Source organism: Neorhizobium sp. PAMB6716 (assembly GCF_058242805.1).
The window spans coordinates 2,703,184-2,760,854 of record NZ_CM177835.1; the positions used below are offsets into that span (position 1 = coordinate 2,703,184).

Consider the following 57,671-nt stretch of genomic DNA (forward strand, 5'->3'; position numbering starts at 1 on the left):
CTCGGTCATACTGGAACACCCCTCCTAACACACTGACACGTTGCATGAACGGCGCTCCTGAACAAGCGCGGGTGGCACGAAAAAGCCGGCGAGGCTTGCGCCCCGCCGGCTGAAGTTTCTCGTGCAGATTGTTGGGACTCAGGCCAGCGTATAGGCCGTCTTTACCACGGTGAAGAACTCGGCGGCGTATTTGCCCTGTTCGCGCGAACCGAAGGACGAGGCCTTGCGGCCGCCGAACGGCACGTGGAAATCGACGCCTGCAGTCGGCAGGTTGACCATGACCATGCCGGCCTCCGAATTGCGCTTGAAGTGGGTGGCATGCTTCAGGCTGGTGGTGGCGATGCCGGCAGACAGGCCGAACGGCGTATCATTGGCAACAGACAGCGCCTCGTCGTAATCCTTGACGCGGATGACGGCGGCGACGGGGCCAAAGATTTCTTCGCGCGCGATGCGCATCTGGTTGGTGGCTTCGGTAAACAGCGCCGGCTGCAGATAAAAACCGGGGGTTTCGCGCTCCAGAACCTGCCCGCCAAAGGCAAGCTTGGCGCCTTCCTTCTGGCCGATCTCGATATAGTCGGTATCTTGCTTCAGCTGCTTTTCATCAACGACCGGGCCGATATGCGTGCCGGCTTTCAGCGCGTTGTCGATGGTGAGCGTCTGAAGCTTTTCGGTGAGGGCTGCCACAAAACGGTCGTGGATGCCTTCCGTGACGATGAGGCGCGAGGAAGCCGTGCAGCGCTGGCCGGTGGAAAAGAAGCCGGAATTGGCAGCCGCTTCCACGGCAACCGTGAGATCTGCATCATCGAGCACGACCATCGGGTTCTTGCCGCCCATTTCCAGCTGGAACTTGCGATTATGCTCGACGGAGGCGATTGCGACGCGCTTGCCCGTGCCGGTGGAGCCGGTGAATGTGATGCCGTTCACCTTGGGGCTGTCGAGGATCACCTGACCGACGACCGAACCGCGCCCCATGACGAGGTTCAGCACGCCCTTCGGCAGGCCGGCGCGATGCAGGATATCGACGATCGCCCAGGAGCAACCCGGCACCAGATCGGCCGGCTTGAACACAACCGTGTTGCCGTAACAAAGCGCCGGCGCGATCTTCCACGCGGGGATGGCGATCGGGAAATTCCACGGCGTGATGATACCGATGACGCCAAGCGGCTCGCGGGTGATTTCAACGCCGATATTGGGGCGCGCGGACGGCACCATCTCGCCGGTCAGGCGCAGCGCTTCGCCGGCGAAGAAATCAAAGATCTGCGCAGCACGGATGGTTTCGCCAATCCCTTCGGCAAGTGTCTTACCTTCTTCGCGCGCGAGAAGGCGGCCAAGCTCATCCTTGCGGGCCAGGATTTCATCGGCGGTTTTCTTGAGGATAGCGTGACGCTCGAGAATGCCGGAACGCGACCAAGCCGGGAACGCTGCCTGCGCTGCATCGATCGCAGCCTTGGCGTCTTCGGCACTCGCCTGCGCATAAAGACCGACGACGTCCTTGGTATCGGACGGGTTGATGTTTTCGGATGCCTGGCTGCCGACCCACTCGCCGGCAATCAGGTTCTGGTGGATGGTCATGAAGCCTCCCTTCGGCGTTTTCGCCGTTACGTTTAAACAATGTTCGGCGGACATCGCCGCCGGATGATAAAACAATGGCCTGCCACCTGCCCCGCATGCAAGGCCCGCGTGCAAGGCCCGCGTGCAAGGATTCTTCGGCGCCATAGGACGACAGCTGCCCTGCAATCACCAGACGCGCGCAGATCCAAGATAAGCATAAAGAGCCAATGCCCGCAGGCGTCAATATTATTTATCATACATCCCGCAAAAGATATATGACGACTGAGAAAATGAGCCCTGAAGCGTCAAGCGGCGGCTTCCCGCCCTTGATCCGGAGCGCTGGTTGTGGCCTTTGTAGAGCGATGGCGGCCACAGCGACGGCAGAGCGATGGCGACAAAATGATTGCCGTAAAGCCTCGATAAACAAGGGGATAACGCGAAATTTTCAGCGGATATTTTGCGCTGCAAGAAATTTTATTTCGCGAAAACTGTTGCATTTCCGTGAAATTGGCATACATTGCGCTTCATCGAACTTGGTTGTGACTTTGTCCGAGAGCTAAGGCGCTCTGTCGATTTCCTTTCAAAACATCGATCCACCCGGCGGTTTTCGCGTCGGGATAACTTACGATTGACAAAGGAGATCGTCATGAACACTGGTACCGTAAAGTGGTTTAACAGCACCAAGGGCTTCGGCTTCATTCAGCCTGACAACGGCGGCGCGGACGTATTCGTCCACATCTCCGCTGTTGAGCGTTCCGGCCTGCGCGGCCTGGCCGATGGCCAGAAGATCCGTTACGACATCGTCCAGGACAAGCGTTCGGGCAAAAGCTCGGCCGACAACCTGCAGGCGGCTTAATATTGTCATTCGCCATAGCCGACCACGGATGTACTGGCGGTCAGTTGGCTGAGTGACTTGAGGAGGTCGGGTTAACGCCCGGCCTTTTTGTTTTACCTGAGCACGTCGGGAGATGCGCAATGAGCAGACCGACTTATTCCGTCGGAGACATGATTGTCTTGAAGGCGGCAGCAGGCTCCAGGCAGGAGCGGACAGATGCGTGCCGCATATCGGCTGTGATGCCCTCCGCCTATGGCCACGCTCAGTATCGTATCCGGTTCGAGAATGAGACATTCGACCGCCGGATCGTTGAGGGCGACATCGACCCAGAGCGGTCGAAGCGCTCTGCCACAGAAGAAAAAGCCGTCTCGCCCGCAAAGGGTAATTCGTGGCTCAATCCAGCCTCGATGAAGATCGGCAAGTGACCACACCAAAGATGCACACAGTGGCCCTTGCGGCCGTGCAAAAGGAGATGTTTTGCAGGTTCTGGTAAGAGACAACAATGTGGACCAGGCACTTCGCGTGCTGAAGAAGAAGTTGCAGCGCGAAGGCGTGTTTCGCGAAATGAAGGCGCGCAGCGCCTATGAAAAGCCGTCGGAAAAGCGCGCCCGCGAAAAGTCGGAAGCCATTCGCCGCCAGCGCAAGCTTGCGCGCAAGAAGATGCAGCGCGAAGGCCTGCTGCCGATGCCCAAGAAGGTTGCAGCCGTTCGCGGCCGTCGTTAAGTTTCGCTCCGCACCGTCCGTAACCCTTTTGCGAGAGGAGCCAAGATGACTGCAACGAAAGACGTTTTCTTCAAGCCCGGTAAGGTATCTGCCCGTGAAAAGGCAGAAACGACCGATCACACGGCCCGTGCGATCATCGATGCCGAATCGGTCGCACGCGACAAGAAAACCGAACGCTTGAAGCAGGCACGGCTCGCCAAGGAAGCGGAAGAGACTGTGCAGGACGCCCCGAAGCCTGTCAAAGCCCGCAAGACCGCTTCGAAGAAGTAGCGACTGCGTGCCAAATGGCACCTTCTCCAAAAGGCCGCGCCTTCCAGGCAGCGGCCTTTTGGCGTTTGGGAGCCGCCATATTGTCCATCTTGCCAATTCGGGTCGGCCAGCGACACGGCCTTCCCGCTAAGGATTGACCGTCAGCTCCCGCCTATCTTCGACAGGCGCGTTGCGGGCAAGTGCGCACGCAATGCCCCGCCGGCGGCCAAACTGTGCGGCGATCAGCCGCCGCTCGATCCCGGAGCCGTGTTCTGCGGCAGATCCCCCGGCTTGATCACCGGCATTTGACCAACCGGAGGCGCCGGTTCGACCATGTCATGGTCTCCGACGGACGGAGCCTTGAGGACGCCGTTGCAATCGGCAAGATCTGGCGCACTGCCTTGTTGCGATCTGGCTGTCTTGCCCCCCTGTTGCCCCGGCGGTTTGGGAGCCTGGCCGGGTGGAAGCGTGCAAGTCTCGCGCGGTGGCGGGCTGCCGGCGTTCTGGGCAAGCGCCGGTTGGTTGGTCAGGATGGCGGCCGAAAGACCAAGGCCGATGAGGCTGGTGATGATTGAACGGTTCATGGGATTTCTCCTTCTGACCGGTCAACAATCTGGCCCGTGCACCGTTCCCCAAAATCCGGTCACATCTCGTCTTCACGCCGTGCCATACGGCCGTGACGGCTGCGGATCAAGCAGGGGGTGACCGCGAAAGCTCAGGGGTTCGGGCGAAAACTGTCCCGCAGCACCATCTGGGGGATGACACGCTCGACATCCGGCGCCCCCTCCGGACAGGCCACGCGCCGCTCCAGCAGATCAACCGCGCGCTGCGCCATCACATCGGGATCCTGCCGGAACGTGGTCAGCCGGTAGTTCAGCCAGGAGGCTTCCGGGACATCGTCAAACCCGATTACCGCCACCTCGTCCGGCACCCGCAGGCTTGCCTCCAGACGCAGCACGTCCATAAACCCGCAGGCGATGAGATCATTGGCACAGAAGACCGCATCCGGCATATCGTCGCCGTCGGCCATCAACTGTCGTGCAGCAATGACGCCGCTCTCATAATCGGAATCGCGACCGCGCGTCACGCGCACCGCAAAACCATGCGCTTCAACGGCGGCCACGAAGCCCGTTTCGCGCTCGAGAATGGCGGGCGTGCGGGAATTTGATCCGGCAAAGGCAAACCGCTGGCGCCCCGCCGCAATGAAGGCAGCGGCGGCCTCATGAGCGGCCTCGGAATTGCCGGCGCGGACATGGTCTGCCCCCAGTTCCGAACGCCCGATCATGACCACCGGCTGGCCGTTGCGGCGGGCCAGTTCAAAGAAACTTGCCGGAGGTGAGCCCGAAATGATGACGGTTGCCTCGGCGCGGTGCCCGATCAGGATTTTCTGCGCGGCAAGCAGGTCCTCTTCCGTTTCCCCGGTATTGATGAGGATCGGCACACTGCCCCTGCGGATCAAAAGCTTGGCCAGCGCTGCCGTCAGGTGGGCGCGAAAGCCGATCTCCGGCCGTGTTGCGACAAGGCCGATCAATCGGCTCTGGTTGTTCAGCACCCCGCGGGCGAGGTCGTTGACGTGGTAACCGAGTTCCTCGGCAGCCTGCAGCACCTTTTCACGGGTGGCTGGAGAGACGCTCGCGCCCGGCGTGAAGGTGCGAGATACAGCCGAGCGGGAAACCCCGGCCCGCAGCGCCACCTGTTCAGCACTGACGAACCGCATGCGATTGGACGCGCTCTTGTCGTTCTTCATTCCCACTTCACCGTCCAACGCGGGTAAGAGGACCGGCCTTGCGCAGGCCAAATCCGATCGCCCGGTATCGCCCTTTCCCTGCACGGGCGTGCAGGACCTTGAGGACATCTAGTGCCACTGCCTAACATCCGCATGACAGAAAATAAGGTTGATATGATCTGTGTCGCAAGATCAACCGCTCACGCCGCGCATCACCGCGAAGTCAAGGCGGCGGAGCCTTGCCGGGGTGGGCACTATCGGGTGTGGTCAGCATTCCCTACCGGTCGGCCGCACCATCGCCGGCTGATCAGATAAAATATCAGTTTTTGACCGGTCGGACGGAACCAAAATCCGGGATCTTGTGTTTGCCTCAAATCGATCCCAGCGAGGGAAGTGACGCCGATGTCGACAAATCCTGTGAACACCATTCCTCCCGCTCCGTCTTCCGGCAGCGATCGCGTTCGCGCCGAAATGATCGAGCTGATCCCGGCCCTGATGGCATTTGCGCGTCGACTGGACCGCAGCCCCAGCAATGTCGACGATCTCGTGCAGGAAACGCTCACGCGCGCACTTGCCAATATCGATAAATTTCAGGAGGGAACCAGCCTCAAATCCTGGCTGTTCACCATTCTACGCAACACATTCTGCACCAAGTTCGGCCTGTCCAAGCGCGAAGTGATCGGGCTGGACGATTGCGCCTCTGCACGCCCAACGGTGAATGCCCCGCAGGAATGGACGGTGCGCGCCCATGAATTTCACCGCGCCCTTCTCGACCTTCCCAAACATTACCGCGATGCGGTGGATATTATTCTCATCCAGGGGCAAAGCTACGAAGCAGCGGCTGAACGTTGCGGCTGCCCTGTCGGCACGATCAAGAGCCGGGTCAATCGCGCCCGGGCGCAACTGGCAAACCAGCTTGGCTGAAAAGCAGGCCCCGTCCCTGTTTTTCAGGTCTTTCCTGCGCACCCGGTCGCTTATTGCGTGATCGCGTGCGGGCTGGGCTGTCCCGGCTCGTTATCCGTTTGCGTAAACGGCCGCGAGCCGAAAATCACTATCGCGGCAAGCAAGACCACCGCTGCAATCACAATCCAGCTTTTCTTCATGACGTCACCTCAACGATCAGCAGACCGCGGCAAGTGACATGCCGCGCTTGAGAGCAAGAGCCCGGCGCCGATATGTTTGCGGCACCGGGCTCTCGCGTCTGTCGGTTTTTACATCTGCTCGGATTGAGCGCCGCTCTTCGGCTTGGCAGTGCCAAGGTTCGGCTTTTCGCCCAGCGGTTTCATTGGCATGGCCGAGAACTTGCCCTTGCCATCGATGGAGGCACCTTCCGACCAGCGGCCGGCAATCGGATCGACGCCATCGGCCTGGAAGCCAAGGAAGGCATAGGAAAAGTCCTGCTTTTCCTGTTCCTGCGGAAAGCTGTTGGGGATCGGGAAGACACCCTCGTGGCCGCCAAGCTCCTCAAGCGCGGCCAGCCACTGGTTCTGGTGCATGGTGTCGCGGGCGATCAGGAAAGACAACATGTCCTTCATGCCGGGATCATTCGTGAGGTTGTAAAGACGCACGGCAAGCGTACGACCCGTGGATTCGGCAGCCACATTGGCCGTCATGTCTGCCGCGATATTGCCGCTTGCATAGATGTGAGACATGTCGAAGGGAACCCCGTCGCTATCGACCGGCATGGCGGACATGTCCGCTGACAGGATGTTCTTCATGTTGATGCCGCCGAGCACCATGCTGGAGACCGGATCCTGCGCTACTGCTTCCTTTTCCGAAAGCGAAGCGCCTTCCAGATTAAGCGCAACCGCCGTGGCGAGCATTTCGATATGGCCAAGTTCTTCCGTTGCCGTGTTCATCAGCATATCGCGGAATTTGGGATTGCCGCGGGCACCGCAGGCCTGGAAGAAATACTGCATGGCAACCCGGATTTCGCCTTCCACGCCGCCAATCGCCTGCTGAAGCGCGCGGGCAAACAGCGGATCGGCCTTTTCCACGCGCACAGGATACTGAAGTTTGCCGTCGGTATAAAACATGTCTCTCTCCTTCATGTTGGTTCGTCAGCCCAACAAGACGCGGTTAGAGATGTTCCACCTTTTTGATGCGCCGCATCGAGACGCCCGATGCGGCGCGTCGAAATCAGCCCGCCAGAACCCGCTGTTGCGGGGCAAAAAAGCGCGGAATAATGTCTGCCTCGAAACTTTTGAGCGCCGCTCCGATCGCCTGGTGCATATCGAGATAACGATAGGTGCCGAGGCGCCCGCCAAACACCACATGCTTCTCCTGCTCGGCAAGATTGCGATAGGCGAGATAGGTCAGCTTGTCCTGCATCGTATCGATGGGATAATACGGCTCGTCGGCGCGGGTGGCGGAGCGGGAATATTCGCGCACGATCACCGACTTCTCCGTCTGGTAGGCGCGTTCCGGGTTGAAGTGGCGGAATTCGAGGATGCGCGTGAACGGCACGTCCTCATCCGCATAGTTCATCACAGCCGCGCCCTGGAAATCACCGGTCTTCACCACCTCTTCCTCAAAATCGATGGTGCGCCATTTCAGTTCGCCGGCGCGGTAATCGAAATAACGATCGATCGGACCGGTATAAACCACGGGCTTACCCTCGGGTATCTCGCTCTTCACGGCAAAATAATCGGTGTTCAACCGGATATCGATCAGCGGATTGTCGAGCATGCGCTGGAAGATCGCCGTGTAACCATCCACCGGCAGGCCCTCATAGGGGTCGTTGAAATAACGGTTGTCGAAATTGTAGCGCACCGGAAGCCGGGTGATGATCGATTCCGGCAGTTCGCGCGGATCCGTTTGCCACTGCTTGGCGGTATACCCGCGAATGAAGGCCTCGTAGAGCGGGCGGCCGATCAGCGAGATCGCCTTTTCCTCGAGGTTTTCAGGCGCGCGGTCGCCAAGTTCAGCGGCCTGCTGTGCAATCAGCGCGCGGGCCTCAGCCGGATCCAGCTGCTTGCCGAAAAACTGGCAGATCGTGCCGAGATTGATCGGCATCGAATAAACCTGGTTCTTGTGCGAGGTGAAAACCCGGTGGCGGTAATCGGTGAAGGTCGTGAAGCGGTGGAGATAATCCCACACGGTCTTGTTCGGGGTGTGAAACAGGTGGGCGCCGTATTTATGTACTTCGATGCCCGTCTCGCGGTCGTTTTCACTATAGGCATTGCCGCCGATATGATGGCGGCGATCGATGATCAGCACCCGCTTGCCAAGTTCATTGGCCGTGCGTTCGGCAATAGTGGCGCCAAAGAAACCGGCACCGACGATAATCAGGTCATAATCACGAAAGCTCACGGGCAATGCCCTCCCCGGGGACGGTGCTGTTAAAAGCGCGGGAGGACGATGCCCCGCAATCTGAACTGGATAGCCACCAAGGCTTTCGCGGCGCTTGCGAGAGTGTGCACAGCGCGCACTTTTCGTTTGCGCCGCAGCGTGGCGGGGGGCATGTTCGGGCACTATCAAGAGACACATCGAAGGCAAGTTATGGCAGCGGACGCAATCGTTCTGGGCGCGGGGATCATCGGGGTGTCCACGGCGCTTCATCTGGCAAGGCGCGGCAAATCCGTGGTGCTGGTGGACCGGCGCGGCCCGGGCGAGGAAACTTCGTTCGGCAATGCCGGCCTCATCCAGCGCGAAGGCGTCGTTCCTTACGCCTTTCCCCAGCAGATCGGCATGATACTGAAAGTGGCGCTGAATAACCGCATCGACGTGCGTTATGATTTAGGCGCACTTCCGGCGGTTGCCAAATTCCTCGGCCGTTACTGGTGGCACTCCAACACCGGCCGCCATCAGGCGATCGCCCGCTCCTATGCAACACTGATCGAACACTCGATTTCAGAACATGACGACCTGATCGAAGCCTCCGGCGCACAAAACCTCATCCGCAAGGATGGCTGGACGCAGGCCTTTCGCACGCGCGCGAAGCAGGATGGCGAGGTTGCCGAGGCCGAGCGCCTGAAGCGCGAATACGGTCTCGATTTCAATGTGCTGGATGCCGCCAAACTCGCCGCCAAGGAACCGCATCTCAGCAGCGATTTCGTTGGCGGCCTCACCTGGGTCGATCCCTGGTCGGTGACCGATCCGCACGCGCTGACGCTCGCCTATGTCAAACTGTTCGAAAGCCTCGGCGGTCGTTTCGTCAAGGGCGATGCGACAAGCCTTGCCCAGACCGCGACCGGCTGGACAGTGTTGACCGATGACGGCCCCGTTGAGGGCAAGGATGTGGTGATCGCGCTCGGCCCCTGGTCTGACACGGTCACGAAGCCGCTCGGTTATAACTTCCTCGTCGGCGTCAAGCGCGGTTATCACATGCATTACGGCCTCTCCGACAACAAGGTGCTGAACGGCTGGACCATGGATGCCGAGCGCGGTTATTTTCTCGCCCCAATGGACAAGGGCATAAGGCTGACGACGGGCGCCGAATTTGCGCTTCGCGATGCGCCGAAGACGCCGGTGCAACTGGGTCGCGCCGAAGCCGTTGCCCGCACCATCTTTCCGCTGGGCGAACGGCTGGACCAGGAGCCCTGGATGGGCGCGCGCCCCTGCACGCCGGACATGATGCCCATCATCGGCAAGGCACCGCGCCACAAGGGCCTGTGGTTTGCTTTCGGCCATGCCCATCACGGCCTGACGCTTGGCCCAGTGACCGGCCGGGTGATTGCCGAGCAGATTTGCGGCGAAAAACCCTTCATCGATACCACGCCCTACCGGCCCGAGCGGTTCGTCATCTAAGGAGATTTTTGATGCCTGAGGCAGTGCGGGGAGTGACTGATAATCCCGGCCATACGGCCTCCTGGTATGCGGCAAGTGCCAACGACAAACGGGTGCGCCCGGCGCTTGACGGCGACAGGGAGGCGGATGTCTGCGTCATCGGCGCGGGCTTTTCCGGTATTTCGGCAGCGCTTGAACTTTCCGAGCGCGGTTATTCGGTGATCGTGCTGGAGGCAGAACGCATCGGCTTTGGCGCTTCAGGGCGCAATGGCGGCCAGATCGTCAACGGCTACAGCCGCGACCTGCAGACCATTGCGGCGCGTTACGGCGCGGAAAAGGCCGTGAAGCTTGGCGAAATGTCGCTGGAGGGGGCGGCCATCATCCGCGAGCGCGTTGAAAAATACGCGATCGACTGCGATCTCGTCGACGGCGGCTTTTTTGCCGCCTTCACCGACAAGCAGATCCGCGAGATGGAGGCCCACAAGGCCGACTGGGAACGCCACGGCCATCCGGGGCTGGAGATGGTGACGCGCCAGGAGGTCGGCCACTATGTGAAGACCGACCGGTATGCCGGCGGCATGATCGATCGTCTCGGCGGCCACATCCATCCGCTGAACCTGGTGCTTGGCGAAGCCGCCGCCGTGGAAAAGCTCGGTGGACAGATTTTTGAAAACTCCCGCGTGACAGCACTGGAAGAAGGCACGCCCAACCGCGTTCGCACGGCTGGCGGCTCAGTGACGGCGCGTTATGTGCTCGTATGCGGTAATGCCTATCTTCCCCCGCAACTGCCGGAAATCAGCTCCCGCATGATGCCGGTCTCAAGCCAGGTGCTGACCACGGAACCGCTGGACGCGGATCTGGCCAAAACGCTGCTGCCGGCCAATTACTGTGTCGAGGATGCCAATTACATTCTCGACTATTACCGCCGCACCGCCGACAACCGCATTCTCTATGGCGGCGGCATCGGGTATGGCGGGCGCGATCCGAAGGATATCACTGCCGTCATCCGCCCCAATATGCTGAAGACCTTTCCGCAGCTTGCGGGAAAACGCATCGATTTTGCCTGGAGCGGCAATTTTGCGCTGACGCTGACGCGCATTCCCCATATCGGGCGGCTTTCACCCACCGTCTATTTCTCGCATGGCGATAGCGGCCATGGGGTGACGACGACACATCTTCTGGGGAAAATCTTAGGCGAAGCGGTGGCCGGCCATGCGGAGCGCTTCGACATCTGGAGTTCGCTGCCGAACCTGCCCTTCCCCGGCGGACGCAGATTTCGCCTGCCGCTGACGGTGCTGGGCGCCTGGTGGTATGGGATGCGCGACCGACTGGGGTGGTAGCCGGTCGCGCTTCAGACATGACGGTCGTCCGCCGCGGCGACCGTCAATTCCTTGGGAGGGATTTTCATCACCAGCATCGAATGTCTGCATCACGCCGGCCGATGCGCTGCATAAATAAGGGCAGTAAGGTATGGGCGCGCGACCGGCCGGGAGATGACCGGCCGCGCGTCAGGCATGACGGTCGTCCGCCGCGGCGACCGTCAATTCCTGTATTCGGATAGTGTAGGATGCGTGATCGTCAGAAGGCTCAAACCGCTGCGGCCTGACCGTTCAAACCCTTCGCCTCAATTGTCGCCGTAGCGGCCGTCGAGAAACAGGTTGATCTGGGCGCGCGTCGAGAGTTTGAAGGCAGAAATGATCTGCTTTGCTTCTTCCGGCTGCGCCTTCAGCGCCAGACGAACGACACTCACCGTCAGGTGGCACATCATGAACGTTGTCCGGCGATATTGATCCCGCAGGTGTTTGGCGATGTACAGATCCGTCGCATCGGCAAACAGGTCCGCCAACCTGCGGGTTTCGGTGAGGTCCATATCCGCCAGCATCTTGTCCGCCTGGATCGCATTGATCAGATCCTGGATCTGCGGATTGCCATGGACATAAAGATTGTAGAGATCGATCATCGCATCGGTGGCGCGGCAGAGATCCTGCGGCCCCCGCACGTCGCTCAACCCGAGCGTCATGAACTGCGAAACATTGGCAATATAGCGATCGTAAAGCATCGCGATGATTGCCGACTTGTTGGGAAAATACTGATAAACGGAAGCGATCGGCCCGCCGGAAAGCGCTGCGATCTCCTTCATCGTGACGGCATCAATGCCCTTCTGGCCAATCAGATCCATGGCGACCTTCAGGATTTCATCGATCCGGTCCCGGCTGCGCTCCTGCTTCGGAATCCGGCGCAAAACCGGACGAACGCAACCCTGCTTGGCTTCTGGCATATCGAACCTCAAACCGTCCATGCGTATTCCCCCCTCATTGGGCGCTGCCCCATCCTGCTTAATCGGACCCGCAGGCGCCTCTGTTGTTGATGGATCGCCGGACCTTCTTCATCCGGTATATCCTTTTGTCCAAGCTTCTTTCCAGTCAAAAAATCAACCGGATCTCCCGAATACTTGACGTTTACGTCATCATTCCCGCACACCGAAATACAACCTGCAAGTCCGCAAGATATATCCGGCATTCACCAATGGTTGCCCGGCCATATTACACGCCGCGCATCACGCTCCAGCCACACCATGGTGCAAGGCGAGCGCCCGCGAGATGCCCAAGCAGACGAAACCCGCACCACCTAAATCCTGATCGAAAAGCACTTCTTTAGTAAAGACACCTTCCATCCAGATCCTTTAGTGCCCAAACGATCCCGATATCCAACTAAACTGCCGACCTTATGGCATAAGTCATATTTAAATCGGCATTCAGTCTGAAGCACCGCGCCTGTTAACTGAAGACATTATTTAAATACTTCAGCCGCTACATTAGATCAATGAAAATAAGGCGCAAAATTGGGCAATCACCATCCTCAATATCAGGGGTGATAATTTATAGTGATCTGAACCTGGACAGCATAAAGGGCATGAGAACCGAGAGAAACAGCAGCCGCAGGATGTGGTGTGTGCCAACATAGGCCGGGTCCGCATGCATGATCACAGCCATGGCAGCCATGGTTTCCAGCCCGCCCGGCGCAAAGGCGATCAGCGCTGCACCAAGCGGCACATCAAGCAGATGCGAGATGCCGGCAGCGGTGATCGCAGAGATCAACCCAACGACAACGGTCACCGTCATGCCCGCCACAAAGGCATTCTTGAGATCGGCCAGGCTTACGCCGGAAAAGCGGGTGCCGATCATGGCTCCGAGCAGCACATAAACGGGGATCTGCAGCCATTGCGGGATGGTGCCGCTGACGAGGCCGGACAGATGGGCAAGGATCGATACCGCCATGCCACCAACCAGAAGTGCGGCCGGCACCCGAAGTTTTAGGAATACCAGCCCACACAGGACGGCAAGCACCGTGATGACGGCAAGCGGCAGCAAGCCCATGGCCTGCGGCAGGATGATGATGCCCTCACCCGAGGCGCCGGAAAGTTCGACGATCAACGGCACCAGCAGCGTCAAGGCGAGGACACGCACGCTCTGGATGACGCCGATACTGGCGACATCTCCCTTCGTATCGGCCGCAAGGCTCATCACGTAACTGAGGTGACCGGGACAGGCCGCCAGCAGCGCCGTCATCCGGTCATAGTGAAAAACCCGACGCAGCAGCGCCTGCGCCGAGAAGAGCAGAATGACTGAGGTCACGAGCACCATGACGAAACTTGCCGGCCATGCGGCGGCAGCGGCCATCACCTCCGGCGTCACGCCGGCTCCCATCGACATGCCAACCACGACAAAACAGCCATTGCGCACGCCAACTGGCACCAGAAGCCGGCGACCAAAAAGGCTGCCCAACGTCACGAAGACGGCCGGACCGATGAGGAAAGGGGCCGGAAGCCCCAATGCGGCAGCAAGGAAAGCACCGAAGGCACCAAGGACAAGCGTCAAGGCAAAGGGAATGAAATCGTCAGAATGTATCATGCGAAAAATTATGCGGTTTCAACAGGAACGGCCGGCCGGCCAGATGGAAACCTTTTATCAAGAATGCGCCACGATGACAGAAAACCTTGTCGCGATGCTAAAAAAAAGCGCCCCACCGGAGCGCTTTATCGTTTGGTCTGCTGTCGCCCGAATCAGGCGGCAGGTGCCACCACCGCGCGGCTTGCCGGAATATCCAGGCCGAGCAGGAAGTTGATCTGCGGACGGGCCTTGACGAGATCGTCGATCGAATAACCGGCGAGCACGTCGAAAAAGGCGTTGAGCGCCTTGCGCAGCGCGGAATTCAACCCGCAGCTATCAACCAGCGGGCATTCGACTGCGCCATCCTCAAAACATTCCGCCATGGCAAAGCTGTCTTCGGTGACCTTCACCACATCAAACAGGCTGATCTTTTCGGCCGGGCGACCAAGGCGCACACCGCCATTGCGGCCACGCAAGGTTTCCACAAGGCCGGCCTTCGTCAGCGGCTGCAGGATCTTGAACAGGAAAAGCTCGGACACGCCATAGGCACGGGCAATCTCGGGGATACGGCTCAACTGCCCTTCGTTGGCAGCACAATACATCAACATGCGTACCGCATAATTGGTCTGTTTCGTCAAACGCATGCCATTCTCCCTCGGGTCCGTTGGCGGATATATAAGCCGTTTGCCACTTTTGAACAATTCCAAATTTGAAAATTTTACTCAGCCTATCCACTTTTCACAGCCCTGTGAATTGACCGGTCGAACAAAATCATGAATTCAAAACTCAACATAAGTGAGACATCATGTTCTGATAAGAGGGGGAGACGCCTGTGAAGAAGTTTCTGATTGCATCCGCGGCCATTCTATCTGCCGCAACGGCTGGTTCGTCGGCCGCATGGGCCAATGGCGAGGTGAACATCTATTCGTACCGCCAGCCGGAATTGATCAAGCCGCTGCTCGATGCCTTCACCAAGGAAACCGGCATTACGACCAACGTGCTGTTTCTCGACAAGGGGCTGGTCGAGCGCATCCGGGCCGAAGGCGCCAACTCGCCGGCCGACGTGATCCTCACCATCGATATCGCGCGCCTGAGCGAAGCCAAGGATGGCGGCGTGGTGCAGCCGGTGAAGGGTAACGCCACCATCGACAAGGACATTCCGGCAGCGTTTCGCGATCCGGATGGAGAATGGTTTGGGCTCACCACCCGCGGCCGTGTTGTTTACGCCTCCAAGGAGCGCGTTGCCGAAAATGCCATCACCTATGAGGAACTGGCCGATCCGAAGTGGAAGGGCAAGATCTGCATCCGCGATGGCCAGCACGCCTATAATCTCGCGCTGTTTGCCTCCATGGTTGCCCATCACGGCGCTGACTATACGGAAAAGTGGCTGACGGGCTTCAAGAACAATCTGGCCCGCAAGCCCGATGGCAATGACCGCAGCCAGGCAAAATCCATCCTTGCCGGCGAATGCGATATCTCGCTCGGCAACACCTATTACGTTGGCCTGATGATGACCAATGACAAGGAGCCGGAACAGAAGGAATGGGCGAGTGCCATCAAGATCCTGTTTCCCAATGCAGCCGACCGCGGCACGCATGTGAACATTTCCGGCATGGCACTGGCGAAGAACGCGCCGAACAAAGAAAACGCCGTCAAGCTGATGGAGTTTCTGGCCTCGGGCGAAGCCCAGAAGATCTATGCCGAAGAGGTGTTCGAATATCCCGTCATGCCCGGCGCGGAACCGTCTGACATCGTCAAATCCTTCGGAACGCTGAAGCCGGATAGCCTGCCGCTGACCGATATTGCAAAGAACCGCAAGACAGCGTCCGAACTCGTCGACAAGGTTGGCTTCAACGACGGCCCGTCGAACTGATCCACTTTTCACCTCACATGCAAAGGGCGCCTTCGCGGGCGCCCTTTTTTCTGTGTGGTGTGCGGTGCTTACTTCATCGTCGGCATGACGAATTCGGCGCCGTCCTTGATGCCCGACGGCCAGCGCGAGGTGACCGTCTTGGTGCGCGTCCAGAACTTGATCGAATCCGTGCCGTGCTGGTTCAAATCGCCGAAGGAAGAAGACTTCCAGCCACCGAAGGAGTGATAAGCGAGCGGAACCGGGATCGGCACGTTGACGCCGACCATGCCGATATTGATCCGCGACGCGAAATCGCGGGCGGCATCGCCGTCGCGGGTGTAGATCGCAACGCCATTGCCGTATTCATGTTTCATCGGCAGGTCGAGGGCTTCTTCATAGGTTTTTGCACGCACGACGGAGAGCACGGGACCAAAGATTTCGGTCTTGTAGATGTCCATGTCAGGCGTCACGTGGTCGAACAGGCAGCCGCCGACGAAATAACCGTTCTCATAACCCTGAAGCTTGAAATTGCGGCCATCGACGACGAGCTTGGCGCCCGCTTCGACGCCACTGTCGATCAGGCCCTTGATGCGGGCCTGGGCTTCCTTGGTAACCACAGGACCGAGATCGGCCTTGTCATCGGTGTAAGGACCGATGCGCAGGGATTCGACCATCGGCGTCAGCTTTTCGATGAGGCGGTTTGCCGTCTCTTCGCCAACGGGAACGGCCACCGAAATCGCCATGCAGCGTTCGCCGGCAGACCCGTAACCGGCACCCATCAGCGCCTGGGCGGCCTGATCGAGATCGGCATCGGGCATGATGATCATGTGGTTCTTGGCGCCGCCAAAGCACTGGGCGCGCTTGCCGTTCATGGCAGCCGTGCCATAGACATAACGGGCAATCGGCGTGGAGCCGACGAAAGACACGGCCGAAATATCCGGATGCGTCAGGATGCCATCAACGGCCGACTTGTCGCCATTGACGACGTTGAGGATGCCGGCCGGAAGGCCTGCCTCGATCATCAGTTCGGCCAGACGGATCGGCACGGACGGATCACGCTCCGACGGCTTCAGGATGAAGGCGTTGCCGCAGGCAATGGCCGGCGCAAACATCCACATCGGGATCATGCCCGGAAAGTTGAACGGCGTGATGCCGGCGCCAATGCCAACAGGCTGGCGGATCGAATACATGTCGATGTTCGGGCCGGCGCCTTCGGTAAATTCGCTCTTCGACAGATGCGGAATGCCGATGACGAATTCGCAGACTTCCAGGCCGCGGATAATGTCGCCCTTGGCGTCTTCGATGGTCTTGCCATGCTCGCGCGACAGGGTTTCGGCAAGGCTATCCATGTTGTCGTTGAGAAGGGCGACGAATTTCATGAACACGCGGGCGCGGCGCTGCGGATTGGTGGCTGCCCACTTGACCTGCGCGGCCTTGGCGTTTTCCACGGCGGCATTCAGTTCCGCATCGCTTGCCAGCGACACTTCGCCCTGCACTTCGCCGGTTGCCGGGTTGTAGATCGGCTGGCTGCGACCGGACGTGCCGGGCACATGCTTGCCGCCAATGAAATGGCCTACCTGATACATGGATGATCCTCCTGGATTGTTATGGACCCAGTATGCGCTTTAATTTGCACAAGACAACGCGATGATTTACGCATCCATTGTGCAGAAATTGATGTGCAGCGCTTTCCCCACACCGGGTTCCAGGAGGCGCCTGAAGGAAATCCAATGGACTGGGACAATGTGCGCATCTTTCTGGCCGTGGCGCGCGAGGGGCAACTTCTGTCGGCGTCCCGTCGGCTCGGTCTCAACCATGCAACGCTTGGGCGGCGCATCAATGCGCTGGAGGATGCATTGCGCACGCGGCTTTTGATCCGCAAGCCGAGCGGCTGCGAACTGACAGCGGACGGCCATGCCTTTCTCGCGTCCGCCGAACGCATAGAGGCAGAAATGCTCGCGGCGCAGGCGCGCACCGGCGAAGTGAATGCGCCGATTGAAGGCACCGTTCGCATCGGCGCGCCGGATGGCTTTGGCGTTTCGTTTCTGGCGCCGCGCCTTGGCACGCTGATCAAGCGCCATCCGAACCTGCGCATCCAGCTGGTGCCGGTGCCGCGCTCGTTTTCGCTGTCGCAGCGCGAGGCCGATATTGCGATTACCGTGGAGCGTCCAAGCCAGGGGCGGCTCGTCTCCTCAAAGCTCACCGATTATACGCTCGGCCTTTACGCCTCTCGCGACTACCTCGCCCAGAACGGCGAACCCGCCACTCTCGAAGACCTGCGGCTTCACCCGCGCATCGGTTATGTCGATGACCTGATCTTTTCGCCGCAACTGAATTTCACCGGCGAAGTGATGCGCGACTGGGATGCAGGGTTTGAAATCTCAAGCGCGATCGGCCAGACGGAAGCGGTGCGCACCGGCGCCGGCATCGGCATACTCCACGATTATATCGCCCGCCCGGTGCCGGAACTTGCCCGTATCCTCCCAGACATCTCCATCCGCCGCGCCTACTGGACCAGCACCCACGAAAGCCTGCGCGACCTCACCCGCATCCGCACCGTGATCGCGTTCCTGCAGGAAGCGGTGGGCGCCGAACGGCATGTGTTTGTGTGAGAGGACACCTGCAGCCGGTCGGAAGATCTAGGCCTTGGCCTCTGTTATGTTACCGGGTGTCACCCTCCAGTCATGGCATACTTTTTGGGCTCCAGGGCGCGCTGACGGACCACATGCGCCCGGAATCCTGATACCCTTCATCCATCTGATGTGCTTGTTGCGGCCAAAGCAATTTAGTGGTGTAGCTGTTTGCCATGAACACTTATTTCCTCTTCATCGATGAGAGAAAACCAGACACCAATGCGGCGCCAAACAGCCGTGTACATAAGCTTACAGGCCTGCTTGTTCAGTCGAGCCTGCATCGGGAATTGAGAAGCCATTTCTACGAATCTTTAGTCCGAGCATTGCCGGCCGAAAAAAATGTAGTTCCGCAAATGGCGGAAGTTCATGCGATGAGCCTCTTTCGAGACGAACCGAATGTCGATGATGCGGACCGGTTGAGATTTGTAAATGATCTGGTGGACTTTGTAGTCGAAAAGCAGCTGCCTGTTTTGGATACAGGCTATTTTTCGCAAAGTATGGCGGGCATGATAATGGGGGAGCGTGTTTTTGCCGTATGCTTTCTCAACATGCTGTGGCGCCTAAACACCGTGCTGGACAGCTGCATCGTGTGGCCCGTCGTAGAGCGTGATAATTCCAAAATGCAGGATCAGATGTTTGCCGGCATGATCCAGAACCTAGATCACGGAATTGCCCGAGCACCATCCTTATCTGCAAGCGCCAGCATCAACTACGCCAATCTGGGAGAAGTGCTCTATTGCACGAAGCGATCAGCAATCGGCGCCACTTGTGACATACTACGCTATATTCTGCACAAGCGTTGGCTGCGTAATCGAGGACAGACGTTGTCTGGTTTCGCAAATGCTCTAGCCGATACTGCCGAGCGGCTGGCGCCCGTTCTTTGGCTGGATGAAATTATCTGGATGAATTCCGCCTGAGTTCAGAGGGTTAATCCCCCAGCCTGACGTCATGCGTAGACGCCGGCAGGTGAGTTTTCCGCCCGCCACAATTCATTCGAACGCGGATCAAACTTGATATGAAAGGCCTTCAAGGCCGCCTCAAGAACGGGGCTGAAAATCGTGAAACTGGGCAGGCGGAATGCGCGCTTTTTGTAAGCCTTCCGGGATTTCATTTCCAGATTGCTATCAAATTCCGGAATTTCCCGATCGGCTAACACAGTGATGCCACGCGGGCTACGAAATAAGGGATAAAACTGTGGAAGAATGGTACGGTTGGGGGGTCTCGAACCTCCGACCTCAGGTGCCACAAACCTGCGCTCTAACCAACTGAGCTACAACCGCACGCCACGTTGCCAACCTTGGTCGGCCGTGTCTGGGGCGTGACATAGAAGCATTGCATTTTTTTTGCAAGCCCCGAGTTTCGCCCCGAAACGAAAAAGGCCGGGATGACCCGACCTTTTCCTTAAAAAATTCGAAGGGTAATCAGGCAGCCTTGAAGGTGGTCATCGCCTTTTCGGCGGCTTCCTTGCCGGGCTTGGTCACGTCTTCGGCAATCTTCCGGGCCGCTTCCTGCATGGCTTTCGCCTGCTCAACGGTGACTTCGGCCTGCTTGCGCACGAAACCGGTCTGCAGTTCGATGAGTTCGGCAACCGACTTCACGCCCATCAGCGCTTCCAGGTGCGACAGCGACATTTCGGCATTGGTGCGCATCGCTTCGATGGCCTTGAGGCCAAACTCGACGGAACCGGCCTGCGCCGTCTGCATTGTCGTTTCAACCGTCTTGGTGGCTTCCTCGGCGGCAACCTTCATCTTGGCAAAGGCTTCGCGCGACTGCGTGGTGCCCTTTTCGGCGAAATCACGCAGGCTTTCCGTCAACCGCGTCGGGTCGAAGGCGGCGAAGGAGAATACGTCATCAGTCTTGTAAGCCATGTCCAGCTTCCTTGTTCGATCCCGGCCCCCATGATGGGCGACCTCATGACCATAAATATAGCGACAGTAATGTTGCATTGCAATATGTTTGTGCAGTGCAACATGAACTTTTCCTGATTAACCGTGTTCTGCGTTTCCTCAGCCAGATTGTGGACCTGGAGGGGCTTCGAAGTTACTAACAATGTGTTAACGTAGCGCCGGCTTGATAAAGACGGCACCGAGTGCAAGGCCCGCCATGTCTGCTGTGCAATATCCCTTCATAGACATCGCCGCGCATCCCAGGGTGCGTGATCATTTTGCGGCGGGCAAGGCGGTCGTGCTGTTTTCGCATGACATGGCGGATGTGCTCTGGGCCAATGGCCGCGGTGCGCAGCTGTTCGGCACCGACATCATCTACGACCTCATCGACCAGGGGCCGCCACGGCTGGATTTAACCGTGCGCCAGGCGCAGGCAACAGCGCGCCAGCTGCACGCGCCGGGCGACCACCGCACCTTCATGATGCGCATGACTTCCGGCTTCGAGCGGCTGGCGGTGCAGGCGCTGTGCGAGCTGATCGAACTGGCGGATGGGCAAACGGGCGTACTTCTCGCCGTGCCGGCCGCCGCCCAGCCGCCGCTTGCCGCCGAATGCGCCCGCCAGATGCTGGAGGGTTTTGACGACCCCAACACCCATGTGGCCGTGCTGGATGGCGATGGCCATGTGATTTCCTCCTCGGCCGATTTCGGCTCGATCAACCTTACCCCTCACACCGCCCGCATGCTGGTGACGCTTGCCGCAAATGACGGCGACCGACTGGTGAAACGCCCGGTGCCGACAGGCGCCGGTTATCTTCCGGCCGCCATTGCAAAGCTTTCCGATGACCCGGTGCTCAACCTGCTGTTCATCGTGGAGGCCGATGCCGGCGAGCCAGAGATCGCCAGCGAGGAACGGCCGGCGGCAGAGGCACCCGACGAGGTGGCCCCTGCCCTTTCCGTCCCTATGGCCGATCCGCGCCATGAGCCGGGTCCGGATGCCGCTGAGCAGGCGATCTCGCCTGTCATGGAAGACGCCATCGCTGAAGAGGCTGAAGACCTGCCGGAAGCTGCCGTGGCCGAAACGCCAGCGCCTGAGATGAGCGATGAGGCAACGCAGACGGAAACCGAAGACACGGCTCCCGTACTGGACGTCTCGGATGCGCCGGGCTCGCTCAATTCCGAAAGCGCCGAAGACACCAACAGCGTGGTTGCGGATGACATCGCGACCGACGAATTGGCGCCTGAACCGCCGGTTTCCGGCTTCCAGTTCCCGCGCGAGGCGCGTGCCACGCGGTTTGTCTGGAAGATCGATGCGCAGGGGGTTTTTTGTGAAATCTCGCCGGAACTGGCTGCCACCGTCGGCCCGCATGCCGCCGAAGTGGTGGGGCTGGGTTTTGGTGATGTGGCCGCCCTGTTCAACCTCGATCCCGATGGCAAGATCGGCGAGCTTTTGCAGCGCCGCGACACCTGGTCCGGCAAGACGATCTATTGGCCGGTGGAAGGCACATCGCTCTGCGTGCCCATCGATCTCGCAGCCCTGCCGACCTATACCCGCACCCGGGAATTCGATGGTTTCCGCGGTTTCGGCATCGTGCGCATTTCCGATGTCGAGGAAGATCCGCTGGCGCTTGGTCTGACCTTTGTGCCCGGTGAGCCCGAGATGCCAAGCCTTGCCGAGGACGCAGGTGCTACCGTTGTCGAAGAGGCTGACGAACCGGACAGCGTGCCTGAAGTCGCTAGCGCCGAGGCAGACGCCGGCAGTGCGGCTGAAACTGCGTCCACCCCGACACAAGAACCGGAAGAGCCGGAGACCTTTTCGTCTGCGCAGCAGCCGAAGGAAGCAACTGACGCGGCAGAACATGTCGAGGATACCGCAGAAGCGCCGTCCGAGACACTCGAGCCCCCCGTTGAAACGCCGCCGTCTTCGCCGATGCCGCTGCTGTGGCCGGCGCATGAAAAGCCCGCCTTGCGGCTGGTTGAAAATTCGCCGCGTTATTCCGACAAGGTCATCCGCATCGAAGACCGCCGTCCGGGTCCCCGCGAAGGTCTGACGCCGGTCGAGCAGGCGGCGTTCCGCGAAATCGCCCGCCGTCTGGAAGTGTTTCGCCAGAACGAGGAAGCCCCGGAACAGCCTCTGCCGCTGGCCGCCGATGAAGACGCGGCTGCCCGCGTGGAAGACAACGGCACTGACGCGCCCACCTTCGCGGCTTTTGCCGACCACGCCGAAGAGACGCTCCCTGCGTCCAGTGAGGATGCAGACCACGCCGAACACCCGGCCGAGACGGAAACCGCAGACGAGACCGACGGTTTGTCCGACGAGGCGCTTTATGCCGACATGACGGCCGATGCCGTGCCGGAAGAAGAGGCGCTGGACGTCGGAGCGACGGAAACCGGCCTGCTGGACAACCCGGCATCGCCGGAGGTTTTTCCCGAAGCGGAAGATGCAGCGATTGACGTCGTGGACAATTCCGCCCAGGACGACGCTGTTGCTCCAGCGGAAGATACGGCTGATGAAACAGAAATTGCCGATATCGCGGCTGCGCCGGAGGCAGCACCTGACGATATGGATGACGCCACGACGGCTGCGGAGACGGTTGAGGACGACGACGCCTTGGCTGCCGAAGGCACGCCCGCCGGGGAAATGCCAGCCGAGGCAATGGCGGAAGAGACCGAGCCATCTGAAATCCTGCCAGCCAACACCGCTGAGGCCGAAAACACACCGGTCGAGGACGCCGTGAATGCTGAGGGCGAGGAGCGGATTTCGCTGGCCGAGGCCTATGCGCAGGCCATGCCGCTTCGCCAGCGCCCAGAACTTTCGCCGGAAGTTATCGACCAGATGCCGGTCGCGCTTCTCGTTCACAGCGGCGAACGGCTGATCCACGGCAATCCGGAATTCCTGCGCCTCACCGGTTATCAGACGCTGGAGGCGCTGGCTGACGTCGGCGGGCTCGACGCCCTGCTGCAGCGGCAGGACCTGGAAGACAAGACGTCTGAAGCCGGCGGCATGGTGGTGGTGCGCGCCGATGACAGCCTCGTGCCTGTTACCGCACGCCTGCAATCGGTGCGCTGGGATGGGGCAACAGCGCTTATTCTGGCTCTGATGCCGGTCAATGAGGGTGTTGCGGCACCCGATACCGCCCCCGTTGACGAAACAGCACCCGCGGAACCCGACGAACACGCCCACCAGGCGGAAAAACTGTCGCGCATGGCGGTCGAGGTGGATGAGTTGCGCGCCATTCTCGACACCGCGACCGATGGCGTCGTCATCCTCGGCGGCGATGGCGATATCCGCTCGATGAACCGGGCGGCCAGCGCGCTGTTCAATTATGACAATGACGAAACGGCCGGCAAACCCTTCGTCATGCTGTTTGCCCATGAAAGCCAGAAATCCGTGCTGGATTATCTGGCAGGCCTTGCCGGCCATGGCGTGGCAAGCCTTTTGAACGACGGGCGCGAAGTGATCGGCCGGGAAGCCTCCGGCGGTTTCCTGCCGCTGTTCATGACGATTGGCCACCTCACCTCGTCCAACGGTTATTGCGCCGTCATCCGCGACATCACCCAGTGGAAGCGCACGGAAGAAGAATTGCGCAGTGCCAAGCGCGCCGCAGAAACCGCCAATGCCCACAAGAGCGATTTCCTGGCCCATGTCAGCCACGAAATCCGCACGCCGCTCAACGCCATCATCGGTTTTGCCGACATGATGGCAACCGAACGGCTAGGCCCGATCGGCCACCAGCGTTATGTCGAATATGCCAATGATATCGGCCGTTCCGGCCGGCATGTGCTGGATATCGTTAACGATCTCCTGGATATTTCCAAGATCGAAGCGGGCGAGATGGAGCTGGATTTCGCAGCCGTCGGCCTTAACGAAACGGTGGCGGAGGCGGTGTCGCTGGTGCAGCCGCAGGCGAACGGCCAGCGGGTGATCATCCGCACGGCGCTGTCGCATGCGGTGCCGCCAGTCGTGGCCGACCTGCGCTCGATCAAGCAGATCGTGCTGAACATTCTGGCAAACGCCATCCGCTTCACGCCCTCGGGCGGCCAGATTGTCGTCTCCACCGCCTATGAGGCGAACGGCAATGTCGTACTGCGCATCCGCGATACCGGCATCGGCATGACCCGCTCGGAACTGGAACTGGCCATGAAGCCGTTCCGGCAGGTGGCCGGCGGCACCCGCAAGCGCGGCGATGGCACCGGCCTTGGTCTTCCGCTGACGAAGGCGATGGTGGATGCCAACCGCGCCGCCTTCTCCATCCATTCGGCGCCGAACGAGGGCACGCTGGTGGAGGTCACCTTCCCCTCGCCGCGCGTGCTGGCCACCTGAGGAAGCCCCGTCGGGACAACAAGTTTTTTGCCAATTCTATCGGCCCGAAAACCAATTCCGGTTTCCGGGCCGATGTTGTAGAGCGTCTGGGGACGGTCTGCGGGGACAGACAAAGGATAGGCATGGCGGGGGAACCCTCTTTCAGCGCGGAATTTGCCGACGCTCCCAAGCGGGCGGGCGGGCCAGTTCGCGGGCAGGATGCGCGGCTCCTGTCTGGCGCGGCGCTTCTGGTGGCGGCCGTTGCGGTTCTGCCGGTGGCATCCGTGGTCTGGATTGCGCTTTTCGGCGGCACGGAGAGCCTTGCGCATATCCTCACCAATGTTTTGCCGCGCGCCACGCTGCGCACCGTGCAACTCGTTGTGTTCACAGGGCTCCTCACCAGCCTGTTCGGTATTCTCAGCGCCTGGCTGGTCACCGGTTTCAGTTTTCCGTTTCGCCGGCTGTTATCGGTGGCGCTGGTTCTGCCGCTCGCCATCCCCTCCTATATCGCCGCTTATATGTTTGCGGAATTCCTGGATTTCACCGGGCCGCTGCAGACGTTCTACCGCGGACTTCTAGGTTATCGCACGGCGCGAGACTACTGGTTTCCCGATATCCGCTCGCTCGGCGGCGCGGTGCTGGTGATGTCGTCGGTGCTTTATCCTTATGTCTATCTCGCCTGCCGCTCCACGTTTCTTATGCAGGGGCGCGCAGCGGCCGATGTGGCACGTACGCTGGGCGCCGGCCCCTTGCGCACTATGCTGCGCATCCAGTTGCCGATGGCGCGGCCGGCGATCATGATCGGGTTGACGCTGGTCGCCATGGAAACGCTGAACGATATCGGCGCCGTGGAATATCTCGGCGTGACCACGCTGACCTTTTCGATCTACGATACGTGGCTGAACCGGGGAAGCCTTGGCGGGGCCGCCCAGCTGGCCGTGGTGCTGCTTCTGGTCGTTGCCGGCCTCATCGCGGTTGAACGGCTGGCGCGCCGGCGGCAGCGTTTTGTGGCAAACCGCACGACCGCAAGCGTCAACGATCAGGTGCGGCCGAGGCTCCGAGGGGCCGCCGCGATGGCAGCCGTCACCATCTGCGTCACTCCGGTGGCTTTCGGTTTCCTGCTGCCGGTGTCGATGCTTGTAAGTTACGCCGTGCGCCGGCTGGAACTGCTGCACGATCCGCGTCTGTTGAAAGCCTTGTGGAATAGCGTTCTGGTGTCGGGATCGGCAGCTGTGGCAACCGTCCTTATCGGCTTCCTTCTGGCCTATAGCCTGCGCACGCGCCCGAATGCGGCAGGCGGCATTGCCGGACGTCTGGCCTCGCTCGGTTACGGCATGCCGGGAACCGTGCTTGCCATTGGCGTTCTCGTGCCGCTGGCCGCCTTCGACAATGGGCTGGATGCCCTGATGCGCCAGTATTTCGGCGTCTCCACCGGGCTTTTATTGTCCGGCACCGGCTTTGCCATCTTTTATGCCTGCACCGTGCGTTTCCTCACCATGGCGGAGGGAACGGTGGATTCCGGTTTCCGGAAACTGTCGCCGCATCTCGACATGGCGGCGCGAACGCTGGGACGCAACCGCTTCCAGACGCTGGTCAGCGTACTCCTGCCCAATATGCGGCCCGCCCTGCTGACCGCCGCCCTCTTCGTTTTTGTCGAATCGATGAAGGAACTGTCGGCCACCATCCTGCTGCGGCCGTTCAATTTCAACACGCTGGCCACGCTGGTCTATGAGGATGCCTCGCGCGCGCAGATCGAAAATGCCTCGATTGCCTCGCTGATCATCGTGCTCGCCGGTCTGGTGCCGGTGCTGTTTGTTTCCCGCTCGATGGAGCGATAGGCCGAAGCAGGAAGGGCAGCCGAAACTGCCCCCGTCAAAGCAAGGTGCCTGTTACGACTGCAGTTCGGCAAGCCCGGCAAACAGTTGCAGCGCTTCCGGATTGGCGAGCGCCTCCATATTTTTTACCGGCCGGCCATGCACGACTTCGCGCACCGCAAGCTCCACGATCTTGCCGGATTTCGTGCGCGGAATATCCGAGACGGCAATGACCTTGGCCGGCACGTGGCGCGGCGTGCAACCGGTGCGGATACGGGTCTTGATCGCCGCAACCAGCGCGTCGTCCAGCACGACGCCATTGGCGAGCCGCACGAACAGCACCACGCGCACGTCATCATCAAAATCCTGACCAATGCACAGCGCCTCCAGCACTTCCGGCATCTGCTCCACCTGATTGTAGATCTCGGCGGTGCCGATGCGCACGCCGCCGGGGTTCAGCGTCGCATCCGAGCGCCCATGGATGATCAGCCCGCCATGGGGTGTCCACTCGGCAAAATCGCCGTGGCACCAGATATTGTCAAAACGTTCGAAGTACGCGGCTTTGTATTTCTTCTGGCCGGGATCGTTCCAGAACATCACGGGCATGGATGGAAAAGCCTTGGTGCAGACCAGTTCACCCTTTTCGCCGCGCACCGGCTTGCCCTCGTCGCTCCAGACATCCACCGCAAGCCCGAGGCCCGGCCCCTGGATCTCGCCGCGCCACACCGGTTTCAAGGGATTGCCAAGCACGAAACAGGAGACGATATCGGTGCCGCCGGAAATCGAGGCGAGATGCACATCCGCCTTGATACCTTCATAAACGAAGGAAAACCCTTCCGGCGACAGCGGCGAGCCGGTGGACGTGATCAGCTGCAGCGACGACAGGTCATGCGTTTTGATCGGCTCGAGTTCGGCTTTGCGCACCGCATCGATGAATTTTGCGGAGGTGCCGAACACCTTGAACTTTTCAGCCTGCGCATAATCGAACAGAACCTTGCCGTCAGGCGCAAAGGGCGAGCCGTCGAACAGGCAGAGCGTGGCGCCGGCGGCAAGGCCTGAAGCCAGCCAGTTCCACATCATCCAGCCGCAGGTGGTGAAATAGAACAGCCGGTCACCGGGCGTGATGCCACAATGCAGCACCAGTTCCTTCAGATGCTGCAACAGGCTGCCGCCCGCCGAATGCACGATACATTTGGGAACGCCGGTCGTGCCGGAGGAAAACAGGATATAGAGCGGGTGCGAAAACGGCATGCGCGTATAGGCAATGGGGGCTGGCGCATAAGGCGCCATCAGCGCCTCCAACGTGCGGCCATCGCTGAGCGAGGCCGCAATCGCCACCGCATCGCCGGCATAGGGCACGATCACGACGGGCACCTTCAGCTCTGCCGCGACGTCGCGCACCTTGTCGGCGACGTCCTGGCGCTTGCCGTTATACCAGTAGCCATCGCAGGCGATGAACAGTTTTGGCTCGATCTGGCCAAACCGGTCGAGCACGCCTTGGCGGCCAAAATCCGGTGAACAGGACGACCAGATCGCGCCAATGGAGGCGGCCGCCAACATGGCCGCAATGGTTTCGGGAAGGTTCGGCATCATCGCCGCAATCCGGTCTCCCGGTCCAATGCCCATGGCAAGATAAGCCTGCTGCAGGCGTGAGACATGAGCGGCAAGCTCATCCCAGCTCCAGCGATAGGCCACCTTGTCTTCGCCGCGAAAGATCAGCGCATCGTCAGTGCCGGTGCGGGTCAGCAGGTTTTCGGCAAAGTTCAGCATGGCATCTGGAAAAAAGCGGGCCGCCATCATGTCGTCGCCATGGATGAGGCTTGTCGCGCCGCGCTCGCCCTTGACGCCGCAGAAATCCCAGACCGCCGTCCAGAAATCGCCGCGCTCGGTGATAGACCAGGCGTGCAGGTCATCCGTATTGGCAAAGGTGCGGCCATGGCGCTCCCCACACCAGGCCATGAAGCTTGAAAGCGGTGCAGCTGCTTTGCGCGCCTCGGACGGCGTCCACAGGGGCATTTCCATATCCATGTTGTTTACCTCCACCCAATGCGACAGCTATATCATGTTGCGTTGCACGATAAAGGGTCGCGATGGCTGCTTTACGGCCATTTGAAGCGCACTTGCCGCACCGGTTTGCATGGCGCGGGCATTTCCGCTAACGAAGCGGCACGTTGCCCGCGCCCGAAATGATTTCAGGCGCTGCACCCTGTCTGATGTCTGCAAGCACGATGGCGAAATTCGCATGAGAGCCTTCACGCCACGCAAGAAAATTGCTCGAATCGCGCTTTACGCCGGCGGCGGCCTTCTGGCGCTGACCATGCTGTTTCGTGTCGCCGCCCCGATTCTGGTGTCCTCGTCACTCGTGCGCGAGAGCATGGAAGACGCAGTAGAAAAATGGCTCGGCCATGATGTGACCATCGAGGGCGCGCCGGAACTGGAATTCTGGCCGCAGCCGGTCGTGACGCTGACGGGCATCACCATCCGGCAAGAGAACCGGCCGGATGCGCCGGTGCTTGGCCGTATCGAGACACTTTCAGCCGGCTTCAGCGTGCTGCAGGCGCTGCGCGGCGAGCCGGTTTTCCAGGATTTCAAGCTTGTCAGCCCTGACATCACCATAACCTTTGATGCGAACGGCGCGCTCGACTGGAGCAGCGACGGCATTCTGGGCGCGGCCGTGCGAAACGCGATCTCTCCACAGGAGGCGTCCGCCGCTGACATGCCCCTGCCGGATGTCGGCGATACGGTGATGGGCGACGTGACGGTCTCAGCCGGCAAATTATCGATCCGGGACCGCAGCGGACAGACCCTGCTGATCGAGGACATCAACGGCACGATCGACTGGCCAAAACTGTCCGCTGCTGCCGACATGCGGATGCGTGCCACCATCCGCGGCCAGGCAATCGATCTTGAGCTTGCTTCGCCGCAACCGCTGTTGCTTCTGGGCGGACGCGGCACGGATATCGATGCCACGATCAAATCGCCGCTGTTTTCCGGGCGTTTTGCCGGACGCGCCGACCTTGCTAGTTATGCCTTCTTTTCCGGAGACCTCGAACTTTCGATACCGAATGTCAGCGATGTCGTGACCTGGGCGAACCTGCCGGTGCATACCGCAGACGACCTGCGCAATCTTTCACTTTCGGCAAGGCTGGTGACCTTGAGCAATGTGCTGCGCTTCGACCGCCTGTCGATCGAGGCGAATGGCACGCATGGCACCGGCGTGATGGATCTGAGCATGCAAAGCGCCACATCCGCCCCGCGCGTGACGGGAACGCTTGCCTTCGACGCCGTCAACCTTGGCGCGCTGGTACAGGCAATTTCCAACGACCGGCACTCAGGCGGCAGAGCGGATGTCGCGGCCGATCCGCCGTTTGAACGACAGCTGGGTTTCGACGTGCGTTTTTCGGTGAAGACGGCAAAGCTCGGCAGCCTGACGCTTGCCAACAGTGCCGTCAGCATCATCTCGGACGCGCAGCGCGCGGAGATCGAAATTCTCGACAGCGACCTTCTGAACGGCAGCCTGACCGGCCAGATCCGCATGCGGCTGCAGCCAAAACCCTCGACGCGGGTGGTGATGTCCGCCCGCAACGTCGATTTCGAAACGCTGGCGCGGGATCTTTCGCTGCCGGGGCCGGTGCTGGCGGCGACCGGATCCGTCGATCTTGACCTGCAGCTTGAAAAACCGCTGGCCGAGGCGCATCCGGGGGACCTCACCGGAACATTCCGCCTTTCCACCGGCGCCGGCCGCATTACCGGGCTGGACCTTGCCGCCCTGCGACGGCTCGCCACCGGTTCCAGCTATTTTTCGCTGAACCAGACAACGGAGGGCACCACGAGCTTCGACAGCCTTGTGCTTTCGGCAGAGCTTGCCTCCGGCAGCGCTGAAATCCAGGAGGCTGTGCTGGCCGGGCCCCCCTATTCGCTACGCCTCTCTGGCGTCGTTCCCTACGAGACCAAAAGCCTGTCGCTTGCCGCAACTGTCATCGATCAGACGCTGCCCGATCAGCCACGCACGGTGTTCATCGGCGGCGCCTGGCCGAACCCGATAATCTGGCCGGCACCGACAGCGCCGGCACCCTCCATAGGCCCATAAATTTTACGGCGAAGAGAAATATTCGACACAACTTTTGCGGAACAAAGCCCTGCAACGCCTGTTCGATCACCAGTCAAGCCCTTGAAGGAGATCACCATGCGCGCACTCAACATCATCACCCTCATTCTCATCATTGTCGGCGGCATCAACTGGCTGCTGGTCGGCATTGCCGATTTCGATCTTGTCGCAACCATCTTCGGCGGCCAGGATTCGACACTGGCGACAATCGTTTATGTTCTGGTCGGTCTCTCGGCGCTCTGGCAGCTGGTTCCCCTCACCCGCTCGATGCAGGTTGGCGAAGCGGCAGCCCAGGCTGATCTTCGCCGCCACTGATCTCCAACCGATCATCCAATCAAAACGCGCCGGTATCCTTTGAGGATGCCGGCGTTTTGTTGTGCGGCAAGAGCTGTTTCAGGTGGCGCCGCGGATGGCGTCGTGTTCATCGCGAATGCGGCGAAGCTCGGCGCGCTTCGTGGTAATGGACGTGGCGATAACGCCGAGCGTGACGAGCCCGATCAGGATGGTGCAGATGGCGTTGATTTCCGGCGTCACCCCAAGCCGCACCTGGCTGTAGATCTTGATCGGCAGCGTCGTGGCGCCGGGACCGGTGGTAAAACTTGCTATCACCAGATCATCCAGCGACAGCGTGAACGCCAGCATCCAGCCCGATACGATGGCCGGCAGGATGAGTGGCAGGGTGATGGTGAAGAACGTGCGCACCGGCGGGCAACCGAGATCCTGCGCCGCCTCTTCAAGGCTGCGATCAAATGTCAGCAGCCGCGACTGCACGACGATCGCCACATAACACATGGTAAAGGTGGTGTGGGCGATGGTGACCGTCCAGAAACCGCGGTCGACATTCATCGCAACGAAGAGCAGCAGCATCGAAAGCCCGGTAATGACTTCGGGCATCACGAGCGGCGCATACACCATGCCGGTGAAGGCGACACGACCGGGAAAACGCGGAAAGCGCACCAGTGTGAGCGCCGCAAGCGTGCCAAACACGGTGCCGAGCGTGGCGCTGAGGATACCGACGCGCGCCGTGACCCAGGCCGCATCCATCAGCCCCTCGTTCGACCACATCACCTGATACCAGTGAAGCGAAAAGCCGCCCCAGACGGTGACAAGGCGCGAGGCGTTGAAGGAATAGATGACGAGAATGATGATCGGGATGTAGAGAAAGGCAAAGCAGAGGGTGAGGATGGTGGCATCAAAGCGCGCTGGTTTCATGGCTCAGCCCACCTTCTGCTGCTGGTTCTGGAAGATGACGATGGGCACCACGAGCGCCAGCAGAAGCAGAACCGCCACCGCAGAGGCCAGCGGCCAGTCTCGGTTGCCAAAAAATTCCGTCCACAGCGTCTTGCCGATCATCAGCGTTTCGGCTCCGCCCAGAAGATCGGGAATGACGAATTCGCCGGTGATCGGGATAAAGCAGATGAGCGCGCCGGCGATGACGCCGGGCAGCGACAGCGGAAAGGTGATCTTCCAGAAGGCCTTCCATGGCGGGCAGCCGAGATCGCTTGCGGCTTCCAGCAGCGTGCCGTCCATCTTTTCGAGCGCGGCATAAAGCGGCAGCACCATGAACGGCAGGTAGGAATAAACGATGCCGATGAAGACCGCGTAATCGGTGCGGAAGATGTTGACCTGCTCGTCCGGCCCGAGCACGCCGATCGCCTGAAACAGTAGCGTCAACAGCCCCTCCGGCTTCAGGATACCGATCCAGGCGTAAACGCGGATGAGGAAGGATGTCCAGAACGGCAGGATCACCATCATCATCAGCGTTGGGCGGATGGTGGAGCGCGCGCGCGCCATGGCCAACGCCATGGGATAACCGATCAGCAACAAGAGCAGCGTGGAAATGAACGCGATACGCAGCGATGACAGGTAGGCGTTGATATAAAGCGGGTCTTCCGTCAGGAACTGGTAATTCTCGAAATCAAGCTGCGCGAAGAAATCGCCGATGGCGCCGAAACCGTCAAAGGTCGGCGCATAAGGCGGCATGGCAATGGCCGTATCCGACAGCGAAATCTTGAAGATGATGAAGAAGGGTGCGGCAAAGAACAGGAAAAGCCACAGATAAGGCACGGCGACGACCAGCCAGCGCAGCGGGTTGGTTTGCGAGGATGCTCCGGTTTCGGCCATGTCGCTTCCCTCCCCGCTAGCGCGTCAGAACCAGGCCCGCATCGAGCGGCCAGGTGAGCCACACGATGTCTCCAAAGGTGATCGGTCGGTCGACGAGGCGCGAGACATTCGCCTGCGCCGCGCGTAAAATGCGGCCATCGTCGAGCTTGACCAGAAACACCGAGAAATCGCCGAGATACCCGATATCCCAGACCTCGCCATGGGCGGTGTTGAAGCCGGTCTTTTCCGGTTCATCCAGGGATATCCGCACCTTTTCCGGTCGCACAGCAAAGCCCACCTGATCGCCGGTGGCGACCTTGCAATCCTGTTCCACGGCAATGGCAAGGCCATCGCTTTCCAGCCGCACGACGGGCGGATGGCCCTCGCGCAGGCAATCACCGCCATTGTCGGTGACGGTGCATTCCAGGATGTTGATATCCCCGATGAAATCGGCGACGTAACGGCTGTTCGGCGCCTCGTAGATTTCAGCCGGCGTCGCCACCTGCACGATGAGGCCCTTGTCCATGACGGCGATGCGGTCGGACACGGTCATCGCCTCCTCCTGGTCATGGGTGACGATGAGGAACGTCAGCCCCAGCGTGTGCTGGATATCCATCAGCTCGAATTGGGTTTCCTCGCGCAGCTTGCGATCGAGCGCGCCGAGCGGTTCATCGAGCAGCAACACCTTGGGGCGCTTTGCAAGCGAGCGGGCAAGCGCCACGCGCTGGCGCTGTCCGCCGGATAGCTGCGCCGGCTTGCGCTTGGCAAAACTTTCCAGCTTGACGAGGTTCAGCATTTCCTCGACGCGGGCGGCGATATCGGCTTTTGGCAAGCCATCCTGCTGCAGGCCGAAGGCGACGTTCTTTTCCACCGTCATATGGGGAAACAGCGCATAGCTCTGGAACATCATGTTGGTTGGGCGCCGATAGGGCGGCACGCCCGAGAGGTCCTTGCCCTGCAGGAGAATGCGCCCCTCTGTCGGCTCCTCGAAGCCTGCCAGCATGCGCATCAGCGTGGTCTTGCCACAGCCGGATGGCCCCAGCAGCGAGAAAAATTCGCGCTCGTAGATATCGAGCGTCAGGTTATCGACGGCAACGAAATCGCCGTAACGTTTGGTGATGTTTTCAAAGCGGATGAAGGGCACCGCCGCCGGATCGGTCCAGGGCGAGAATTTGCGTTTAACCGGTCCGAGAGATTTTGCCATGCCCGCCCCACCTCGTTCATCCAACCGTCTCTTTGAAACCCGGTGGCGCAACCGCCACCGGCAGGACTTGCAGAATCGACCTTTGCAGGATCGGCCGGGCGCTTACTGGCCGGTCTTGATCGCCGTCCATTCGCGGTTGATGACGCGCTGGGCCTTGGGGTCATAGGGCGAGATGGTGAACAGCTTGGCAAGCGTCGCCTCATCCGGATAGACGGACGGGTTCTTCACCACCGCCTCGTCCATCAGCTTCTGGGCCGGAAGATTGCCATTGGCATATTGCACGTAGTTGGAGGCCTTGGCGATCACCTCAGGCTTCATCAGGTAGTTGATGAAGGCATGGGCTTCCTCGACATTCTTGGCATCCGCCGGGATGGCCAGGTTGTCGAACCACATATAGGTGCCTTCCTTGGGGATGACGTAATTGATCTCGACGCCGTTCTTGGCCTCTTCCGCGCGGGTTTTCGCCTGCAGGATGTCGCCGGACCAGCCGATGGTGATGCAGGTATCACCGTTGGCCAGTTCCTCGATATAGGCGGAGGAATTGAATGTTTTCACGCTGGGCCGGATCGCCTTGTAGACGGCAGCCCCGGCCTGCAGGTCTGCGGTTGCCTTGCTGTCGGGGTCCTTGCCGATATAGTTCATCGCAATCGCAAAAGTCTCATCGGACGCATCGAGAATGTTGATGCCGCAGCTCTTCAGCTTCGCGGCATTTTCCGGCTTGAACAGCACGTCAAAGCTGTCGATCGGCACATCGCCAAGGGCAGCTTTCACCTTTGCGACATTATAGCCAATGCCTGTCGTGCCCCACATGTAGTTGACGGCATACTGGTTGCCGGGATCGTATTTCGCCAGACGCTCCGACACGACCGGCCAGAGGTTCACAAGGTTCGGCAGCTTGGACTTGTCGAGCTTCTGGAACACGCCGGCCTGGATCTGGCGGGCGAGGAACGGGCCGGTCGGCACCACCACGTCATACCCGGAACCGCCGGCCAGAAGCTTGGTTTCCACCAGCTCATTGCTGTCGAACACGTCGTAAACGACCTTGATGCCGGTTTCCTTGGTGAAATCGGTGAGGATGTTTTCGTCGATGTAATCGGACCAGTTGTAGACATGCACCACACGCTCCTGAGACAGGGCGGTTGTCGCAGCAAAGGCGACCGTAGCGAAAGCTGCAAGCGAAATCGTCGTCAAGCGCATGATGTTCTCCTGTTCCCCTCATCCCGGCTGAAGCACATCACCGCGCCCGCCCAGAGATGATTATCTGTTTTGTTGGGAGAGTAGAAAGGAAACCTTCAGCCCACAAGCGGAAATGTGTGGCATTGCACAAAAGAGCGCCATTCTTCCAAAAGATCATTGAAAATCAAAGGCGCTGAGGCCGGTCACCATCTCGTCCAGCCCGAGCGGCCGGGTGACCGGCGGCTCGGCGCGGGAGAGACAGCCCTGTCGCTCGCAGAGCCGACAGGCAGTGCCGGCGGCGACGCGTGCGGCCGGAAGGTCGGCTGCCGGGCCATAAACGGTTTCGCCGGCAAAGCTCATGTCACAGCCGACCAGCAGCGCCGTGCGGCGCAGCCGTTCGCCAAACCCCGCCTTCGGCCCTTCTATGGTGCGGCAGACGGTGAGGAAGGCGCCGCCATCGGGCATATCGACGCGCTCCGCCAGCACCTGCCCCGGCTGGGCAAAGGCGGCATGAAGGCCAAGCTTCGGACAAAGGCCGCCGAAACGTGCTTTCGGAAACCCTTGCGCGCCGGCGCGGCGAAGGATGTTGCCGGCATGATCGGCCTCCATCAGGAAAAACGCCGGGGCTTTGTTGCCAGCCCTCTGCAGCGTGATCAGCCGCTGGGCCGCCTGCTCGACGGAGACCTCAAAGCGGGAGGCGAGCACGTCGATATCGTAATGGCAACGTTCAGCGGCAGCAAGAAAGGTGGAGAGCGGCATCATCAGCGCATGGGCGGCGTAGCGGGCCAGTTCGAACCGCGCAATGCGCAGCGCCTCGCCGCTCGACAAGCCCAGATCCTCAAGCTCCTGCGCAATCTCGTCCTTCAGCGCCAAAAGCGCCACCTCCTGCGCAATCTCGCGGGTGCGATCGGCAACCGACAGCCGTTCGGAGAGGAAAAGCCGCATGGAATGGCGGTCATAACGCCGGCGTAAGGTCGGCATCACATGCACCGGAAGCTGGCGCACCACGATGCCATGGCCGGAGCGCAGGAAGGTTTTGAGCGCGCCGGTGAGATCATCGCCCGGGGTGAGCTGCGCCAGGAAAGCTTCGGCGGCCGTATCAATGCGGGGAAATACGAATGGGCGGGTTTCCAGCGTCTGGCGCACCTCGTCCATCGGCAGATGGGCCCGGCCAAGCGAGGTCTCGTGCCCCTCGCGCGCCAGAAGGTCGGCAAGATCCGACAGGCGCGACGCCTGCTCCTTATAGGCGCGAAACAGTTTGATGACGCCGATGGCGGCATTCGGCGCGCCCTCCGCCATTTCGATCAGTTCCTGATCTCCGGGGATTTCGCCCGCCAGCAGCGGATCGGCAAACACCTCGCGCAGCTGCCCGGCCAGCCCGCCGCCCTCGCCCTGCAACTGGTCGAGATCGACCTTGTAGACGGAGGAAAGCCGCAGCAGCAGCTGCACGGTCAGCGGTCGCTGGTTGCGCTCGATGAGGTTCAAATAGGAGGGCGAGATGCCAAGCCCCTCGGCCATCGCCGTCTGGGTGAGGCCAAGGGTCAGCCGCACACGCCGCACGCGCGGCCCGGCAAAGATCTTGCGTTCGGCCATGTGACATCCTTTGACAGATTGCTCGCCCCGCCATTTGTGACAGGATTTACATCCTCACAAACTCATCCGTCAAAAGCAAGACAACCTAACCTCTTTCATCGCACTGAATACGCTTATTTTCTGGCAGCTTTTTGCAGCGCACTGTAAATTCTGTCTCAGATATCGAGGCTACCAAACAACAGCTTCGAAAGACCACATAAGCAGGGAGAGAGCATCATGACAGAATTTTACAATCTCGTGCCAACCGCCCCCAAGGGCCGTTATGACGGCATCACGCGCCCTTATTCGGCCGCCGATGTGAAGCGCCTGCGCGGCTCGGTGGAGCTAAAGTATTCGCTGGCGGAAATGGGGGCAAACCGGCTCTGGCAGCTGCTCGACAGTGAGGATTTCGTCAATGCCCTCGGCGCTCTCTCCGGCAACCAGGCCATGCAGATGGTTCGCGCCGGGCTCAAGGCCATCTATCTCTCCGGCTGGCAGGTCGCGGCAGACGCCAACACGGCGTCCGCCATGTATCCCGACCAGTCGCTTTACCCGGCAAACGCCGCACCGGAACTGGCCAAGCGCATCAACAAGACGTTGCAGCGCGCCGACCAGATCGAGACCTCGGAGGGCAAAGGCCTTTCGGTCGACACATGGTTTGCGCCGATCGTTGCCGATGCGGAGGCAGGTTTTGGCGGGCCGCTGAATTCCTTCGAGATCATGAAGGCCTTTATCGAGGCGGGTGCTGCCGGCGTGCATTACGAGGACCAGCTGGCGTCTGAAAAGAAATGCGGCCATCTCGGCGGTAAGGTTCTGATCCCGACGGCGGCCCATATCCGCAACCTGACGGCCGCCCGTCTCGCCGCCGACGTCATGGGCACGCCGACGCTGGTCATTGCCCGCACCGATGCGGAAGCCGCTAAACTTCTGACGTCAGACATCGATGAGCGCGACCAGCCTTTCGTCGATTATGATAAGGGTCGCACCGTCGAGGGTTTTTATCAGGTGAAGAACGGGCTGGAGCCGTGCATCGCCCGTGCTGTTGCCTATGCGCCCTATTGCGATCTCATCTGGTGCGAAACGTCGAAGCCCGATCTGGAACAGGCGCGCAAATTTGCCGAAGGCGTCCACAAGGTGCATCCGGGCAAGAAGCTCGCCTATAATTGCTCGCCCTCGTTCAACTGGAAGAAGAACCTGGATGATGCGACGATCGCCAAATTCCAGCGTGAGCTTGGCGCCATGGGCTACAAGTTCCAGTTCATCACGCTTGCCGGTTTCCACCAGCTGAACTTTGGCATGTTCGAACTGGCCCGCGGCTACAAGGACCGCCAGATGGCCGCCTATTCGGAGCTGCAGGAAGCGGAATTTGCCGCCGAGATCAACGGCTACACGGCAACCAAACACCAGCGCGAAGTCGGCACCGGCTATTTCGATGCCGTGTCGGTGGCGATCTCCGGCGGCCAGTCATCGACGACGGCGATGAAGGAATCCACCGAACACGACCAGTTCCGCCCCGCTGCGGAATGAAGACCCGAGAAGGCCCTCTCTGGCCTGCCGGCCATCTCCCCCACAAGGGGGGAGAAGCCGCGTGGCAGCCCTTCGCCTCCCTCATTCAAGGGCGCGTCCGGGTTAAGCCCTCCCCCTTGTGGGGAGGGTTGGGAGGGGCCTTCAGCCCAGCATGAAACGTCAAGAACCCCCGACATCAAGAGGAGAAATGCCATGAACGTCCAGACCCGCGTCAAGGAACGCGCCGAAGAACAATCGACCACCATGACCACAGAACAGCAGTCGGCCATCCGCATGCTGGCCAATGACCTGCATCGGCTGAACCATGCCGTGATGAAGGCCGTCGATGCCGGTGTCTCCGTCGAACTCGTCCGCTCCGCCCGCCACCACGGCGGCGAGGGCAACTGGGGCGACCTGCTGATCCCCGTCATCGTCGCCACGCCACGGTGAGGATGCTCCTCCGGCAAACGTAGAAAGGGCGCCCCGAACGGCGCCCTTTTCCATGAGATCATCAATGTCGAGAACGGTAAGTTAAGCCGCCCGGCGAGAGCCGGCATGCCCCATCTCGATGCGGAACTGTTCTACCAGTTGCATCAGCACGTCGGCCTCGGAGGCAAGCCTTGCGCTGGCCTGGCTGGTGTCGGCCACCATGGCGCCGTTCTGCTGGGTCAACTGGTCCATTTTGTTGACGGTGCCGTTGATTTCCTTCAGCGCCGAAGACTGGTCCTGGCTGGCGGTCGCAATCGATTCCACGTGGCGGCTGGCGCCGGAAATCTGTTCGCTGATGGCGGCGAGAACCTTGCCGGCCTGCTGAACCAGTTCGGAGCCGTTGCGCACCTCGTTGCTCGACTGGTTGATGAGGTCCTTGATCTCGCGGGCAGCACTGGCGGAACGTTGCGCAAGTTCCCGCACTTCCTGGGCCACCACCGCAAACCCCTTGCCCGCCTCGCCGGCACGCGCCGCCTCGATGCCGGCATTCAGCGCCAGAAGGTTCGTCTGGAAGGCGATATCGTCGATCACCTCGATGATCAACTCGATCTTCTGCGAGGCTTCCTCGATGCGACCCATGGCATCCACCGCGCTGGACACGACGGTGGAGGAGCTGTCGGCGGTCTTGCGGGTTGTGGAAACGGCCTGATTTGCCTCGCGGGCCCGTTCGGCCGAATTGGTCACCGTCACCGTGATTTCATCAACGGCGGCTGCGGTTTCTTCCAGCGAGGCAGCCTGGGATTCGGTGCGGCGCGCCAGATCGTCGGAGGAGGCGCTAAGCTCTGCCGTGCCCTTCTGGATCGACAGCGTGCTATGGCGGATGCGCGCCATCGTATCGCGCAGATTGGTGATGGAGCGGTTGAAATCCACCCGCAACTGTTCGAGGCGGCCGGAAAACGCGGTTTCGATGGTGCGCGAAAGATCGCCCTGCGAGAGATGCGCGAGCGCGGTGCCGAGTTCGGCCACGGCAAAATCGATATCCTGGTCGACGCGCTGCTTTTCCGCGTCGCTGCGACGGCGGTCTGCATCGGCTTCGGCGCGTTCGCGTGCGGCAGAATTTTCCACGGCCTGCTTTTCGCGCGCATTGCTGCGGAACACTTCAAGCGCCCGGGCGATATTGCCAAACTCGTTGCGGCGATCGGCATAAGGCACCGCCACATCTTCCCCGGAGGAGATCTTCAACACGGTGCCGGTCAGCACCGTCAGCGGCCGCACGAGGCGACGGATCATCACGAAACCCAGAAGCCCGACGGCTGCGATGGCAATTAGGCCGGTCACGATCATCACCCAGGCAGTGGACGAAATCTGGGCGAAATAGACTTCTAGCGGAATGCCGATGAACAGCACGCCGCTGACGGCGCCGGCGGCATCCTTCACCGGGAAATAACCTGTGACGAAGCTGCGGCCGAAGAGGACCGCCGGGCCATAATAGGCCTCGCCCCGGGCGAGAAATGCCTGGGCCGGATGGTCGGCGGCAAGTTTGGTGCCGGTGGCCCGGTCGCCATTTTCCTTCTTCACATTGGTGGAGATGCGGACGAAATCGCTGCCCTGCTTCTGGAAGACGGTGGCAACGCCGTTGATCGACTGGGCCGTGCGGTCCACCAGAGAATGATCGGGCAATTGCAGGACGCCCTGCTGGCGCACGCCCGTGACGACCGCATTTGCCACCTGGATGTCGGAGCCTTCCACCGAGGCATCGTAAAGCGTTGCCATGGCCCGCATTGCCGCACGGGCGTCGGTCGCGGTCTGCTCCATGATGTCGGCGCGCATATAGGTGTAGGTCATTCCCCCAACCGCTGCGACGGCGACGACAACAAGCGAAAGACAGAGAAGAAGAATACGCGACGTAACGGACGCGGGCAAGATTTTGGACATGAGGCCCCCTTCATGAAACCGATCACTGCTCAGTAAAAGTCAGCTTACATCAGTAAAGTAAAAGAGACATAAACTTGCGCATCATCAATTGAGGAGATCGTTTTGGGACAGGGGTCGGGCCAGCAAAAACGCTCTTTGCCCGCGCCTTGGTGCGCAGGCAGAGAAGGTGACGCTCTCGTGGATCAGCCGTGGAGATGAAACCGGGCAACAGCAATCAGGCAACCGGCGGTCAGAAACGGCATATCGCTCAAGGTCTGAGGATGGTTCAGAAAATGCCCGGAAGCGCCAGAAGCGCGGCGCTGGCGCAGACGGCCAACACGAACAGGGAAAGACGAAGGCTGGCCTTGGTACGGGCTTCAGCAATGGCAATGGCACGCGCGCGGTGTTTATGCATGGTACGATCCCCAGAACAACAGATTTTCTGCCGCGAAACGACAGACAGGCGCGACAATTCCTTCATCGGTCAGAACTGTGTGCGCATTGCGGCACCCGGTGCAAAAAACACGCACTGGATGCCACCGCAGACCTTTCTCGCAAAAGAAGCCGAGAGGCTGAGCCATCGGGATACAGAAGCGAGGCCCTCAGAATGCGACACGTTACTTAAGAAGTACTGAATAGAGACAGTGCCATGTATGCCGGGCAGCTGTCGAGCCCGTTTATGGTAAAAAGCCTGCCGGCAGGTGCTGCCGACAGGCTTTTCCTGCGCCATAATCAGGCAGCGCTGCGCTGCGCGTGACCACCCTGACCGTGCTGTTCGAGGCGGAACTCCTCAAGCAGCATCACCAACTGGTCCGCCTCTTCGGCAAGCTGGCGGCTGGCGGCGCTGGTTTCTTCCACCATCGCGGCATTCTGCTGGGTCAGCTGGTCCATCTGGCCAACGGCACCGTTCACCTCGTGCAGCGCCGAAGACTGATCGCGCGAGGCCGTGGCAATATCCTCGACATGGGCACTGATGCTGGAAATCTGCGCGCCGATCGTGGCCAGTGCCTCGCCGGTCTGCTGGACAAGATGCGAACCGGTAGCAACCTCTTGCGTGGAGGCATTGATCAGGCCCTTGATCTCCTTGGCAGCGCCTGCGGACCGCTGGGCAAGCTCGCGCACTTCCTGCGCGACCACCGCAAAACCCTTGCCGGCATCGCCTGCACGGGCAGCCTCGACGCCTGCATTCAGCGCCAGAAGATTGGTCTGGAAGGCGATGCCATCGATGACCTCGGTGATCTGGGCGATCTTCTGCGAGGCACCCTCGATGCGCTGCATGGCCGAAATCGCATTGCCAACCACCGTCAGCGAGCTATCGGCGCTGCGGCGTGTCTCGGCAACGATGGTGTTTGCTTCACGCGCCTTGTCGGCAGCAGCGCGTACATTCATCGTCACTTCGCTGACGGCTGCGGCCGTCTGTTCAAGCGAGGCCGCCTGGGTTTCGGTACGCCGCGACAGGTCGTCCGTCGATTGCGACATCTGGCGGACATTGCCCTGGATGGCCACGACATTGCCCTTGATCAGCGACATCGTCTCCTGAAGGCGGGTCATCGAGCGGTTGAAATCGGTGCGCAGCTGTTCAAGGCGCCCGACGAAGGGCGTATCGATGGTGGCGGAGACATCGCCTTCCGCCAGACGCTCAAGGCCTGAGGCAAGCGTTGCGACGGCAAACTGGATCTGCCGGTCTATGTCCTGTTTCTCCCGTTCGTTGTGCGCCCGCTCGGCCTCTGCTGCGGCGCGCTCTTCTTCGCTTTCCGCCTCGATGCGCACTTTTTCGCGCGCATTTTCCTTAAAGATGCCAAGCGCGCGCGCCATGTCGCCGATCTCGTCCCGGCGCGCTTCGCCGTCAATCGCCGTATCGAGGTCACCCGCGGCAAGGCGGCGCATGGTGGCGGCAATCTGCAGGATCGGCCCCTTGAAGGTGAAGACCAGCCCGATGCCGGCAAAGATCGCCACCAGAATACCGAGCGCCATGGCGCCGACGGAAATCTGGTTTGCCTTTTCGCGCTCGGTTCCGGCTGCATCGCGCTGGTGAGCGGCAAACTGCGTCAGGTTGTTCCAGATGGTGTTGATTTCCTGCTCGGCTGCGGAAAAGGCATCGAGCCGCTTCTTCGACAGATCGAGAAGGGTGATGGACTTGTCCTCCAGCGTGATGATCAGCGGCAGGATCGAAGACGCGCGGTCGCGTGCTTCCTTCGGAAAACTTCCATCGGCCTTCATCGTGCCCGCCGATACGTCGAGCGACATCAACGCGCCCTGCAACTCGGTCAGACCGTTGCTGTCAGGAGAAGACGTGTAGCGGATCGTCTTCAGCTCCAGAACCTTGACCGCATCGAGCACCTGGCGGGCGGACACGAGAAAATTTGTGGCTGCCGCAATCGGCGCATCGAGCTGACCGAAAACTTCGGTTGCCTGGCGTGCCTTGGTCGTGGCCGCGCCCTGAAGGCGGATGGCAGCCGGCCGCATGAGGTTGACGGCACGATCCGTCGCCCCGATCGTTGCATCGTTGACCACGCCGATGTCCAACTGCCTTGCCATCTGCTGAACGCTGTCCTGAAGCTGATCGGCAAGCACCTTCTGATCCAGCGGCAGGGCGGGGCCGATATCCGCCACGGCTACCTTCAATGCCTCGACCTGGGCTTTTGCCACCGCCATCTTCTGGTCCGGCTGGGATTGGCCGTTAAAATCCGTCACCAGCTTCGACAGGATGCCGGCGCCGCGCGTCAACTTTTCGGCGTCGCGCAGCAGCGCCTTGGCCTTGACCTCGTCGATGGCAAGGTTGTCGCGGGTCACGGTGGCATAGTTGAGGATGTCGGCCTGATGTTTGACGATGGCACCGAGATCCTGGTCGATCCCCTGGCGCAGCGAGACCTCATCCTGGTAGAGCGACCACAGCTTGCCCACCTGGGCGCCGATGGCGCTTGTGCCTGCAATTGCAGTGCCGATGTCGGTGTTGTCGCTATCGATGCTGGAGGCATCGCGCACCGCCTTCAACAGTTCGGCCTGGCCGGCGATCTGCTGGTTCAACGTCACCCGCGTTGCCTCGCTCGGATGCTGGAGGAAATCGCTCATGCCGGAATAGACCTGCTTGAAGCCGCTCAGCGATTGCAGCACCGTGTTGGACATGTCCATCCGGGTCTGCAAAAGGCGCGATGCGTAAAGACCCGACAGGCCCACCGCCGAAATACTGAGGACAAAGGGGACAATAAACGCAATGACCTTCGTCTGGATCTTGAAGCGTGCAAGCAGGCGATCGACGACCATGGAAAAAACCTCTGAAATATGCGCAGCGGAAAAGAGCATGCCCTTCAAGATGAGGGCCTGTTCTGTTTTGCCATCAGCCGCTAAACAATCTCTGAAGAATCGACCTAGAATGGTACGGTTGAATTTTCGACTATACTAAAACGAGAAAACATGCCGCGATCTGTGTCGATCCGGAACATGTTGCCGCAGCGCCAGAGTGCGTAACTCAGAGACCGCCGAGCGTCTCGCCGCAGACGTGGCCGGAAGCCCAGGCCCACTGGAAATTATAGCCGCCGAGCCAGCCGGTGACATCGACGCATTCTCCAATGAAATAAAGGCCGGGCACGGATTTCGCCTGCATGGTGCGGGAATCGAGCGCTGCCGTATCGATCCCGCCCAGCGTGACTTCCGCCGTGCGATAACCTTCCGACCCGGCCGGCTTTAATGCCCAGGCCTGCACGGCTGCGGCAACCGCGGACAGATGCCGGTCGGACTGGTCTGCCATGGCGCCGGACAGGCCCATTTCGTCTACAAAGAACTGCGCAAGCCGTCGCGGCAGGATCTCGCCGAGCGCCGTCTGCAAAGCCTGACGGCCATTGGCCTTGCGCGCCGCTTTCAGCCGCTCCAGCACATCGATGTCAGGCTCCAGCTTCAGCACCACCTCCTCGCCCTCACGCCAGTAGGAGGAGATCTGCAGGATGGACGGGCCGCTGAGGCCGCGATGGGTAAACAGCAGCGCCTCGCGAAACGACGTCTTCCCGTGACTGACCTCTGCCTCCACTGCCACGCCTGACAGCGCCGACAGTTTTTGCAAAAGCTGCGGATCAAGCGTCAGCGGCACCAGTCCCGGCCTTGTCTCGGTCACGGCCAGGCCAAACTGTTCGGCGAGCCGGTATGCAAGGCCCGTCGCGCCCATTTTCGGGATGGATTTTCCGCCGGTTGCCACCACCAGCGCATCCGCCTCCACGGCGCCGCCGTCGAGCAGGATGCGAAAGCCGCTCTCGGTCTTTTCCACCGCGTTGACGGCCTGCTGCAGTTCCAGTGTCACGCCGCCGGCGCGCATTTCCTCCAGCAGCAGGCGCACGATATCGCGCGCGCTGTCATCGCAGAACAGCTGGCCGAGTGTCTTTTCATGCCAGGCGATGCGGTGCTTTTCGACCAGCGCCAGAAAATCGCGCGGCGTGTAGCGGGCAAGTGCCGACTTGGCAAAATGCCGGTTGGCGGAGATGTAATTGGCCGGCGATGCGTGGAGATTGGTGAAATTGCACCGCCCGCCGCCGGAAATGCGGATTTTCTCCCCCGGTGCCTTGGCATGGTCAAGCACCAGCACGGAGCGTCCAAGCCCGCCGGCGCGCAGGGCGCACATCATGCCGGCCGCCCCCGCCCCCAGCACCACCACATCATATTTGCGCTTCACCGGGCCTGTCCCTGTCATCGATCGTCTCCTCCTGTTTGCGATCCCAAAGGCAAAGTCAATTGGTTCGCCTTGCCATCCCCCCTCGCCAATTGCTGTGTTCCCGCTATGATAGGACCATCGTCAACGAGATACGGTGACCCATGCCGCCTAAAAAGAAGCCGTCTGCCCCAGCACCCGGAAGCGCGCGCAAGGCTGCCGCAGCCCACCCCACCCTCACCTCGCTGCGCGGGGTGGAGAACTGGCGCGAGGCCGCCGCCTGGCTGAAGGCCCGTGGCATCGAGGACGTTGAATGCATTACGCCGGACCTTGCCGGCGTTCCCCGCGGCAAGATGATGCCGACCTCGAAATTCACCTCCAACACCTCGCTGGCGCTGCCATCCGCGCTCTACCGCCACACGATATCAGGCGAATATCCGGATGAGACGGCAAACTTCCGCTACGATTCGCGCGACAGCGACATCAAGCTGGTGCCGGATCTTTCGACGCTCTCCGTCGTGCCCTGGGAAAGCGATCCGACGGCGCAGGTGATCTGCGACATCGTCGGCACCGAAGGTGAGGCCGTGCCCTATACGCCGCGCAACGTCTTGAAAAACGTCATGCGGCTTTACGAGGAAAAGGGCTGGAAGGCCGTTGTTGCCCCAGAAATCGAGTTTTACCTCGTCGCCACCAATGACGACCCGGATTATCCGCTGCATCCGCCAAAGGGCCGTTCGGGCCGCGCGATTTCCGGCGGACAGGGTTATTCGATTGCCGGCATTAACGAATTCGACGAGTTGATCGACGACATCTACCATTTTTCCGAAAAGCAGGGTCTCGAGATCGACACGCTGATCCACGAGGAAGGCCCGGCGCAGCTGGAAATCAACCTGCGCCACGGCGACCCGGTACAGCTGGCCGACCAGGTGTTCCTGTTCAAGCGCACAATTCGCGAGGCGGCCTTGAAGCACGGCATCTATGCCACCTTCATGGCGAAACCCATGCAGGGCCAGCCCGGTTCTGCCATGCACATTCACCAGTCGGTGGTGGACATCAAGACCGGGCAGAACATCTTCTCCAACAAGGATGGCTCCCCCTCGCGCGCCTTCTTCAACTTCATCGGCGGCATGCAGAAATATGTGCCAAGCTCGCTGGTCATGCTGGCGCCTTACGTCAATTCCTATCGCCGCCTGACGCCCGACATGGCCTGCCCGGTCAACAATGCCTGGGGTTACGACAACCGCACCACGGCGTTTCGCGTGCCGATTTCCGATGCGGCCGCCCGGCGCGTGGAAAACCGCCTGCCAAGCTCCGATGCCAACCCCTATCTGGCGCTCGCTGCCTCGCTCGGCTGCGGTTTCCTTGGCATGATGCGCGAGATCGAGCCGACGGAACCGACCTATGATACGGCAAACGAAGGCTCTATCGAGCTGCCGCGCGGGCTTCTGGAAGCCGTGGCCCTTCTGGAAGGCGAACCGGCCTTCGAAGAAGTGTTCGGCAAGGAATTCATCGGCATCTATGCCGGCGTCAAACGTGGCGAGTTCGAAACCTTCATGCAGGTGATCAGTCCCTGGGAGCGTGAATTCCTGCTCTTGAACGTGTAAGGTGGCCGCATGAACGGCACCCAAAACAGCAGCCGGGAGAGATGGCAAAGCCCCATCGCGCCCGGCATATCCTGGTATCAGGACAGCGTTGTCGAGCGCCCCACCTATCCGCCGCTCGACGGATCGACAAGCGTTGACGTCGCCATCATCGGCGGCGGTTTCACCGGATTGCAGGCGGCCTATAATCTGGCCGAGCGCGGCGTCAACGTTCTTCTCATCGAGGGCGGGCGCTTCGGCGACGGCGCATCCGGGCGCAACGGTGGCCAGCTTGGAACCGGCCAGCGCGCCTGGCCGGACGAGCTTGAGCCGGAACTGGGCTACGAGCGTTCCCGCGCGCTGTTTGATCTCGCGGAAAACGCCAAACGTTACCTTCTCGATTTTGCCGAAACCCACGGCATCGACGTGGACTTTCTGCCCGGCCAGATGAATGTCTCGCATAAGAAGGGCCATGAGGATGCCTATCGGCGCTCCGCCGATCTTCTGGCGACCCGTTACGATTATCCGCATGTGACATTCATGGACCGCGAGGAAACGGCGGCCCGGCTTGGCTCCTCGGCTTATCATTACGGCGTGCGCGATACCGGCACCGGCCATATCCACCCGCTGAAACTGCTGGTCGGTCTGGCGCGGGCAGCAGCGCAGGCAGGCGCACGTATCTGCGAGATGACGCGGGCGCTGAGCATCACGCAAAACGGCGGCAAGACGCTGATCGAGACGCCCAGTGGCCGCATCACCGCCGACCGTGTGCTGATTGCCACCAATGCCTATATCGGCAATCTGGAACGCGAGACGGCAGCCCATGTCATGCCGATCCGCTCCTTCATTGCCGCAACCGTGCCGCTCGATGCGTTTCCAAAGGTCATCCCCGGCAACGAGGCCGTGGCCGATAGCCGCTTCGTCGTGCGTTATTTCCGCAAGAGCAAGGACGGACGCCTGCTGTTTGGCGGTCGCGAGGCCTATACCGCCGACAGCCCGCGTGACATTTCCCAGCACATCCGCAAGCAGATCGCCGAGCTTTACCCGGATCTGAAGGACATCGATATTACCCATGCCTGGGGCGGCTCGGTCGGCATTACGCTGACGCGAAAGCCGTTTGCGCGCGAGGTGATGCCGGGCGTCACGTCTGTCGCGGGATATTCCGGCCATGGCGTCATGCTGTCAAACTATGCGGGTAAGATGTATGCTGACGTGGTGGCCGGCAATTCCAGCGAACTGGATCTTTTGACCGACCTTCAGGTTCCGCCCTTTCCGGGGGGACAGCGATTGCGCGGCCCCCTGCTGTTTCTGGCGCTGACCTGGTTTGCGCTTCGGGACAGATTTTGAGGCCATGCCCGAAAAAGGGTCGGCACAAGGATCACATGGAATGCAGGCCGACAGGATAAAGTGGCCACCCTGCCCTTCTCCCCATGACGGGGCGCCACGCAACCAAAGCTGAAACGGCTACGCCCGCGACAAAATAACAGAAGCGGGCTGGCATTTTTAAATCGATTAGATTATGAAATCCACAACCTCGAGACTTGGAAAGTGCAAGGCATGAGCAGCCAGATCATCCCCGTGGAACCCTTTGACTATGTCGTCTTCGGCGGCACCGGCGACCTTGCTGAGCGCAAGCTCCTTCCGGCCCTCTACCACCGCCAGATTGAAGGCCAGTTCACCGAACCGACCCGTATCATCGGCGCCTCGCGCAGTGCGCTGACGCATGAGGAGTTTCGTACCTTCGCCAATGACGCGCTGAAGGAATTCCTGAAAGAGGGTGAATACGACGAAGCGGAAGTCGCAAAGTTCCTCGCCCGCCTGTTCTATGTGTCGGTGGATGCCAAGTCCGATGCCGGCTGGGATGTCCTGAAAAAGCTGCTGGATGACGGCAAGGAGCGCGTCCGCGCCTTTTATCTCGCCGTGGCGCCCGCCATTTTCGGGGCGATTTCCGAAAAAATCCGCGACCACAAGCTGATCACCAAATCGACACGCATCGTGGTGGAAAAGCCGATCGGCCGTGATCTCGCCTCCGCTCTTGATCTCAACGACAACATCGGCAAGGCGTTCAAGGAAGAGCAGATCTTCCGTATCGATCATTACCTTGGCAAGGAAACCGTGCAGAACCTGATGGCGCTGCGCTTTGCCAATGCCCTCTACGAGCCGCTCTGGAACGCTCAGTATATCGACCATGTGCAGCTGACGGTGGCCGAATCGGTCGGCCTCGAAGGCCGTGCCGGTTATTACGATACCGCCGGCGCCCTGCGTGACATGGTGCAGAACCATATCCTGCAGCTCCTCTGCCTCGTTGCCATGGAAGTGCCGTCCTCGATGGATTCGGAAGCCGTGCGCGATGAAAAGCTGAAAGTGCTGCGCGCACTGAAGCCGGTGACCGCTGCCAATGTGGAGCAGATGACGGTGCGCGGCCAGTACCGCGCCGGCGCCTCTGCCGGTGGCCCCGTCAAGGGCTATCTGGAAGAGCTGGAAGGCGGCGTATCCAACACCGAAACCTTCGTGGCGATCAAGGCCGAGATCAACAACTGGCGCTGGGCGGGTGTTCCCTTCTACATCCGCACCGGCAAGCGGCTGGCGAGCCGCATGTCGGAAATCGTCATCACCTTCAAGCCGATCCCGCACAACATTTTTGATCCCGCAGCCGGTCGCATTTCGGCAAACCAGCTGATCATCCGCCTGCAGCCGGATGAGGGCGTCAAGCAGTCGTTGATGATCAAGGACCCCGGTCCGGGCGGCATGCGCCTGCGCAATGTCTCGCTCGACATGAGTTTTGCCGCCGCCTTCAACGTGCGCAGCCCCGATGCCTACGAGCGCCTGCTGATGGACGTGATCCGCTCCAACCAGACGCTGTTCATGCGCCGCGACGAAGTGGAAGCGGCATGGAAATGGGTGGACCCGATCCTCAAGGCCTGGGAAGCCACCGGCCAGCTGGCGCAAGGATATACCGCCGGCACCTGGGGTCCGAGCCAGGCCATTGCGCTCATCGAGCGTGACGGCCGCACCTGGCACGAGGGTTGATGCCGATGAGCGCGCATCTTCACGCATTCGCCGATGCCGAAGCGCTTGCCGCGCAGCTGGCGCTCGACGTCTCGACAAAGCTTTCCGAGGCGATTGCCGCCCGTGGCTCCGCCTCCATCGCCGTCTCCGGCGGCTCCACGCCAAAGCGCTTCTTCGAGGCGCTTTCGGGCCGTGACATCGCCTGGGAACGGGTGACGGTGACACTGGTGGACGAACGTTTCGTGCCCGCAGACAATCCGCGCTCCAACCATCTGCTGGTGGCAACCCACCTGCTGAAGGACAAGGCGGCGGGCGCAATCTTCCTGCCGCTTTACGCCGATGTGGCCTCTGCCCTCCAGGCAGCCGCGATTGCCACCGACCGCACGGCTGACATCGGCAATCCCTTCGATGTGGCGATCCTTGGCATGGGAACGGATGGACACACCGCCTCGTTCTTTCCCGGTGGCAACCATCTGGAGCGTGCCATTGCGGCAGACACGCCACGCGGCGTGATGACGATGGACGCCGATGGTGCTGGCGAAGAACGCCTGACCTTTACCTTCTCAAGCCTTGCCGATGCGCGCCTTCTGGTTCTGCATATCGAAGGCGACCAGAAGAAAGAGGTTCTGGCGCGCGCAGAAGGCGGCTCTGACGAGATGGAAATGCCGATCCGCGCCATGCTGAACCGGGCCGGATCCGACCTCGAGATCTACTGGGCGCCCTGAACAGGCCCCGCACACGCGCTGCAGCCTGCGGCGCAAGTTGCAACAGAAACCTGAAAACCGGCGGGCAGTCCCGGCCCGCTGGATCCATGTATGGAGATTGGCCATGGCTGCCCATTCGAGCATCGAAGCGATCACCGCCCGCATAGTCGAGCGATCAAAGCCGCACCGCGAGGCCTATCTCGGCCGCGTGCAGAAGGCGATTTCGAAGGGCGTCCACCGCTCCACCCTCTCCTGCGGCAACCTGGCCCATGGATTTGCCGTCTGTTCCCCCGCCGAGAAGGACGCGCTGGCCGGCGATGTCGTCCCCAATCTCGGCATCATCACCGCCTATAACGACATGCTCTCGGCCCACCAGCCCTACGAGATCTTTCCGCAGATCATCCGTGATGCCGCCCGCGAAGCCGGCGGCGTGGCGCAGGTGGCCGGCGGCGTGCCGGCCATGTGCGATGGCGTGACACAGGGACAGCCAGGCATGGAGCTGTCGCTGTTTTCGCGCGATGCGATTGCCATGGCCGCCGGCATCGGCCTCTCCCACAACATGTTCGATTCTGCCGTCTATCTCGGCATCTGCGACAAGATCGTGCCCGGCCTTGTCATTGCAGCGCTGACGTTCGGCCACCTGCCCGCCATCTTCATTCCGGCAGGCCCGATGACGACGGGACTTCCGAACGACGAAAAATCCCGCATTCGCCAGCTTTATGCAGAAGGCAAGGTTGGCCGCGCCGAACTGCTGGAGGCCGAATCCAAATCCTACCACGGCCCGGGCACCTGCACCTTCTACGGCACTGCCAATTCCAACCAGATGCTGATGGAAATCATGGGCTTCCACATGCCCGGCGCCTCCTTCGTCAATCCCGGCACGCCGCTTCGCGAAGCGCTGACCAAGGAAGCCGTGAAGCGCGCATTGGCCATCACCGCACTTGGCAACGAATTCACGCCGGCCGGCGAGATGATCGATGAACGCTCCATCGTCAATGGCGTTGTCGGCCTGCACGCCACCGGCGGCTCGACCAACCACACGCTGCATCTCGTTGCCATGGCGCGCGCCGCCGGTATCCACCTGACCTGGCAGGATATTTCCGAGCTGTCGGACGTCGTGCCGCTGCTCGCCCGTGTTTATCCGAACGGCCTTGCTGACGTGAACCATTTTCATGCGGCCGGCGGCATGGGCTTTTTGATCAAGCAGCTCCTGAAAACCGGCCTTGTGCATGACGATGTGCGCACCGTGTTCGGTCAGGGGCTTGAGGCCTATACGGTCGAGGCCAAGCTCGATGAAAAGGGCGCTGTCATGCGCGAAAAGAGCCCCGAGGTGAGCGGCGATCCAAAAGTGCTCTCCACCATCGACACGCCGTTCCAGTCGAATGGCGGGCTAAAAATGCTGCACGGCAATCTCGGCAAGGCGGTGATCAAGATTTCCGCCGTCAAGCCGGAGCGCCACGTGATCGAGGCCCCCGCCATCGTCTTCCACGGCCAGCAGGAGCTGCAGGATGCTTTCAAGCGCGGCGAGTTGAACAAGGATTTTGTCGCCGTCGTGCGGTTCCAGGGCCCGAAGGCGAACGGCATGCCGGAACTTCACCGCCTCACCCCCCCGCTTGGCGTGCTGCAGGACCGCGGCTTCAAGGTGGCACTGGTGACTGACGGGCGCATGTCCGGCGCATCCGGCAAAGTGCCGGCCGCCATCCACGTGACCCCGGAAGCCTGCGACGGCGGTGCCATCGCAAAGATCCGCAACGGCGATATCGTGCGCCTCGATGCCGTCAACGGCACGCTGGAAATTCTGGCCGACGCCACCGAATTTGCCGCCCGCCCGCTGGCTGAAGCCGATCTCGAAGACAACGAATTCGGCATGGGCCGCGAACTTTTTGCGCCTTTCCGCCGCCATGTCGGCCCGGCCGATTCCGGCGCAAGCGTGTTTTTCGGGTGAGGATGAGCGGATGAGCAAGCTTGCGTCTGAAGAGGTTGTTCATCCCGTCGAAAAGCAGCTTGAGGCTTACAACGCCCGCGATATCGACGCCTTCATGGCGTGGTGGGCGCCCGATTGCCAATATTACGCCTTCCCGGATCAACTCCTCGCCGACGGTGCAGAGGCGATCCGGGACCGCCATATCGAGCGTTTTAAGGAAACCAACCTCCACGGCCACCTCATCAACCGCATGGTGATGGGCAATCTCGTCATCGACCACGAAACCGTGACCCGCACATTTCAGGACGGCCCCGGCGAGGTGGATGTGATCTGCATTTATGAGGTGACCGATGGCCGGATCACCAAGGCCTGGTTCAGGATGGGGACGGTGAGGCTTGCGGGTGTGGATTAGCCTTGGCGTCGGAATTCGGCAAAAGCGGTACGTTGAAACCCGGGTAACGATATCCGGCGGAAACACTAGACTTATTTAGACTTGGCTAGCTGTTTAGCCCACAGCCCCCTTCACCAGCTCCGCACATCCATCTTCTTGTCCCGATGTGCCGGATGGGTCGAAAAGATAAAGATCCGATCCAGTTCCTTCTGCGTCAGCAGGCGCAGGAAACGCACGTCGATCGTGTTATTGGTGTTGGTGCGCATGAGGATGCAGCCCACTTTCATGATGCGGGCGTCGGGGATATCCAGCACGAATTCGTTGGGCAGGTTATACTGCGTCAGCAGCGCCAGAACGGCGCCGCTCATGGAGACGCGCACCATGTCGCAGCGGCGGGATGCCATGTGCATGACGTGTTTTTCGGTATATTCGATGCGCGCGGCGTTCATCGTGTCTTCCATGCGAAACCGCGTTTCGCGGTCGTACATGAAGGACTCCTCCCGTTTCAGATAGTTTTTCGGGTTAACGGTCATCGCGGCCTCGGACATGAACTTGCTGGACGCGATGACTTTAGAACCGGAAGCTTAATAGAGCGTATGAAGAATAGCTCCAGATTCCGTGGCCCTGTCAGATAAGACAGATCTGATATTCCTCACAATCTGTTCAAGACTTCTCTGCGGCGCCGCGAAAACGGTGATTTCGAGAACCGGAGCAGAGCGCACTGAACGTCCGTGAGCGCTGGATAAACAAAAATCGCCATTTGCCGCCCGCCAGGGGGAATGATGGGCCAAAAATGTCAGCGCCGGTAGGTCTGGCCGTCTGCATCGAAGAGATGCATCTTGTCCTCAGTCGCGGTAAAGCGCAGCACAGAACCCTTCTCCGCCTTGAAGATGCCGGGGATCTTGGCGATGATCGGTTCTTCGTCGGAGAGACCATCGATATAAAGCAGCGTGACTTCGCCAAGCGCTTCGACGATGGCGACCTTGCCCTCGAAAAGATAATTGTCGCCCGTCGTCACCGTCAGGTCTTCCGGGCGAATGCCGAAGCTTGCGACCTTGCCCTTTTCGGAAGCGGACGTTGCCACCGGCACGGAAACGATGGTGCCGCCGCGAAGCTCGATGCCGGTGTTTTCGCCGGGTTCCTTGATGGTGGCCGGGATGATGTTCATGGCGGGAGAGCCGATGAATTTGGCGACGAACAGGTTTTTCGGCCGCTCGTACAGTTCGAGCGGCGGTCCGACCTGCTCGATACGGCCGGCCGAGAGAACCACGATGCGGTCGGCGAGCGTCATCGCCTCCACCTGGTCGTGCGTCACATAAATCATCGTGGTATCGGGCATGCTCTCGTTGAGCTTGGCGATTTCGATGCGGGTGGCGACGCGCAGCGCCGCATCGAGGTTCGACAGCGGCTCGTCGAACAGGAAGACTTTGGGATCGCGGCAGATGGCGCGGCCGATGGCGACACGCTGGCGCTGGCCGCCGGAGAGCGCTTTCGGCAGGCGCTCCAGATATTGAGTCAGTTGCAGGATATCGGCAGCGGCGCGCACACGCCGGTCGATCTCTTCCTTGCTTTCCTTGGCGATGCGCATGCCAAACGCCATGTTGTCGTAGACGGTCATGTGCGGATAAAGCGCATAGGACTGGAAGACCATGGCGATGCCGCGCTTGGAGGGCGGCACTTCGTTGACCTTCTGGCCATCGATCAGCAGATCACCGCCGCTGATTTCCTCAAGCCCCGCAATCATCCGCAACAGCGTGGATTTGCCACAGCCGGACGGGCCGACGAAGACGATGAATTCACCCTGGGCGATGGTGAGATCGATGCCGTGCAGCACCTTCACCTGCCCATAGGCCTTGCGAACATCCTTCAGAACCAGTCCGGCCATGTCTCTCTCCCCTTTTTTGTCTTCAGGCGTGGCGTGCGAAAAACGCGCCCCAGGCCGGCAGGTTTATGGTGCGCGCATCAATCACGCTGTCAAAGCCGTGGCCTTCCAGCGCCATCCAGTCGCCTTCCGGCAGGCTGGCTTCTGCCGGGTCCGCGCTCATGTTGAACAGGCAAAGCACCGTCTCGTTGCCGAACGTGCGCTCGTAAGCCAGCACATTGCCATCCACCGGCAGGAAGCGGATCTCGCCCTTGGCAAAGGCCGGATGCTGGCGACGGAAGGCCAGGAAACGGCGGTACTGCTCCATCACGGAGGACTGATCGCCCTGCTGCACGTTGACGGCGCGAATCTGGTGTTCGACCGGGATCGGAAGCCATGGCTTTTCGGCGCTGGAGAAGCCGGCCTGCACGGCATGATCATCCCACACCATCGGTGTGCGGCAACCATCGCGGCCCTTGAATTCCGGCCAGAACTGGATGCCATAGGGGTCCTGCAGGTCGGCAAAGGCGATATCGGCCTCCGTGAGGCCCAGTTCCTCGCCCTGATAGATGCAAACGGACCCGCGCTGGGTCAGAAGAATGGCGGCCAGCAGCTTGGCATAGGCATCGCGATCATGCACCTCAGCGCCCCACCGGCTGACATGGCGCACCACGTCATGGTTGGAAAAGGCCCAGCAGGCCCAGCCCTCAGGGGCAGCGGCGGCAAAGGAATGCTGCACCTCGGCCACGCGCTCGGCGGTCAGCATATCAGGCGCCAGGAATTCGAAGGCGTAGCACATCTGCATCTTGTCGCCGCCGGACGTATATTCCCCGACGATTTCCAGACCACGCTGGCTGTCGCCCACTTCGCCAACGGCGGCAATGGCCGGAAATTCGTTCAACACGGCGCGGAAGCGCTTCAGGAATTCGAGGTTTTCCGGGCGGTTCTTGTCGTAGATGTGTTCCTGGAAATTGTAAGGGTTCACCGCCGGCGCGGTGGAGGCGTTGCGGCGTTCCGGCGCGAGCGCCGGGTTATCGCGCAGCTCCCGGTCGTGAAAATAGAAGTTGATCGTATCGAGGCGGAAACCATCGACGCCGCGCTTCAGCCAGAAACGCACCACATCCAGCAGCGCATCCTGCACTTCCGGATTGTGCAGGTTCATATCCGGCTGCGAGGTGAGGAAGTTGTGCATGTAATATTGCATGCGCGTCGGATCCCAGGCCCAGGCGGACCCGCCGAAGATCGACAGCCAGTTGTTCGGCGGTGTGCCATCGGGTTTAGCATCGGACCACACATACCAGTCGGCCTTCGGGTTGAAGCGGCTGGAGCGGCTTTCGATGAACCAGGCATGCTGGTCGGAACTGTGGGAGATGACGAGGTCGATCATCACCTTGATCTTCAGACGATGCGCCTCGGCAATCAGCGCGTCGAATTCCGACAGCGTGCCGAACATCGGATCGACATCCGTATAGTTCGAGACGTCGTAACCAAAATCCTTCATCGGCGACGGGAAGAAGGGCGAGATCCAGATGGCATCTGCGCCGAGCGCTGCGATGTGCGGCAGGCGCGCGGTAATGCCCTTCAGGTCGCCGACGCCATCGCCGTTGGAATCCTGATAGGAGCGCGGGTAGATCTGGTAGATGACCGCGCCGCGCCACCAATCGGCATCCGGCGCTTCGATGGTCTGGGAAGAAGCAAGCATGGAAAGGAAACCTTGAAAATGAAAGTGCTCAACCGCCCTTGACGGAACCCGCCAGGAGGCCGCGCACCAGATAACGTTGTAGAGCGAAGAACACAAAAAGCGGCACGAGGATGGTAATGAACGCCGATGCCGTCAGAATTTCCCAATTGCCGCCGCGCGAGCCGAGCAGCGCATTGAGGCTGCCCGTCAGCACCAGCTGGTCGCGTCCCGTGCCCAAAAACACGATGGCAATCAAAAGGTCGTTCCACACCCAGAGAAACTGGAAGATGGCGAAGGAGGCAAGCGCCGGGAAGGACAGTGGTAGCACGATCTTCACGAAAATCTCGAAATCCGAGGCGCCATCGACACGCGCGCTTTCGATGATTTCCTTCGGCAAGCCAGCGATGTAATTGCGCAGCAGATAGATCGCGAGCGGCATGCCGAAGGCGGTATGGGCCAACCAGATGCCGGCATAGGTCTTGGACGAGGTGCCAAAGAAACTGCCGACCTCGTTATAAAGCCGCAACAGCGGAATGAGCGACATCTGCAAGGGCACAACGATGAGGCCGACGACCAGCGCAATGATCAGCGTGCGGCCGGGAAAATGCATCCACGACAGCGCATAGGCGGCAAAGGCGGCAATCAGAATGGGGATGATGGTGGCGGGGATCGTCACCGTCAGCGAGTTGATGAAGGCCTGCCCGATGCCCTCGGCATTCACCACCGTGCGGTAATTGTCAAAGGTGAAGGCCGGCGGCGAGGCAACCGAGAGATAGATGCGCTTGCCACGCGAGCCCTCGAAAGGGGCATTCTTGGTGTAGACGTAAGAGCCATCCGGCTTGACGGTCAGCGTCTCGCCTTCGCCGAGATCTGCCGGTTCGTCGGCCGGGAAGGCCGATGGCTCCTGCACGCGAACACCAAAGGCGCGCACCGTGCCGCCCTGACCTTCTTCGAAAACGGAGCCAGTGATGACGTAATTGGCGCCATCCTGGCGCGCGGTCGATGGGTCTCCGAGGCGCCCGGCGCTGGTCTGCGTCGAACTGCTGAATGCCGTCCACCAGCCGGACGTGGTGATCTGACCCTTGTCACGCACGGAGGTGACAAGGATGCCGAGCGTCGGCACCAGCCAGAGAATGGCGATGAAGAGAACCGAAAGGTGAACGATGAGGCGCGGCAGGCCGACGCGGCGGATGCGGGTGGCGATGTTTGCCATCTCAGTGACCTCCCTGCTCGCGATTTGCCTGGCGGATGTTCCACACCATGATCGGCGTGACGGCGGCCATGATGATGAGCGCGATAACCGCACTTCGACCGCTATCGCCGCCACCGCGGAACATCCAGTCAAACATCAGGTTGGCCAACACCATCGTGCTCCACTGGCCGTTGGTCATGGTCAGCACGATATCGAAGACCTTCAGGACGAGAATGGTGATGGTGGTCCAGACGACGGCAATCGTGCCCCAGATCTGCGGCACCATGATTTTCCAGAAGATCTGCCAGCCATTGGCGCCATCGATGACGGCAGCCTCGATGGTTTCCTCCGGAATGCCGCGCAAAGCGGCCGACAGGATCACCATGGCAAAACCGGTCTGGATCCAGATGAGGATAATCATCAGGAAGAAATTGTTCCAGAACGGCATGGCGATCCACACCTCAGGATCACCGCCGAAAAAGGTGACGATGGCG

The 57,671-nt window shown here is 60.6% G+C and carries 48 protein-coding genes and 1 tRNA gene (1 of these 49 running past the window's edge); 22 read left to right on the forward strand and 27 right to left on the reverse strand.

Annotated elements, in window-relative coordinates; all coding sequences use genetic code 11:
• Positions 1-138: 138 nt before the first annotated feature.
• Positions 139-1,572, reverse strand: coding sequence for an aldehyde dehydrogenase family protein (locus AC4CWH_RS13210; RefSeq protein WP_491319107.1), 1,434 nt, complete (start codon positions 1,570-1,572; stop codon positions 139-141).
• A 625-nt stretch (positions 1,573-2,197) separates the two neighbouring features.
• On the opposite strand from AC4CWH_RS13210, the gene AC4CWH_RS13215 reads away from it, so the two are divergent.
• The 4 genes from AC4CWH_RS13215 (at position 2,198) to AC4CWH_RS13230 (ending at position 3,379) form a co-directional block, all read left to right on the forward strand.
• Complete coding sequence (locus AC4CWH_RS13215) at positions 2,198-2,407, forward strand: cold-shock protein (protein ID WP_210103495.1); 210 nt, start codon at positions 2,198-2,200, stop codon at positions 2,405-2,407.
• Between the two features lie 119 nt (positions 2,408-2,526).
• Positions 2,527-2,811, forward strand: a complete 285-nt coding sequence (locus tag AC4CWH_RS13220) for a cold-shock protein (RefSeq protein WP_491282519.1) — start codon at positions 2,527-2,529, stop codon at positions 2,809-2,811.
• 52 nt (positions 2,812-2,863) lie between these two features.
• Complete coding sequence (gene rpsU, locus AC4CWH_RS13225; RefSeq protein WP_491282520.1) at positions 2,864-3,109, forward strand: 30S ribosomal protein S21; 246 nt, start codon at positions 2,864-2,866, stop codon at positions 3,107-3,109.
• Between the two features lie 45 nt (positions 3,110-3,154).
• The gene (locus tag AC4CWH_RS13230) at positions 3,155-3,379 is read left to right on the forward strand and encodes a hypothetical protein (protein WP_491282521.1); all 225 of its coding nucleotides are present in this window, start codon (positions 3,155-3,157) and stop codon (positions 3,377-3,379) included.
• A gap of 221 nt (positions 3,380-3,600) precedes the next feature.
• On the opposite strand, the gene AC4CWH_RS13235 is transcribed toward AC4CWH_RS13230, so the two are convergent.
• Positions 3,601-3,942, reverse strand: coding sequence for a hypothetical protein (locus AC4CWH_RS13235; protein WP_491319108.1), 342 nt, complete (start codon positions 3,940-3,942; stop codon positions 3,601-3,603).
• Positions 3,943-4,073: 131 nt separating this feature from the next.
• On the reverse strand, positions 4,074-5,105 hold the full coding sequence (locus AC4CWH_RS13240) for a LacI family DNA-binding transcriptional regulator (protein WP_491319109.1): 1,032 nt from the start codon (positions 5,103-5,105) through the stop codon (positions 4,074-4,076).
• A 381-nt stretch (positions 5,106-5,486) separates the two neighbouring features.
• Between AC4CWH_RS13240 and AC4CWH_RS13245 the strand changes: the two genes are divergently transcribed.
• The gene (locus AC4CWH_RS13245; RefSeq protein WP_491282524.1) at positions 5,487-6,008 is read left to right on the forward strand and encodes a sigma-70 family RNA polymerase sigma factor; all 522 of its coding nucleotides are present in this window, start codon (positions 5,487-5,489) and stop codon (positions 6,006-6,008) included.
• A gap of 50 nt (positions 6,009-6,058) precedes the next feature.
• On the opposite strand, the gene AC4CWH_RS13250 is transcribed toward AC4CWH_RS13245, so the two are convergent.
• From AC4CWH_RS13250 to glf, 3 genes are all read right to left on the reverse strand, one after another.
• Entirely contained in the window at positions 6,059-6,187 is a 129-nt protein-coding gene (locus AC4CWH_RS13250; protein WP_491319110.1) for a hypothetical protein, read from the reverse strand.
• Between the two features lie 108 nt (positions 6,188-6,295).
• Complete coding sequence (locus tag AC4CWH_RS13255; protein WP_491319111.1) at positions 6,296-7,120, reverse strand: manganese catalase family protein; 825 nt, start codon at positions 7,118-7,120, stop codon at positions 6,296-6,298.
• 103 nt (positions 7,121-7,223) lie between these two features.
• Entirely contained in the window at positions 7,224-8,396 is a 1,173-nt protein-coding gene (gene glf / locus AC4CWH_RS13260; RefSeq protein WP_491319112.1) for a UDP-galactopyranose mutase, read from the reverse strand.
• Positions 8,397-8,585: 189 nt separating this feature from the next.
• On the opposite strand from glf, the gene AC4CWH_RS13265 reads away from it, so the two are divergent.
• Together AC4CWH_RS13265 and AC4CWH_RS13270 are read left to right on the forward strand one after the other, a co-directional pair.
• Positions 8,586-9,833: an NAD(P)/FAD-dependent oxidoreductase gene (locus AC4CWH_RS13265; protein WP_491319113.1), complete on the forward strand. Its 1,248-nt coding sequence runs from the start codon at positions 8,586-8,588 to the stop codon at positions 9,831-9,833.
• 11 nt (positions 9,834-9,844) lie between these two features.
• Positions 9,845-11,152 (forward strand): NAD(P)/FAD-dependent oxidoreductase, encoded by a 1,308-nt coding sequence (locus tag AC4CWH_RS13270; protein ID WP_491319114.1) that lies wholly within the window; start codon positions 9,845-9,847, stop codon positions 11,150-11,152.
• Between the two features lie 284 nt (positions 11,153-11,436).
• On the opposite strand, the gene AC4CWH_RS13275 is transcribed toward AC4CWH_RS13270, so the two are convergent.
• From AC4CWH_RS13275 to rirA, 3 genes are all read right to left on the reverse strand, one after another.
• Entirely contained in the window at positions 11,437-12,111 is a 675-nt protein-coding gene (locus AC4CWH_RS13275; RefSeq protein WP_491282530.1) for a TetR/AcrR family transcriptional regulator, read from the reverse strand.
• 580 nt (positions 12,112-12,691) lie between these two features.
• Positions 12,692-13,723, reverse strand: a complete 1,032-nt coding sequence (locus AC4CWH_RS13280) for an AbrB family transcriptional regulator (RefSeq protein WP_491319115.1) — start codon at positions 13,721-13,723, stop codon at positions 12,692-12,694.
• A gap of 152 nt (positions 13,724-13,875) precedes the next feature.
• Positions 13,876-14,346 carry an iron-responsive transcriptional regulator RirA gene (rirA, locus tag AC4CWH_RS13285; RefSeq protein ID WP_491282532.1) on the reverse strand — a complete coding sequence of 157 codons (471 nt, stop codon included), beginning with the start codon at positions 14,344-14,346 and terminating at the stop codon, positions 13,876-13,878.
• Positions 14,347-14,546: 200 nt separating this feature from the next.
• Between rirA and AC4CWH_RS13290 the strand changes: the two genes are divergently transcribed.
• Positions 14,547-15,575: a Fe(3+) ABC transporter substrate-binding protein gene (locus AC4CWH_RS13290; RefSeq protein ID WP_491321431.1), complete on the forward strand. Its 1,029-nt coding sequence runs from the start codon at positions 14,547-14,549 to the stop codon at positions 15,573-15,575.
• A gap of 68 nt (positions 15,576-15,643) precedes the next feature.
• Here the strand turns inward: AC4CWH_RS13290 and AC4CWH_RS13295 are convergent, their stop codons facing one another.
• Complete coding sequence (locus tag AC4CWH_RS13295) at positions 15,644-17,140, reverse strand: CoA-acylating methylmalonate-semialdehyde dehydrogenase (protein ID WP_491319116.1); 1,497 nt, start codon at positions 17,138-17,140, stop codon at positions 15,644-15,646.
• A 144-nt stretch (positions 17,141-17,284) separates the two neighbouring features.
• Here AC4CWH_RS13295 and AC4CWH_RS13300 point away from each other — a divergent pair, with 144 nt between their 5' ends.
• Positions 17,285-18,166 (forward strand): LysR family transcriptional regulator, encoded by an 882-nt coding sequence (locus AC4CWH_RS13300; RefSeq protein ID WP_491319117.1) that lies wholly within the window; start codon positions 17,285-17,287, stop codon positions 18,164-18,166.
• Between the two features lie 194 nt (positions 18,167-18,360).
• On the forward strand, positions 18,361-19,104 hold the full coding sequence (locus AC4CWH_RS13305; RefSeq protein WP_491319118.1) for a hypothetical protein: 744 nt from the start codon (positions 18,361-18,363) through the stop codon (positions 19,102-19,104).
• Positions 19,105-19,390: 286 nt separating this feature from the next.
• Here AC4CWH_RS13305 and AC4CWH_RS13310 read toward each other — a convergent pair.
• Together AC4CWH_RS13310 and AC4CWH_RS13315 are read right to left on the reverse strand one after the other, a co-directional pair.
• Positions 19,391-19,467: transfer RNA gene (locus AC4CWH_RS13310), tRNA-His, on the reverse strand.
• A 141-nt stretch (positions 19,468-19,608) separates the two neighbouring features.
• Positions 19,609-20,055, reverse strand: coding sequence for a phasin (locus AC4CWH_RS13315; protein ID WP_491319119.1), 447 nt, complete (start codon positions 20,053-20,055; stop codon positions 19,609-19,611).
• A gap of 235 nt (positions 20,056-20,290) precedes the next feature.
• On the opposite strand from AC4CWH_RS13315, the gene AC4CWH_RS13320 reads away from it, so the two are divergent.
• Both AC4CWH_RS13320 and AC4CWH_RS13325 read left to right on the forward strand, forming a co-directional pair.
• Positions 20,291-24,394, forward strand: a complete 4,104-nt coding sequence (locus tag AC4CWH_RS13320; RefSeq protein WP_491319120.1) for an ATP-binding protein — start codon at positions 20,291-20,293, stop codon at positions 24,392-24,394.
• Positions 24,395-24,516: 122 nt separating this feature from the next.
• Positions 24,517-26,211, forward strand: coding sequence for an ABC transporter permease (locus AC4CWH_RS13325; protein WP_491319121.1), 1,695 nt, complete (start codon positions 24,517-24,519; stop codon positions 26,209-26,211).
• Between the two features lie 51 nt (positions 26,212-26,262).
• Here the strand turns inward: AC4CWH_RS13325 and AC4CWH_RS13330 are convergent, their stop codons facing one another.
• Complete coding sequence (locus tag AC4CWH_RS13330) at positions 26,263-28,215, reverse strand: acetoacetate--CoA ligase (RefSeq protein WP_491319122.1); 1,953 nt, start codon at positions 28,213-28,215, stop codon at positions 26,263-26,265.
• A 214-nt stretch (positions 28,216-28,429) separates the two neighbouring features.
• Here AC4CWH_RS13330 and AC4CWH_RS13335 point away from each other — a divergent pair, with 214 nt between their 5' ends.
• On the forward strand, positions 28,430-30,277 hold the full coding sequence (locus AC4CWH_RS13335) for an AsmA family protein (RefSeq protein ID WP_491319123.1): 1,848 nt from the start codon (positions 28,430-28,432) through the stop codon (positions 30,275-30,277).
• 96 nt (positions 30,278-30,373) lie between these two features.
• On the forward strand, positions 30,374-30,610 hold the full coding sequence (locus AC4CWH_RS13340; RefSeq protein WP_491319124.1) for a DUF378 domain-containing protein: 237 nt from the start codon (positions 30,374-30,376) through the stop codon (positions 30,608-30,610).
• Positions 30,611-30,688: 78 nt separating this feature from the next.
• On the opposite strand, the gene AC4CWH_RS13345 is transcribed toward AC4CWH_RS13340, so the two are convergent.
• The 5 genes from AC4CWH_RS13345 to AC4CWH_RS13365 all read right to left on the reverse strand — a co-directional run bounded on the left by AC4CWH_RS13345 (position 30,689) and on the right by AC4CWH_RS13365 (position 36,371).
• The gene (locus AC4CWH_RS13345; RefSeq protein WP_491319125.1) at positions 30,689-31,507 is read right to left on the reverse strand and encodes an ABC transporter permease; all 819 of its coding nucleotides are present in this window, start codon (positions 31,505-31,507) and stop codon (positions 30,689-30,691) included.
• 3 nt (positions 31,508-31,510) lie between these two features.
• Positions 31,511-32,419, reverse strand: coding sequence for an ABC transporter permease subunit (locus AC4CWH_RS13350; protein ID WP_491319126.1), 909 nt, complete (start codon positions 32,417-32,419; stop codon positions 31,511-31,513).
• Positions 32,420-32,435: 16 nt separating this feature from the next.
• A complete protein-coding gene (locus AC4CWH_RS13355) occupies positions 32,436-33,602 on the reverse strand; it encodes an ABC transporter ATP-binding protein (RefSeq protein WP_491319127.1) in 1,167 nt (388 codons plus the stop codon).
• Between the two features lie 102 nt (positions 33,603-33,704).
• Positions 33,705-34,799 carry a polyamine ABC transporter substrate-binding protein gene (locus tag AC4CWH_RS13360; RefSeq protein WP_491319128.1) on the reverse strand — a complete coding sequence of 365 codons (1,095 nt, stop codon included), beginning with the start codon at positions 34,797-34,799 and terminating at the stop codon, positions 33,705-33,707.
• Between the two features lie 153 nt (positions 34,800-34,952).
• Positions 34,953-36,371: a helix-turn-helix domain-containing protein gene (locus AC4CWH_RS13365; RefSeq protein WP_491319129.1), complete on the reverse strand. Its 1,419-nt coding sequence runs from the start codon at positions 36,369-36,371 to the stop codon at positions 34,953-34,955.
• A 216-nt stretch (positions 36,372-36,587) separates the two neighbouring features.
• Between AC4CWH_RS13365 and aceA the strand changes: the two genes are divergently transcribed.
• Positions 36,588-37,877, forward strand: coding sequence for an isocitrate lyase (gene aceA, locus AC4CWH_RS13370; RefSeq protein WP_491319130.1), 1,290 nt, complete (start codon positions 36,588-36,590; stop codon positions 37,875-37,877).
• 192 nt (positions 37,878-38,069) lie between these two features.
• A complete protein-coding gene (locus AC4CWH_RS13375; protein WP_491319131.1) occupies positions 38,070-38,306 on the forward strand; it encodes an SMc00767 family acetate metabolism repressor in 237 nt (78 codons plus the stop codon).
• An 81-nt stretch (positions 38,307-38,387) separates the two neighbouring features.
• Here AC4CWH_RS13375 and AC4CWH_RS13380 read toward each other — a convergent pair whose 3' ends face one another.
• The 4 genes from AC4CWH_RS13380 to AC4CWH_RS13395 all read right to left on the reverse strand — a co-directional run bounded on the left by AC4CWH_RS13380 (position 38,388) and on the right by AC4CWH_RS13395 (position 44,877).
• Positions 38,388-40,220 carry a methyl-accepting chemotaxis protein gene (locus AC4CWH_RS13380; RefSeq protein WP_491319132.1) on the reverse strand — a complete coding sequence of 611 codons (1,833 nt, stop codon included), beginning with the start codon at positions 40,218-40,220 and terminating at the stop codon, positions 38,388-38,390.
• Positions 40,221-40,485: 265 nt separating this feature from the next.
• Positions 40,486-40,614 carry a hypothetical protein gene (locus AC4CWH_RS13385; protein WP_491282550.1) on the reverse strand — a complete coding sequence of 43 codons (129 nt, stop codon included), beginning with the start codon at positions 40,612-40,614 and terminating at the stop codon, positions 40,486-40,488.
• A gap of 317 nt (positions 40,615-40,931) precedes the next feature.
• Positions 40,932-43,463, reverse strand: a complete 2,532-nt coding sequence (locus AC4CWH_RS13390) for a methyl-accepting chemotaxis protein (protein WP_491319133.1) — start codon at positions 43,461-43,463, stop codon at positions 40,932-40,934.
• 205 nt (positions 43,464-43,668) lie between these two features.
• Positions 43,669-44,877, reverse strand: a complete 1,209-nt coding sequence (locus tag AC4CWH_RS13395; protein ID WP_491319134.1) for a BaiN/RdsA family NAD(P)/FAD-dependent oxidoreductase — start codon at positions 44,875-44,877, stop codon at positions 43,669-43,671.
• Between the two features lie 122 nt (positions 44,878-44,999).
• On the opposite strand from AC4CWH_RS13395, the gene AC4CWH_RS13400 reads away from it, so the two are divergent.
• From AC4CWH_RS13400 to AC4CWH_RS13425, 6 genes are all read left to right on the forward strand, one after another.
• On the forward strand, positions 45,000-46,439 hold the full coding sequence (locus AC4CWH_RS13400) for a glutamine synthetase family protein (RefSeq protein ID WP_491319135.1): 1,440 nt from the start codon (positions 45,000-45,002) through the stop codon (positions 46,437-46,439).
• A 9-nt stretch (positions 46,440-46,448) separates the two neighbouring features.
• The gene (locus AC4CWH_RS13405) at positions 46,449-47,762 is read left to right on the forward strand and encodes an NAD(P)/FAD-dependent oxidoreductase (RefSeq protein WP_491319136.1); all 1,314 of its coding nucleotides are present in this window, start codon (positions 46,449-46,451) and stop codon (positions 47,760-47,762) included.
• A gap of 210 nt (positions 47,763-47,972) precedes the next feature.
• A complete protein-coding gene (gene zwf, locus AC4CWH_RS13410; RefSeq protein ID WP_491282555.1) occupies positions 47,973-49,445 on the forward strand; it encodes a glucose-6-phosphate dehydrogenase in 1,473 nt (490 codons plus the stop codon).
• Positions 49,446-49,450: 5 nt separating this feature from the next.
• Positions 49,451-50,149: a 6-phosphogluconolactonase gene (pgl, locus tag AC4CWH_RS13415; protein WP_491319137.1), complete on the forward strand. Its 699-nt coding sequence runs from the start codon at positions 49,451-49,453 to the stop codon at positions 50,147-50,149.
• A gap of 103 nt (positions 50,150-50,252) precedes the next feature.
• The gene (gene edd / locus AC4CWH_RS13420) at positions 50,253-52,073 is read left to right on the forward strand and encodes a phosphogluconate dehydratase (RefSeq protein ID WP_491319138.1); all 1,821 of its coding nucleotides are present in this window, start codon (positions 50,253-50,255) and stop codon (positions 52,071-52,073) included.
• Positions 52,074-52,083: 10 nt separating this feature from the next.
• Positions 52,084-52,464, forward strand: coding sequence for a nuclear transport factor 2 family protein (locus AC4CWH_RS13425; RefSeq protein WP_491319139.1), 381 nt, complete (start codon positions 52,084-52,086; stop codon positions 52,462-52,464).
• A gap of 110 nt (positions 52,465-52,574) precedes the next feature.
• Here AC4CWH_RS13425 and AC4CWH_RS13430 read toward each other — a convergent pair whose 3' ends face one another.
• The 5 genes from AC4CWH_RS13430 to AC4CWH_RS13450 form a co-directional block, all read right to left on the reverse strand.
• Positions 52,575-52,931 (reverse strand): hypothetical protein, encoded by a 357-nt coding sequence (locus AC4CWH_RS13430; RefSeq protein ID WP_491282560.1) that lies wholly within the window; start codon positions 52,929-52,931, stop codon positions 52,575-52,577.
• Positions 52,932-53,239: 308 nt separating this feature from the next.
• Positions 53,240-54,328: an ABC transporter ATP-binding protein gene (locus AC4CWH_RS13435; RefSeq protein ID WP_491319140.1), complete on the reverse strand. Its 1,089-nt coding sequence runs from the start codon at positions 54,326-54,328 to the stop codon at positions 53,240-53,242.
• A 22-nt stretch (positions 54,329-54,350) separates the two neighbouring features.
• Positions 54,351-56,006, reverse strand: coding sequence for a beta-galactosidase BglA (bglA, locus tag AC4CWH_RS13440; protein ID WP_491319141.1), 1,656 nt, complete (start codon positions 56,004-56,006; stop codon positions 54,351-54,353).
• A 28-nt stretch (positions 56,007-56,034) separates the two neighbouring features.
• Complete coding sequence (locus tag AC4CWH_RS13445) at positions 56,035-57,198, reverse strand: carbohydrate ABC transporter permease (protein ID WP_491319142.1); 1,164 nt, start codon at positions 57,196-57,198, stop codon at positions 56,035-56,037.
• A 1-nt stretch (position 57,199) separates the two neighbouring features.
• Positions 57,200-57,671, reverse strand: partial view of a carbohydrate ABC transporter permease gene (locus AC4CWH_RS13450; protein ID WP_491282564.1) — the final stretch only. The gene runs 542 nt beyond the window's last position; only the last 472 of its 1,014 coding nucleotides appear in the window; its start codon lies off the right edge, out of view; the stop codon is at positions 57,200-57,202.

Excerpts from the sequence above, each read along its gene's own strand:
- AC4CWH_RS13430 (WP_491282560.1), bottom strand. The coding sequence starts at position 52,931 with ATGTACGACCGCGAAACGCGGTTTCGCATGGAAGACACGATGAACGCC.
- pgl (WP_491319137.1), top strand. The coding sequence starts at position 49,451 with ATGAGCGCGCATCTTCACGCATTCGCCGATGCCGAAGCGCTTGCCGCG.
- AC4CWH_RS13375 (WP_491319131.1), top strand. The coding sequence starts at position 38,070 with ATGAACGTCCAGACCCGCGTCAAGGAACGCGCCGAAGAACAATCGACC.
- AC4CWH_RS13295 (WP_491319116.1), bottom strand. The coding sequence starts at position 17,140 with ATGTATCAGGTAGGCCATTTCATTGGCGGCAAGCATGTGCCCGGCACG.
- AC4CWH_RS13365 (WP_491319129.1), bottom strand. The coding sequence starts at position 36,371 with ATGGCCGAACGCAAGATCTTTGCCGGGCCGCGCGTGCGGCGTGTGCGG.
- edd (WP_491319138.1), top strand. The coding sequence starts at position 50,253 with ATGGCTGCCCATTCGAGCATCGAAGCGATCACCGCCCGCATAGTCGAG.
- AC4CWH_RS13335 (WP_491319123.1), top strand. The coding sequence starts at position 28,430 with ATGAGAGCCTTCACGCCACGCAAGAAAATTGCTCGAATCGCGCTTTAC.
- AC4CWH_RS13265 (WP_491319113.1), top strand. The coding sequence starts at position 8,586 with ATGGCAGCGGACGCAATCGTTCTGGGCGCGGGGATCATCGGGGTGTCC.
- AC4CWH_RS13280 (WP_491319115.1), bottom strand. The coding sequence starts at position 13,723 with ATGATACATTCTGACGATTTCATTCCCTTTGCCTTGACGCTTGTCCTT.
- AC4CWH_RS13405 (WP_491319136.1), top strand. The coding sequence starts at position 46,449 with ATGAACGGCACCCAAAACAGCAGCCGGGAGAGATGGCAAAGCCCCATC.
- AC4CWH_RS13240 (WP_491319109.1), bottom strand. The coding sequence starts at position 5,105 with ATGAAGAACGACAAGAGCGCGTCCAATCGCATGCGGTTCGTCAGTGCT.
- AC4CWH_RS13230 (WP_491282521.1), top strand. The coding sequence starts at position 3,155 with ATGACTGCAACGAAAGACGTTTTCTTCAAGCCCGGTAAGGTATCTGCC.
- AC4CWH_RS13385 (WP_491282550.1), bottom strand. The coding sequence starts at position 40,614 with ATGCATAAACACCGCGCGCGTGCCATTGCCATTGCTGAAGCCCGTACC.
- bglA (WP_491319141.1), bottom strand. The coding sequence starts at position 56,006 with ATGCTTGCTTCTTCCCAGACCATCGAAGCGCCGGATGCCGATTGGTGG.
- AC4CWH_RS13300 (WP_491319117.1), top strand. The coding sequence starts at position 17,285 with ATGGACTGGGACAATGTGCGCATCTTTCTGGCCGTGGCGCGCGAGGGG.
- AC4CWH_RS13255 (WP_491319111.1), bottom strand. The coding sequence starts at position 7,120 with ATGTTTTATACCGACGGCAAACTTCAGTATCCTGTGCGCGTGGAAAAG.
- AC4CWH_RS13355 (WP_491319127.1), bottom strand. The coding sequence starts at position 33,602 with ATGGCAAAATCTCTCGGACCGGTTAAACGCAAATTCTCGCCCTGGACC.
- AC4CWH_RS13320 (WP_491319120.1), top strand. The coding sequence starts at position 20,291 with ATGTCTGCTGTGCAATATCCCTTCATAGACATCGCCGCGCATCCCAGG.
- AC4CWH_RS13445 (WP_491319142.1), bottom strand. The coding sequence starts at position 57,198 with ATGGCAAACATCGCCACCCGCATCCGCCGCGTCGGCCTGCCGCGCCTC.
- zwf (WP_491282555.1), top strand. The coding sequence starts at position 47,973 with ATGAGCAGCCAGATCATCCCCGTGGAACCCTTTGACTATGTCGTCTTC.
- AC4CWH_RS13380 (WP_491319132.1), bottom strand. The coding sequence starts at position 40,220 with ATGTCCAAAATCTTGCCCGCGTCCGTTACGTCGCGTATTCTTCTTCTC.
- AC4CWH_RS13325 (WP_491319121.1), top strand. The coding sequence starts at position 24,517 with ATGGCGGGGGAACCCTCTTTCAGCGCGGAATTTGCCGACGCTCCCAAG.
- AC4CWH_RS13435 (WP_491319140.1), bottom strand. The coding sequence starts at position 54,328 with ATGGCCGGACTGGTTCTGAAGGATGTTCGCAAGGCCTATGGGCAGGTG.
- AC4CWH_RS13315 (WP_491319119.1), bottom strand. The coding sequence starts at position 20,055 with ATGGCTTACAAGACTGATGACGTATTCTCCTTCGCCGCCTTCGACCCG.
- AC4CWH_RS13340 (WP_491319124.1), top strand. The coding sequence starts at position 30,374 with ATGCGCGCACTCAACATCATCACCCTCATTCTCATCATTGTCGGCGGC.
- AC4CWH_RS13215 (WP_210103495.1), top strand. The coding sequence starts at position 2,198 with ATGAACACTGGTACCGTAAAGTGGTTTAACAGCACCAAGGGCTTCGGC.
- AC4CWH_RS13345 (WP_491319125.1), bottom strand. The coding sequence starts at position 31,507 with ATGAAACCAGCGCGCTTTGATGCCACCATCCTCACCCTCTGCTTTGCC.
- AC4CWH_RS13275 (WP_491282530.1), bottom strand. The coding sequence starts at position 12,111 with ATGGACGGTTTGAGGTTCGATATGCCAGAAGCCAAGCAGGGTTGCGTT.
- aceA (WP_491319130.1), top strand. The coding sequence starts at position 36,588 with ATGACAGAATTTTACAATCTCGTGCCAACCGCCCCCAAGGGCCGTTAT.
- AC4CWH_RS13330 (WP_491319122.1), bottom strand. The coding sequence starts at position 28,215 with ATGGATATGGAAATGCCCCTGTGGACGCCGTCCGAGGCGCGCAAAGCA.
- AC4CWH_RS13270 (WP_491319114.1), top strand. The coding sequence starts at position 9,845 with ATGCCTGAGGCAGTGCGGGGAGTGACTGATAATCCCGGCCATACGGCC.
- AC4CWH_RS13350 (WP_491319126.1), bottom strand. The coding sequence starts at position 32,419 with ATGGCCGAAACCGGAGCATCCTCGCAAACCAACCCGCTGCGCTGGCTG.
- AC4CWH_RS13425 (WP_491319139.1), top strand. The coding sequence starts at position 52,084 with ATGAGCAAGCTTGCGTCTGAAGAGGTTGTTCATCCCGTCGAAAAGCAG.
- AC4CWH_RS13210 (WP_491319107.1), bottom strand. The coding sequence starts at position 1,572 with ATGACCATCCACCAGAACCTGATTGCCGGCGAGTGGGTCGGCAGCCAG.
- AC4CWH_RS13390 (WP_491319133.1), bottom strand. The coding sequence starts at position 43,463 with ATGGTCGTCGATCGCCTGCTTGCACGCTTCAAGATCCAGACGAAGGTC.
- AC4CWH_RS13360 (WP_491319128.1), bottom strand. The coding sequence starts at position 34,799 with ATGCGCTTGACGACGATTTCGCTTGCAGCTTTCGCTACGGTCGCCTTT.
- rirA (WP_491282532.1), bottom strand. The coding sequence starts at position 14,346 with ATGCGTTTGACGAAACAGACCAATTATGCGGTACGCATGTTGATGTAT.
- AC4CWH_RS13400 (WP_491319135.1), top strand. The coding sequence starts at position 45,000 with ATGCCGCCTAAAAAGAAGCCGTCTGCCCCAGCACCCGGAAGCGCGCGC.
- AC4CWH_RS13250 (WP_491319110.1), bottom strand. The coding sequence starts at position 6,187 with ATGAAGAAAAGCTGGATTGTGATTGCAGCGGTGGTCTTGCTTGCCGCG.
- AC4CWH_RS13305 (WP_491319118.1), top strand. The coding sequence starts at position 18,361 with ATGAACACTTATTTCCTCTTCATCGATGAGAGAAAACCAGACACCAAT.
- AC4CWH_RS13220 (WP_491282519.1), top strand. The coding sequence starts at position 2,527 with ATGAGCAGACCGACTTATTCCGTCGGAGACATGATTGTCTTGAAGGCG.
- AC4CWH_RS13245 (WP_491282524.1), top strand. The coding sequence starts at position 5,487 with ATGTCGACAAATCCTGTGAACACCATTCCTCCCGCTCCGTCTTCCGGC.
- AC4CWH_RS13235 (WP_491319108.1), bottom strand. The coding sequence starts at position 3,942 with ATGAACCGTTCAATCATCACCAGCCTCATCGGCCTTGGTCTTTCGGCC.
- AC4CWH_RS13395 (WP_491319134.1), bottom strand. The coding sequence starts at position 44,877 with ATGACAGGGACAGGCCCGGTGAAGCGCAAATATGATGTGGTGGTGCTG.